This is a genomic window from Collinsella aerofaciens (assembly GCF_015670745.1).
Taxonomy (GTDB): Bacteria; Actinomycetota; Coriobacteriia; order Coriobacteriales; family Coriobacteriaceae; genus Collinsella; species Collinsella aerofaciens_T.
The window spans coordinates 1-54,574 of record NZ_JADPCH010000005.1 but is presented as its reverse complement, the minus strand read 5'-3'; the positions used below and the strand labels follow the sequence as shown (position 1 = coordinate 54,574).

Below are 54,574 nucleotides of genomic sequence, written 5' to 3'. Positions count from 1 at the left end.
CAAGCGGACATGGCTCAGTTGGTAGAGCACAACCTTGCCAAGGTTGGGGTCGCGGGTTCGAGCCCCGTTGTCCGCTCCATTGCATTTCCGGACCGTTTAGGCGGTCCTTTTTCGGCGAAGTGGCCAAGTGGTAAGGCAGAGGCCTGCAAAGCCTTTACCCCCGGTTCGAATCCGGGCTTCGCCTCCAGGCAACATCCGGGCGCTCCGGCGCCCGTTTTGTTTTACATATGCGGACATGGCTCAGTTGGTAGAGCACAACCTTGCCAAGGTTGGGGTCGCGGGTTCGAGCCCCGTTGTCCGCTCCAAACGCAACAGCCCGGCTACTACGGTAGCCGGGCTTTTTTGTATCCATTGCATGGGCTCGAACCCGAGAGGGAGCGAGCGTTTTGGGGCGTGGCTGTGGCGTTGTTTGCCGCGAATGTCCGCTTTGGGCGTATCATCGTGGGCATTTCGCATAACCTCGTTGCAAGGGAGATACGCCCCATGGCTACAGAAAAGTCTTCTTCGCGCTCATGGATGTCCGATGCCGCGATTTATCAGATCTACCCGCGCTCGTTTAAGGATTCGACTGGTTCGGGTCTGGGCGATATCGCGGGCATTACCCAGAAGATGGACTATCTTGAGCGGCTGGGTATCGAGGCCATCTGGCTGAGCCCGTTTTACCCATCGCCTCTTGTCGATGGTGGCTATGATGTGGCGGACTACTGCGATGTCGACCCACGTCTCGGCTCGCTTGACGACTTCGATGACATGATCGCTGCGGCTCACGCGCGCGGCATCAAGGTCATCGTCGACATCGTGCCCAACCATTCATCCAACCAGCACCCCTGGTTCAAAGCCGCTCTTGCCGCCGGCCCCGGATCGCCCGAGCGCGCCCGTTATATCTTCCGCGATGGTCGCGGCGAGCATGGTGAGCTGCCTCCCACCAATTGGAATGCCAACTTTGGCGGCCCCGCCTGGACGCGTGTTGCGGACGGTCAGTGGTATCTGCACATGTTTACGCCCGAGCAGCCGGACTTTGACTGGTCATGCCCCGAGGTTCACGCGTTCTTTTGCGACGTCCTGGCGTTTTGGAGCGATCGAGGCGTCGACGGCTTTCGCATTGATGTGGCGCAGGGTCTCGCCAAGGATCTCGACCGCGATGACCTCGACCGGTGGCATCTCGCCGAGGGCGATGACATGGTTGACGACGGTACCCATCCACTGTGGGACCGCAACGAGGTCCATGAGATCTATCGCGAGTGGCGTCGCGTGTTTGACCGCTATGATCCGCCGCGCAGCGCCGTTGCCGAGGCGTGGGTGCTGCCCGAGCGCCAGTATCTCTACGCGCGCCCCAGCGAGCTTGGCCAGACATTCAATTTTGAGTTTGCCAAGGCCACTTGGACCTATGATGACATGCACACTGCAATCGAGAAGGGCTTGAAGGCAGCCGTCGAATCCGATTCCGCCTCGACCTGGGTACTCTCCAACCACGACGTGCCGCGCGTGGCGACACGCTATGCCCTGCCGCAAATCAAGGCGACGCGCTACCACCAGATTGCGCTCGACTGGCTCTTACGCGACGGGTCGTCTTATGACGAGGACCGTGAACTCGGCGAGCGCCGCGCGCGGGCGGCCCTTTTGCTTGAGCTGGCGCTTCCGGGCTCGGCATACGTGTACCAGGGTGAGGAGCTCGGCCTTTTTGAGGTGGCTGACATCCCGTGGGCTGCACTCGAAGATCCTACTGCGACCAATACGCACGGACCGAAGCGCGAGAAGGGGCGCGACGGCTGTCGCGTGCCCCTGCCGTGGGTGGCGGCGGACGATCCCGCGCAAGGCGGATCGTTTGGGTTTTCACCGGCGGACGCCGATGCGGTGCCCCATCTGCCGCAGCCTGCATGGTTTTCCGATTACGCTGCCGATAGGGAAGAAGCGGATCCGACATCGATGCTTGCGCTCTATCGTGACGCCCTCTGGCTGCGGCGCAAGCTGCGCGGGTGCGCCAACGATCTTGCGTGGCTCGATCTTGACGGGCGCACCGGTCTTGCGGATGGTGCCGAGGGCGCTGAGGGCGGCGTCATCGCCTATCGCCGCGATAACGGCTGGGCGTGTGTGACGAACTTCGGTGCAGCACCTGTGGAGCTGCCGGCGGGCAGGGTCCTGCTCACCTCATCACCGCTTGCAGACGGCAGGCTCACGCAGGACAGCTCTGCCTGGATCATGCTCGGCGAGATGTAGTGGCCTCTTGCGGCGAGTTTGCGTTTGCCTGCGCCTTCCGTGGTGGCTGATGTCCTCGCGAGGTTCGCGAGGGCGTCGCAAAACTTTTTAAAAAAAGTTCTTGCATTTGGGTTGATCATCCCGTATATTAAATCCTCGCAGGCGGACATGGCTCAGTTGGTAGAGCACAACCTTGCCAAGGTTGGGGTCGCGGGTTCGAGCCCCGTTGTCCGCTCCATTTGGGCGTTTAGCTCAGGGGGAGAGCGCTTCCCTGACACGGAAGAGGTCAGAAGTTCAAATCTTCTAACGCCCACCAAATGTTCGCAGCTCAGAGGCTATGTCCTCTGGGCTGTTTTGTTTTATGCCGCCAAACATGCCGGCAAATAAGCTACTAAATATTGATCCAAGGTCTGTACGCGATGGTCTTCGCATCCCGTAGAGGTGCCGGCAGATTGCATACGTCCTGGCCGATCGTGACCGCAACATGTTGGTCAAGCATAATCTTTTGGATTCTTTTGGCGTGAGCGGCTTGGTTTTGGTAGGATTTGTCAGCGGCTTGACTAAGGGGGTTTTATAACTGCCATGCAGGTAGCCGTGTTGGTAACGTTTTACCGACTTGCCAAGAACCCCTCATAATTAATGCGTCTGGAAAATGACCAATTGCTTTGACCTGCTGAAACACTATATGTTGTGTTTGACCTAAAAAAAGAATACAGGATATAGATGTGTCTTTGTCGTATGATAGATGGCGGACAGAGAACGAAGACCTTAACTGCCTCTTTCGAACGTGTCCTTGAGCCGCTTGATTGGCTCTAGGGAATGTCCGCATGGAGGCTTATGGTTTATCGAGAACACAGATTGCGCGACGGCGCCGCAAGACAGGGGCAAGCCCTGCCGGGCATCGTTTGGCTCTGAAGCGCAATGAGGCTACGACGCGAAAGAGGCAAGAGGATGAAGATCATCAAGCGCAGCGGCACCGAGGTTGTCTTTGACATCGATAAGATCGTCAATGCCATCCGCGCCGCCAACTTGGAGGTCGAGGAGAGCTCTCGTCTAACCGACCGCCAGGTGGTTTATGCGGCGCAAAACGTCGCCGAGGCATGCGAGAACGCGGGCCACACCGTTTCGGTCGAGGAGATCCAGGATTTGGTCGAGGACGAGATCATGCGTCTCGACTGCTACGAGGTTGCCCGCCACTACATCATCTATCGCTATGTTCAGAGCCTGAAGCGCCAGAAGAACACGACCGATGACAAGATCCTGTCGTTGATTGAGTGCAATAACGAAGAGGTCAAGCAGGAGAACTCCAACAAGAACCCGACCGTCAACTCCGTTCAGCGCGACTATATGGCCGGCGAGATTTCCAAGGACCTGACCCAGCGCGTGCTGCTGCCTCAAGAGATCGTGGATGCCCATAATGAGGGCCTGATCCACTTCCATGATTCGGATTACTTTGCTCAGCACATGCACAACTGCGACCTGGTGAACCTGGAGGACATGCTCCAGAACGGCACCGTTATCTCGGGCACGCTGATCGAGAAGCCGCACAGCTTCTCGACCGCCTGCAACATCGCGACGCAGATTATCGCTCAGGTTGCTTCCTCCCAGTACGGCGGCCAGTCGATTTCGCTGACCCATCTTGCTCCGTTTGTTGAGGTGAGCCGTCAGAAGATTCGCGGCGAGGTCGCCCGCGAGCTCGAGGAGCTCGGCGTTTCCGCATCTCCCGAAAAGGTCCGCGAGGTTGTTGAGGATCGCCTGCGCGATGAGATTCGTCGCGGCGTCCAGACGATTCAGTATCAGGTCGTGACCCTTATGACCACCAATGGCCAGGCGCCGTTCGTGACGGTCTTTATGTATCTTAACGAGGCCCGTACGCCTCAGGAGAAGCACGATCTTGCCATGATCGTGGAGGAGACGCTTCGCCAGCGCTACGAGGGCGTTAAGAACGAGGCCGGCGTTTGGATTACCCCGGCATTCCCCAAGCTCATCTATGTACTCGAGGACGATAACGTTCACGAGGATTCCCCGTACTTCTACCTGACCCAGCTGGCTGCCAAGTGCACCGCCAAGCGCATGGTTCCCGACTACATCTCCGAGAAGAAGATGCGCGAGCTCAAGCTGTCGAAGGGCGAGACCGCCGGCAACGGCGACTGCTATACCTGCATGGGCTGCCGCAGCTTCTTGACGCCCGACCGCTCGGGCAACGGCTTTAACAACGTTGCCAATGCGCTGAACTACGACCCGAACAAGCCCAAGTACTATGGTCGCTTTAACCAGGGCGTCGTGACCATCAACCTGCCTGATGTCGCGCTGAGCTCGCATCAGGACATGGACAAGTTCTGGAAGATCTTCGACGAGCGCCTTGAGCTGTGCCACCGCGCCCTGCTGTGCCGTCATGAGCGTCTGATGGGTACGCTTTCTGACGCCGCACCGATTCTTTGGCAGTACGGTGCCCTCGCCCGCCTGAAGAAGGGCGAGACGATCGATAAGCTGCTCGTGGGCGGTTACTCCACCATTAGTCTGGGTTATGCCGGCTTGTATGAGTGCGTCAAGTACATGACGGGCCACAGCCACACCGAGAAGGAGGGCACGCCCTTTGCCATGGCCGTCATGCAGCGCATGAACGACAAGTGCGCCGAGTGGAAGGCCGAAAGCGATATTGACTTCTCGCTGTACGGTACCCCGCTTGAGTCGACGACCTACAAGTTCGCCAAGTGCCTGCAGCGTCGTTTTGGCATCATCCCGGGCGTGACGGACAAGGGCTACATCACCAACAGCTACCACGTCCACGTGTCCGAGGAGATCGACGCCTTCGATAAGCTTAAGTTTGAGGGCATGTTCCAGCAGCTTTCGCCGGGCGGTGCCATCTCCTACGTCGAGGTTCCCAACATGCAGGACAACCTCAAGGCTGTCATTCGCGTGATGCAGTACATCTACGACAACATCATGTACGCCGAGCTCAACACCAAGAGCGACTACTGCCAGGTGTGCGGCTACGACGGTGAGATCAAGATTGTCGAGGATGACGGCAAGCTGGTGTGGGAGTGCCCTAACTGCGGCAACCGCGATCAGGAGAAGATGAACGTCGCCCGTCGTACGTGCGGCTACATCGGTACCCAGTTCTGGAACCAGGGCCGAACCGAGGAGATCCGCGACCGCGTGCTGCATCTCTAATAACCATCCCAGGCCGCCCCGTAGCGAGGCCCCGGACCTTTACTCGCTATTTCGGACAGTCCTGGCTCACGACGGAGGCGCCACTGGCGCCTCCTGTTCGTGCGGAACTCATATCGAGCAAAGGTCCGGGGCCTCGCTACGGGGCGGCCAAGTTGACGTAGCTGAGATGCGGCATGCGGTCTGCTCACTCCTCGAAGTTCTTAGCGGAGATAATTCGAGCTGCAGCTGCGATTTACTTGCGATGGCGGTTGAGCCGCAACCCAGTTTTTATTAGATCTCGAACCCTATGCTCGATGTTCGCTTCGTTCATTGAGTTACCCTTTGCATGAGGCCGGGACATATCGTCCCGCCCGCAGTTTCGCAGGCCGAAGGCCGAGAATGTTTGAGGACGGGATGATATGCTCCAGACCCCCAGGAAGGTTACCTATGAACTACGCGAACATTAAGTATTTCGACATTGCTGATGGGGAAGGCGTTCGTACTTCTCTGTTTGTGAGCGGGTGCCGTCGTGGGTGCAAGAACTGCTTTAACTCTGTCGCGTGGGACTTTGCTGCGGGCGAGCCGTTCGATCGTGCCGTCGAGGACAAGATTATCGAGAGCCTCGACCATCCCTTTATCGATGGCCTGACGATTTTGGGCGGCGAACCTATGGAGCCTGAGAATCAGGCGGGACTCGTTGAGTTTGTCGAGCGTGTTCGCGCGGCCTATCCAGCGGGGTCGGGGAAGACCATTTGGTGCTTCACCGGTGATGTGCTCGAGGAGCTTATGCCGGGAGGTCGCCACCATACCGAGGTGACGGACCGTATCCTTGCCTGCCTCGACATGTTGGTGGACGGCCCGTTCGTTCAGGATCTGTACGATATCTCGTTGCGCTTTAGGGGCTCGAGCAATCAGCGCGTGATTGATATGAACGCCACGCGCGCCCGTGCTGTGCGCGAGGGCGTTGCGCTTTGCGACGCTGTGGAGCTTTGGCGGGACGATCCGGTCTATTCGACCCATACTATGTAGCTTGTGGCCGATGCCAAAGGGCGTGGTACCATAGCGCGAACGCAAAATCGGAAAAGTGAGGCCCAGATGGTCGATCAGGAAAAAGTCGAGACCGCCATTAAGCTGTTGCTTGAGGGCATAGGCGAGGACCCAACTCGTGAGGGCCTGCTGGAGACCCCGGCTCGCGTTGCCCGTATGTATGGTGAGATCGCCGGCGGTATGGACCAGAGTGCCGAGGAGCACCTGTCCAAAACCTTTGCCGTCGCTTCGAACGATTTGGTTATCGAGCGCGACATCACGTTCTACTCGCTGTGCGAGCACCATCTGCTGCCGTTTTATGGCAAGGCCGCCATTGGCTATATCCCTAACGGTCGGGTGGCTGGGCTTTCCAAACTCGCCCGCACGGTTGAGGTTTATGCCCGCCGTCTGCAGCTGCAGGAGCAGCTGTGTGCGCAGGTTGCCGACGCTCTCATGGATTATCTCGCTCCCCAGGGAGCGATTGTGCTCATGGAAGCCGAGCATATGTGCATGACGATGCGTGGCGTGCAAAAGCCTGGTGCCAAGACCGTAACGCTCGCTCGACGCGGCGTCTTTGAGACCGATCCCGCGCTCGAGGAGCGGTTCTTTAGGATGCTGGGCCGTTAGCATGAGGGTCGTCAACGACTTTACATCGAAGACCGACGAGGGGACGTCGCGTCGCGGCTTTATGGCTTCGGGCCTGGCCCCCTTTGGTGCCATGCCTCGTATTGATTACATTTGTGCCAACGGGCTGTTCCGGCGGCACCTGGGCAACATTGCACAGTTGGAATCGGGGCGCATCTTCTGCCGCCATGGTATTGACCATCTTCTCGATGTCGCTCGCATTATGTGGATCAAGAATCTCGAGGAGCAGCTCGAATTTGACCGCGAGGTCATCTACGCCACGGCACTTCTTCACGATATCGGCAAAGATGAACAGTATGAATCGGGTATATCTCATGATGTTGCAAGCGAACGCGTCGCTGATGCGATTCTCGGCGGCATGCCCGATGACGTGGCGTTTGAGCCGGCCGATGCCGCAGCCATTAAGACGGCCATTCTGGGCCATCGAAAGCTGCGCGTGAACAGCCAACCGCTTGAGCGCCTGCTCTATGCAGCCGACAAAGCGTCGCGCGCTTGCTTTGCATGCCTCGCGCGCAATGCTTGCAACTGGAGCGATGGTAAAAAGAACCTGTCGATTCGCGTGTAGTTAGTTTGCGCGGTCGGGGTCCTAAACGAAGGAGACGATCGCGATGAGCAATAAGAAACTGCCCGAGAATGCAACCAAGACTGAAGGCGCCGAGCTCGCCCGCCGTGGAAGGGGCGAAATATCCACCGCAACGGCGGTACCCCACGTGAGCTATGACGATCTGCGCCATGCCGACCGCATCACCGTTGAAGGTCTTGAGGTTTTTGCTAACCATGGCGTGTATCCCGAAGAGAACGTGCTGGGCCAGAAGTTCATCGTGTCCTTGGTGCTCTATGCCGACCTGCGTGCAGCGGGGGAGCACGATAGCCTGGACGCTTCGATTGACTACGGCTCGGTGTGCCACGATGTCGATGGCTATCTGCGCGAGCATACGTTTAAACTCATCGAGGCGGCAGCCGAGGGTGTGGCCCAGATGCTGCTGCGTCGTTACCCCTTGCTGCTTGGCGTGCGTGTTAAGCTCGATAAGCCTTGGGCTCCCGTCGGTCTTCCCCTGGCAAGCTGCGGCGTCGAGATCGAGCGCGTGCGCTAGTCGACGCTAGAGCTTGTTGAGGGGCGGCTGCTTGAGCCGCTGCGACAGAGCTCTATTGTTGGGACAGTACGTGTCGAGCAGGGCGTGAAACCGCTGATTGTGGCTTGGCTCGAGCAGGTGGACGAGCTCGTGGGCGACAACCATGTCGAGACACTCGATGGGATAGGCGGCAAGTTCGCGTGCGATGCGAATGGCGCCGGATTTGGGCGTGCACGAGCCCCAACGCGTTTTCATGCTGCGTACGGAAACGCGGGAAACGGAGACGCCCATTGCGATTTCGTACGCGTGCAAAATATCGCGCAGCGCCGATGTGACCTCGGACGTATAGAGCTGGTCGATGTGGGCTTGGAGCTCGTCGGACGTTAGACCGTCGAGGATTGCGAGCCGCTTGGCCTGTGGGCGTTCGTTCGACTTGTCGGCACCCATAAAACTTGCGAAGGTGGCCTGCTGGGGTCGCGGTGCGGGTGATACAAAGTTGTGATCGAGTGCGTCCTGTACCGTGATGGGCTTGCCCCAAAGCGCAATGATGGACGAGGGGCTGAGCGGCTCCTGTGCCGTCGTCTGACGTTGCTCGCGCTGGGCAAGTCGGCTGATAATCCAGGCGCTGTTGCGCTTCACAAACGCTTCGATACGCTCGCGGCTGGCGCCGAGCGGTGCGCTGGCGTGGACCTCACCGCTCGATGTGACGCGTAGGTTGAAGTTCTTGACGCGCTTTTTGGTAACGACGACGGGGATGGGCATCCCATCCGGTCGGGGTAGGAAAATCGTAAACTGCTGCGTCAAAAGCGGTCCTTCAGATTGGGGACGGGCCGGCATTTCGACCGTTCGGTATGCCGGCCCGCTCAAGGGATGTGAAATTAATAACGCTCGAAGAAGGCAAGGGCGTTATCGCTGCAGAGCTTCTGCATCACGGTCTTGCCAAAGTGCTTGGAGAGCATGTTCTGGAATTCGGGCATCTTGCTGGCATCGGAGAGGAAAGCGGGCACCTTGGCGCCGTCCCAGTCGCCGCCGAGTGCGATGACATCTTCGCCGCCCAGGTCGAGCCAGTGCTCGATATGTGCCGCTAGCTGGTCGAAGGTGACGTCTGCGGTGGTCTTGTCGGTCGCATCGTTGGATAGGAACTCGCTGCAGTAGTTGAGGCCGACGATGCCGCCCATGTCGCGAATGGTGCGGAACTGGTCGTCGGTGAGGTTGCGCTTGACGCCGCAAACCGCACGGGAGTTGGAGTGGCTGGCGACGAAGGGGCGCGTGGCGTGGGCGACAACCTCGTCAAAGCACTCATCGTTGAGGTGGGAGACGTCGAGTATCATGCCGGCGTGCTCCATCTGCGTAAGTGCCTCGATGCCGGCGGCGGTGAGGCCGGCGTGGGTGTCGTGGCCGCTCGCGAGCGGTCCCTGCGCGTTCCAGCTGAGTGACGACATAAGCACGCCCAAGCTCTTGAGCACTTCGATCAGCGCGGGGTCCTCGGCAAAGAACGTGGCGTTTTCGATGGTGTGGATGCAGGCGATCTTGCCGTCTTTGAGCGCGGGGCGAATGTCTGCGGCGCTACGCACGTTGACCATGCGGTCGTGATTGAGCATGGCCTTGCCACTCATATGCGCCATGATCTGCGCCTGGAAACGAGCTGCGTGGGCGGCGGGAATCTCATCGGGGACAAACGTGGCGAAACACTGTGCCCACGGCGTGTTGCCGATCTTTGCGAGCGAGATGGCGCAGGCGTTGCCCTCGATGAGGTCGAAATCTTGCGGATGCGTTTCGTCGCCGGGGAAATAGCCGTCGGTGCCCGCGGTAAAGCGCAGGTCGAGATCGAGCGTGGCCCAGCCGATGCGGTCGGCGGTGTCGCAGTGTAAGTCAAATACGGGATATGCCATGGTTCCTCCGGTTGCAGCGTTTCTTTGCAAACTGTCTTTGAATTGTATGACTAGGGTATAGTTAGCGCCATATGTTCATGGCGGCCCGCGTTGTGCGCCGCCCTTATCACGGAGGTTACCATGTCCAACCAGGGCAAGAAGGTCAAGACCCATTATCGCGGCACGCTCGACGACGGCACGCAGTTCGATAGCTCCTACGATCGCGGCGAGCCGCTGGAGTTCACCTGCGGCGCCGGCCAGATGATCAAGGGCTTCGACGCCGCTGTTGTCGACATGCAGGTGGGCGAGAAGAAGACCGTGCACATTCCTGCTGCCGATGCCTACGGCGAGCACAATCCCGAGATGGTTATTACCTTCCCGGCCGAGCAGGTTCCCAACATCGAGCAGATCGAGAAGGGCATGAAGCTCTTCCTGTCCACGCCCAGCGGCATGCCCGTCCCCGCCGTGGTCATCGACGTGACGTCCGAGGCCGTGACGCTCGATGCCAACCACGAGCTCGCCGGCAAGGACCTCAACTTTGATATCGAGCTCGTCGAGGTCGAGGGTTAGAGTATGCCCGAGCGCTTGGTTTCGACGACATGCTTGGGAAATCTCAACGATCCGTCCTATGAACTCCTGCTCCGCCGGAATTTGGGCGGCGTCTTTGAAGTTGACGAGCTACTGCTCGATTGGGACCAGGCTGATGCGCGCCTGTTTGTGGGCGTGACGGAGCTGGGGCGCACGGTGAATGCCCGGCTGGATGCCACTGATGGCGAGCGTCTTGCCGACGGTGACGTGCTTGCTATTGACCGCACGGGCGCGGTGCCCGTAGCGGTTGTCGTGCGCCTGCGCAGCGCCGAGGTCTATTTGGTCGAAGTCGACCGCATGGATCCGATTGTGCTCGCACATGCGTGCTGGGAGATCGGTAATATGCACGCGCCGCTTTTCCGAGGCGATTCGGACGAGCATACCGTGCGCATGTATACGCCGGTGCAACCGGTTTTGGGTCGCATGCTCCGGGGTATCGAGGGCGTTCGGCTTTCGGTGGTCACACGCGAGCTCGATGCCGGTCGACGCTTTGCATCGAGCGCGGCGGATGTCGTTGTGAGTATGGCTCCAGACTTTACGATCGTAAAGAAGGCACGCGGTTAACGTGCGTATAAGTAAGACGGACTTTGAGAGGCAACTATTCAAAGTCCGTCTTGCTGTTGATGAGATGCTGTGGGGGAAAGCATATGGGTCTTGAAGGAATCAGGCTGATTGCATGCGATTTGGACGGCACGTTGCTGCATCCGGGGGAGCGCGAGCCGCGTCCTGAGGCATTTGAGCTCATCGATGAGCTGCATCGTCGCGGTATCGTGTTTATGCCGGCGAGCGGCCGTCAATATGCGAGCTTGCGCTATCTGTTTGCCCCGGTGGCCGATGAGCTCGCCTATGTATGCGAAAACGGCGCCCTGGTCATGAGCGAGGGGCGTGCTGTCGTCAAGCGCTCTATGGGGCGTGACCTGGCGATGGATATCGCGAATGCCGTGGTCGCCTATCCCCATGCCGACGTGACACTTTCGTGCGAGGGGCACCTCTACACCATAAGCGGCAACGATGCGTTTGTTGACCACCTGCGCTATGAGGTCCACTGCGATGTGGCGGTGGTCGACCGTCCCGAGGACATTGACGAGGATGTCATTAAGATTGCGTTTCAAACGCCCGAGACAGAGCAGCCGGCGGCGCTGGAGTATTTCGAGCGCCTCTTTAGCGACCGTGTCGACGTGATGACGTCGGGAACCGAATGGACCGATTTTATCGGCTTTGATTCGGGCAAAGGGTCCGCGCTTGCCGATTATGGTTGCGCGCTGGGGATCTCACTTAACGAAATGATGGCGTTTGGCGATAACGAAAACGATCGCGACATGCTCAACGTGGTGGGCCATCCCTATCTGATGGAGAGCTGCAATCCCAGCATGCGCGGTGTCAATGACCGTGTCCGCTACGTGCGCACGGTCGAAGAAGAGCTGCGTCGTCTACTTGCTGAGTAGGCATGTCCCAAAATCTACCTACAGTTGGGGCAGAGGCCCTCGAAGATGGTGTAGTGCGAGGTGACGTTCCAGCCGATTTGCTCGGACGCCTTGGCGTCGAGTTGGGCATCGAAGGGGAGCGGTACGTCGATGACGCGGCTGCACGAGGTGCAGATGATATGCGCATGCGGCTCGATCGTGCGATCGAAGCGGCTGCCGCCCGGCGTCTTGATGGAGAGGATCTCGCCGGCGTCGGCTAAGAGATTGAGATTGCGGTAGACCGTACCGCGGCTGATTTTGTCATCCTGCGCGCGCACGGCGTTGTAGATCTCATCGGCGGTGGGGTGGTTATAGCTTTGGCGCACGGCGTCAAGAACCAGCTTCCGCTGCTTGGTGTTTCTTCTTTGCACCGCCATGCGCCTCGCCTCTTTTCTATTAACGGTCGTAGGTAAATGATACCTTATTTAGCACACAATACTAATAACGAGGACTGAAACCGTCTTCATTGGTAAGTGGGGCTCGGGCCTGGGCGTCTGTGAGGCGAAAACGCGTTCCCATGCGCTCGTAGGAGGCATGAAGCGCCTCGAGATGAGATAGGATGTTTGCCGGAGCCCCCTGTATCTCCATCTCGACGGAGCCGTCTTCCATGTTACGCACCCAGCCGGTGAGTGCGCGTGCCTGCGCGAGGTTGGTGTTGGTAAAGCGAAAACCAACGCCTTGGACTTGCCCCATCCAGTGCAGGAAGTAGCGCAGGGGAGTGTCTTGAGTGGCCTCGTCGCTTGCGAGCACAGTAAGCCTGCGGCGCAGCTCGAGCTCGATGTTTGATGGTTTTTGAGGCTCTCGACTGCTGCCGGTGACGCTGGAGAAGAACGTATCGAAGAGGCCCATCGCTAGGCCTGCTTGACTGAATCGGCGGGGAAGGTAATGCCGGCCTGCTGACGCACGGCATCCATGATGCGGAGCGAGACGAGCGTGACATCGCGGTAGTGGCCGAGCTCGTGGCGTCCCGCCGGGGTCTCCCAGATCTCTTCCTTAACGTTATCGATGTTACCGATGGCGGTGATAAAGTCTATGAGTTCGTATTCCATAGTGTTGCTCGATTTGGGCAGATCGAGCGCGCGGCCGTTGTCGTCCTGTTCGCGCGGTGCCTCGGTCGCCGAGCCGCGTACGACGTCGCCGCGATAGTCGATGCGGACGTTGCGGGGCGTGGACAGATGGTCGATCTGGATAGTGCCACGCTCGCCTTCGATCTGCGAGGGCAGCAGGTCATTCGTAATTTTGGAGTGCGCGAGCTCGACGGAGATACGGCCACCGCCATAGCTGGCGAGAATGGAACCGCAACCGTCGATGGGGCCATGGGTGAGCTCTTGCGTTGAGGGGTCGAGCAGCGTGGTCATGCTGGTGAGACCAGAGGGCATGCCGAAAATCTCGACCATGGGCTCGACGGCGTAGACGCCAATGTCCATGAGGGAACCCGATGCCATATTGCAGTCGAAGATATTGGTGGCGCGTCCAGCGAGGATTTCGTTGTAGCGTGAGGAATACTTGCCAAAGCGCAGTGAGGCGCGGCGAATGGGCGCAATTTCGCCCAGAGCGTCCTCAAAGGCGTGGAAGGCGGGGTCGTGAAGCGGACGCATGGCCTCGAGGGCCACGACGCCTGCTGCCTCGGCAGCGCGGAAGACTTCCAGTGCCTGCGCTTCGGTGGCGCAGAAGGGCTTCTCGACGATGACGTGCTTGCCACCGGCGATGCAGGCGAGCGCCTGCTCGTGATGGAGCGCGTTGGGGCTGCCGATGTAGACGGCGTCGACGTCGTCGGCGGACGCAAGCTCGTCAAGTGCGGTGAAGTTGCGTTCGCCGCTGTGTTCGGCGGTAAAGGCGGCGCCACGATCTGCGTCGCGCGAGAGCGTGCCTACGAATGTAGCCTGGTCGTTGGCGTTGACGACCTGGATAAAGTCGTCGGTGATCATGGATGTGCCGATGGTTGCGATGCGCAGCATGTGTCCCCCTTGCGTTGTTTGGCCTACAGGACGAGTGTAGCGCGGGAGGACATAAAAGCGTGCGAAAACGCCGTTACAGGTCGCTCTCGCTAAAGCCGGTGTCGATATCGAGGTTGGCTCCGTCGGCCGCGGTGGTGGCGAGCTCGTCGCAGCGCTCATTGAGCTCGTGGCCGGCATGCCCCTTAACCCAGATGAACTCCACCTTATGCTTGCTCTTTGCGGCAAGCAGACGCTCCCACAGGTCGCGGTTCTTGACGGGCTGCTTGTTGGCAGTTTTCCACCCGCGCTTTTTCCAGCCGTCGATCCAGTGCTTGTTGAAGGCGTTAACAACGTACTGCGAATCGGAATGGACTTCGACATCGCAGGGGCGGTTGAGCGCCTCGAGCGCCACGATGACGGCCATGAGTTCCATGCGGTTGTTGGTGGTCTTAGCGTAGCCGCGCGAAAGCTCGGAGGTGAAGGTCTTGCCGGCGGGGTTGGTGTATGTGAGCACGGCACCGTAGCCACCGCGTCCCGGATTTGATCGGGCCGAGCCGTCGGTATAGATGATGACCTTCACATGGTTCCTTTCGTTGGGTACGTTTCGTGTGAGTGACCATTGTAGCGCCATGCCCGCCGGGGGCTAGCAATCTACGATTTCTACCCCGTCTTCCGACAGTTAGTTGGCATGGATGATGCGGTTGAGCTCGTCGAGGTATTGCTGCAAGAGGGGAGAGGGCTTGCGCTCGTCGTGCATGATATAGCCTACGCGCATCGTTGGGGCGTCTGCTAACGGGATCGATGCCATACCCCATTGCATTTCATTGGAGAGGACGCCGGTCGACAGGGTGTAACCGTTCGACGTGATAAGTAAGTTAGTAAGTGTTCCGCGGTCCGAGATTCGTATGTTGCGGTCGCAAGGGATATAGCTAAAAGGTTCCTCGGCGTAATAGAAGGAGTTTGAGGTTCCCTGCTCAAAGCTGTAGCGCGTATAGGGCGTGAGGTCGGCAAGGGACAGCTGGGGGCGGCGTGCGAGCGGGTGGCGCTCGCTAACGAAGACGTGGACCGTCGCGTCGAAGAGGGGATGGAAGCTTGCACGGGCATCGGCGAAGGCCTTCTGCAGAACGCGGGCGTTAAAGTCATCCAGATACAGAATGCCGATATCGCTGCGAAACGCACGGACGTCATCGATGATCTGCGATGTGGTGGTCTCGCGCATGATGAACTCGAACTTGCTGTCGCGGCAGCGCTCGACCACGTTGACAAAGGCCTCGACCGAAAAGGCGTAGTGCTGGGCGGAAATGGCGAGGCGGGCTTGCGGGGTGCCGCCGTCCTCGTAGCGTGCCTCGAGCATGTCGGCCTGCTCTACGACCTGGCGCGCATAGCCCAAAAGCTCGGTGCCGTCGTTGGTGAGCGTGACGCCGCGGCTGGAGCGCGTAAAGATCTCCAGATGGAGCTCCTGTTCCAGGCTTTTGACGGCGTTTGAGATGTTGGACTGAGCGGTATAGAGGCGCTGGGCTGCGGCGTTGATTGAGCCGGACTCTGCCACGGCGATCAAAAAGCGAAGCTGTTGGAGGGTCATCGGCGCCCGTCCTTTCGATAGCTATCTAAAAAACAGATAACAGGTTAGCGCTTTTAAGTGATTGACCCGGGGAGACGATGCTCGTACTATTCAAAACACACAAAGGCGGTAGGTAATTAAGCCAACCACGGAACCGGGATGTGAAAGGAGGCCCGCATATGAATTGCTTACCAAGACGAATGCCGGGCTCCTGTTTGCGCCCGTTGGCGTAATCAGGAGATAGCGACTTACTTCTCTCACTCTTATTACTTTTGTTCGATCAAGGAGATCATCATGAGCCAGTTCATCAACAACCCCGAGCACACCTTTGGTTTCGATACCCTGCAGCTGCACGTTGGCCAGGAGAGCGCCGATCCTGCATCCGACTCCCGTGCCGTGCCTATCTACCAGACCACGAGCTATGTGTTCCGCAACTCCCAGCACGCCGCCGACCGCTTTGGTCTTGCCGACGCCGGTAACATCTACGGCCGTCTGACCAACTCCACCCAGGGCGTCTTCGAGGACCGTATCGCCGCCCTCGAGGGTGGCGTGGCAGGTCTTGCCGTCGCCTCTGGCGCCGCTGCCATCACCTATACCCTGCAGGCTCTTGCCCAGGCCGGTGACCACGTGGTGGCTCAGAAGACCATCTACGGTGGCTCCTACAACCTGCTGGAGCATACGCTCTCCCAGTTTGGCGTCGAGACCACGTTTGTCGATGCCCATAACCTGGAAGAGGTCGAGGGTGCCATCAGGGACAACACCACGGTCATCTATCTCGAGACGCTCGGCAACCCCAACTCCGACATCCCCAACATCGACGCCATCTCCGAGATCGCCAAGAAGCGCGGTCTGCCGGTTGTCGTCGATAACACCTTCGGCACCCCGTATCTGTTCCGTCCGCTGGAGCATGGTGCCAACATCGTCGTCCACTCCGCAACCAAGTTCATCGGCGGCCACGGCACCTCGCTGGGCGGTGTGATCGTCGACGGCGGTAACTTCGATTGGAAAGCGAGTAGCAAGTATGCCCAGATCGCTGAGCCCAACCCCTCCTACCACGGTGTCTCGTTTGCCGAGGCTGCCGGTCCCGCCGCCTTCGCAACCTATGTCCGCGCTATCCTGCTGCGTGACGAGGGCGCCTGCATCAGCCCGTTCAACGCCTGGGTCCTGCTCCAGGGCACCGAGACTCTGTCGCTGCGCGTTGACCGTCATGTCGAGAACACCAAGAAGGTCGTTGAGTTCCTGGCTGGTGACAGCCACGTCGCCAAGGTGAACCACCCGAGCCTGCCTGAACATCCCGATCACGAGCTCTATCAGAAGTACTTCCCCAACGGCGGTGCCTCGATCTTTACCTTTGAGATTAAGGGTGGCCAGGAGGCAGCTTGGAAGTTCATCGATCATCTGCAGGTGTTCTCGCTGCTCGCCAACGTGGCCGACGTCAAGTCGCTCGTCGTGCACCCGGCTACCACCACGCACTCCCAGCTCTCTGCCGAGGAGCTCGCCGAGCAGAACATCACGCCCTCCACGATCCGTCTTTCCATCGGTACCGAGAACGCCGAGGACATCATTTGGGACCTGAAGCAGGCCTTTGCCGCGCTGGACGAGTAAGACGACTTGTGCAAGGACCCCTTGCGACTCGATAGGTATAACTGCATAGAATGCCTGCTCAAGGCGTCTGCGCAAGCAATGGTTGCGCAGACGCTTTTTTGCATAGGAAGGGCGCTATTACAGGGTTTTTGACATGCTTTATGCAATCGAGATGTGGAAAACTCCTGTTGAGAGGATGTGAGTTTTACGCAAATGACGTGCACCTTTTGAGAAAAACCGCAGGTCGCGATTTGCTCGGGGTACTATGCAGCGCGATCGAATCACACGCAGCTCAAACGCAGCAAAAACGCACTACGGAGGTTTCCAGCTACATGAGGATTGATTCACGAAAACCGAAAGCCGCCGCCCTTTCCGCCGCTCTGACCGTGGCACTTTTGGCGGGCGCCGGCGCAACCGATGCCCACGCGGCAACACTGTCCGACACGGTCGGATCCACGCCGTCCGAGGCGACGCTGATGCAGCCCGTCGACTATCGCGGCGACGGTTATGGCTCTATGCAGGAGTGGAACGCCTCTATGGGGGCCAAGCGCGATTCCCTGGAGGTCCGCGCCCAGATCATCATGAACATGTACGGTGACTATGCCACCGATGACGAGCGCGCTGTGTTGCAGGGTTGCATCGACGACGCGGGTAGCCTGTTGACGATGGGGGAGGTCGACGCCAAGTCGACCGAGCTCGACGAGCTTCGCTCCACGCTCGAGGATGCCAAGCGCGAGGCGCTCGAGGCTGCCGCAGCCGAAGCCGAGGCCGCCGAGGCCGCCCAGGCTTCATATAGCAACGCAGGCTACGGGCCGTCCTATACGGCAGCTGCGTATTATGCGAATGGTTCGGGACTGACGCGTTCCGCCGGCGTCAATAACTATAACGGTCGTCGTGAGACCTATTACAGCAGCAACGTGCTCTACCATCACCGCACGGGCGAGTGGACTCAGGATTCCGAGGGCTTTTGGCGCGATTCTGATGGTTACTACGTCGTGGCCGCGGGCGATAAGGCTCAGGGCTCCACGTTTACCGGTTCCAAGGGTGAGTGCAAGGTCTATGACTCCGGCTGCGCAGCCGGAACCACCGACTACTATACCGGTTGGTAATCTGCCATAAGCCAATAGGACATGACGGGCGGGCGTCTTTACCGAGCCTTTGGGCAACGTAAGGGCGTCCGTCTTTTGTGCGTGCTTGAGTTAACAGAGCGCTTACCGTGGCAGTACACCGCGCATATGGGCGCGGGGCACACTAAGTTATGAGAAACAAAGTCTTTCTCGTGGAGGAAGTGGTCCCATGAACGCTCGAGATGTCGCTATTGCCGTCGTTGCCCTTTTAATCGGATGTCTTGGTCCGACGGCGGCGTTAGCCGTCGGCCTGCAGTCCGCTACGGGCGCCGCTCCTGTGGTTGTGGGCGCCTTGATTGCAGCGGCCCTGCTGGGAGGCGCCGGCGTGCTACTTTGCCGCGATGACGAGGAAGAGGTTCCAGAATCGCAACGATAACTGTTGTGAGATTGGCAGCCGGTCATAGACGAAGATGAAAGCCGCCGCGGGGGAACGGTTCCCTTGCGGCGGCTTTGCTGTTAAGGCTGTTGAATGCGGTGCGTTGGCGCTACCAGCTTTTCTCGATATCGCGGATGCGCCGATAGAGCCAATCGTTTTGCGGCACTTGGATATCGTGTTTGGCTGCGAGGCGGCAGATGGTGCCCGCGAACTCCTCGACTTCGGTTTTTCGTTGTGCGATGCGGTCCTGCGCCATCGAGGGCATACCGGCGGGGTCGATTCCCTCGATGAGGTGCACCATCTGCGTCAGGTCTGCTTCGGTCAGCTCAATGCCCTCGGCGTTAGCGACCGCAAGCGTTTCGCGCATGGCGGAAACAAAGCAGCGGCGCTGCTCGGAGTCCGGCTCCGTGGCGCTTCCGTAGGTCCCGCCGTAGGCCATGCAGGTCTGGTTGATGCCGTCGTTGAGCATGAGTTTGGCCCACATGCGGTGCGCAATGTCGCTCTCGACGGTATGGGCGATGCCGCAGCGCGTGTAGAGCTCGTCGATTGCGGTAATGGTTGCAGGATCCGTGCCGGCCGCCGCGCCAAAGCGGATTTCGCCCGCATTGGTAAAGGTGAGCGCGCCGTCGAGGAATACGGCGTCCATGCCCTGGCAGATACCCAGGACGGTGTGCTTCCAGCCAAAGCGCTCGGCAATCTTTTGCTCGCTCGTAATGCCGTTGCACAGCGAGGCGATGAGCGTGTTGGGTCCCACGATGTGTTCCATAGTCTTGAGCGCCTGGTCGAGTCCAGTCGTCTTGACCGTGAGAATGACCAGATTGGCGGGCGTTGCCTCGCTGGCGCGCACGGACTTGAGTGCGCAGGGCTCGCCGTTGACCGTAAGGGCGTCGCCTGCGTGACGCTCGAAACGGGCGTCGTCCATGACGTATTCGACGGCGTCATTGCCGAGGGCCGTGGCAATCATGCTGCCGTAGAGCAGGCCGACGCCGCCCTTGCCGATAAAGGCGACCTTGTTGATCTGCATGTGAATCATCTCCTCACTAAAAGGCGCCCGCATGAGGGGCGCCTGGTGGATTGTATGCCGCTGGAGCATGTGGCGTGCACCGGAGGCGGAATTTAGAAGAACAAACTCATGGGAACTTATGCCGCGGGACAGACCGCAAAAACGCGCGCAGGGTATCCGACGCCATCGCGCACCTTGGGGAAGGTGCAGAAGATGACGGTGCCTGTGGCGGGAAGCTCGTCCAGATGGTCCATGACCTCGATCTGGTAACGGTCGACCGAGAGAATGTATTGTTCGCCGGGGTAGGGGGCAGGCATCCTCTCGTGTGGTCACGCTCGTCTCCTTTCGTCGGGCTTTTTGCTGATGTTAAAGCGGTGCCGTGACGGCCTGATTTCTGCTGCGTTACGATACGTTCTCGATTGCGATTCCGATGTGCTTCGATGACGTGACAGGTTTGTTTCGCCTTATCAGGGCTTCGATGGGGGAGGAGGGGCCGTGCAATATCGCGTTGACCCCAAAAGCGGTAACCGTATCTCGGCGTTGGGGCTGGGCTGTATGAGGTTTCCCGGTGCGCCGGGACGCCTTGATGCGAAGACAGCCGACGCCATCATCTCCCGTGCGGTGGAGCAGGGGATTAACTACCTGGACACGGCCTATCTCTATCCCGGCAACGAGGCTTGCGTGGGCGCTTCGCTTGAGCGCCTAGGCCTACGCGACCAGGTTTTGCTCGCGACCAAGCTGCCGCATGCTTCGTGCAAATGCGCGGAGGATTTCGACCGGTTCTTCGACGAGCAACTGCGCCGCCTGCGGACCGACCATATCGACTATTACCTCATGCATAACATTACCTCGCCCGCCCAGTGGGAACGTGTGGTGGCGTTGGGCATCGAGGACTGGATCGCGCGTCAAAAGGCGGCGGGGCGCATTCGCCAGATTGGTTTTTCGTATCACGGCAGCGCGGCGGATTTCCTGACGGTGCTTGACGCATATGACTGGGATTTTTGCCAGATCCAGTACAACTATGCCGGCGAGCGTTACCAAGCGGGAACGGCAGGACTCATGGCGGCCGCGGAGCGCGGGCTCGCGGTGTTTGTGATGGAGCCGCTTTTGGGTGGACGCTTGGCGGGCAAGCTGCCTCCGCGGGCCCGCGCCGTGCTCGATGGCGTACGCGATCCGTACCTGAAGACGCCGGCTGCTTGGGGCCTTTCGTGGGTGTGGAACCATCCTCAGGTGACGATGCTGCTTTCGGGTATGACTGATACCGCGCAAGTGGATGAGAACGCGGCGTTGGCCGATCGGGCCCTGCCGGATTCGATGACGGCTGCTCAGCTCGATGCCATCGCGCGCGTGCTGAGGGAGTTTGAAAAATCGAATCGCGTGCCCTGCACGGGGTGCGGCTACTGCATGCCGTGCCCCAAGGGCATCAATATTCCCGGCTGCTTTGGTGCCTACAACGCGAGCTACGCGCATAGTTGGTTTACGGGGCTGTCTCAATACTTTACGGCGAGCGCGGTGCGCACAAGCGAGCCCAAGTTGGTGAGCAATTGCGTCAAATGCGGCAAATGCGCGCGGCACTGCCCGCAGCACATCGATATTCCCGAGCGTCTCGACGATGTGCGCCGACGTTTCCAGCCTGGTCCCGTGACGGCGGTGCTTAAGGCCTTCGGCAAAACGCGCTCCTCATGACCCTTTTATAACTTGCGGTGGAATAGTTCCTGCTTGCGTCAGAATAGAGACCAAGCAGGAACTATTCCACCGCAACTGAAGGGGGCTGTCGTGGGCCATCGGGATTCATGTGATGATTTGCGTGAGGTTCGTTGGGGCGTTTTGGGCGCTGGGCACATTTCGTATCGATTTGCATCGTCGCTCAAGGAGTTGGACGGGGCACGGCTTGTGGCTGCCGCCGGTCGCACTCCTTCGCATGTTGAGGAGTTTTGCAGGGCGTTTTCGATTGATGCCGCGCACAGTTATGCCACGGCTGACGATAGCGGCGATGCGGCTTATGACGCGCTGATTGCCGACCCCGATGTCGACGCAATCTACTTGGCTCTTCCGCATGGCATGCATGCGCATTGGGTCTGTCGGGCACTGCGCGCGGGAAAGGCCGTGCTGTGCGAAAAGCCGGCCGTTTTGAATGAAGAAGAGGCTCTCTCGATTGCCTCCACCTCTCGCGAGCACGGCGTGCTGTTTATGGAGGCGATGAAAAATCGGTTTTGTCCGATGCGTACTCGCGTGAAGGGCTTGCTTGCGTCGGGCGAGCTCGGCCGTATCGTCTCGATTGAAAGCGTGCAAAAACTCGATTATGGTGAGCCCCCTTCGAGTTATCTGCTCGACCCGTTGCAGGGTGGCTGTCTATATGACATGGGCTGCTATGCGGTCGGGTGGTTTGAGGATCTACTTGCGGGTGCGTGCGATGTTTCGTCTCGTGTAGTTCGCTGGCGTGACGTATCGGGCGGCCGCGTGGATTGGGCCGACGAGATCCGTATGAGCGTCGGCGGCATACCCATTCATATGGCGTGCGACGGCAAAGCAGCATATGAAAGCCGCTTAACGATTGCCTGTGAGCGGGGCTCGTTGGAAATCGAGCGCCTCCATCGCCCCGAGCTCGCCCATGTGAAGTACTCCGACGGACGAATGCTCGAAATAAATGCCCCGTTTGAGGTCGATGATTTCTACGGCGAAATCCAGCATGCGACCCAGCTCATCCGGGCAGGGAAACTCGAGAGCCCCGTCATGCCCCTCGCTGCCACACAGCGCTGCGCGCGCATTATCGATGCAATCCGTCTAGCCCCCTAGGACTTGGCGCTGACGCGTAGGGGATCATGACGCCGGCGCCCGTAGCCATAGTGCTTGGCGGCCCGCATCTCTGATGCCCCTTTTATAAGTTGCGGTGGAATAGTTCCTGTTTGCGGCAGAATAGGGGCGAAACAGGAACTATTCCACCGCAACTGATGAGGGGGAGCTGGAGATGCTGACGATTGGGTGTCATCTTTCGACGACGAAGGGCTATCGGGCAATGGGGGAGACGGCGCTATCCATTGGCGCCGATACCTTTGCATTCTTTACGCGCAACCCGCGCGGCGGCAAGGCGAAAGACCTTGACATGGATGATGTGGCGGCCCTGCGTGACCTTATGGCGCAAAATGATTTTGGCCCACTCGTGGCTCATGCCCCCTATACCTACAATCCCTGTTCTGCCAAAGAGCGGGCGCGCGAGTTTGCCCTGGAGGCAATGGCCGAGGACTTGCAGCGTCTGGAAGCACTGCCCGGCAACTATTACAACTTCCACCCCGGCGCGCATGTGGGGCAGGGGACTGATGCCGGCATTCAGATGATCGTCGACACCCTGTGCCAGGTGATGTTTGAGGGCCAGCAGACGACGGTGCTGCTCGAGACCATGGCGGGAAAGGGTACCGAGGTGGGCCGTAGCTTTGAAGAGCTGGCGCGCATTATCGAGGGTGTAGCTGCCAGACGTCCAGAGCTATCGGACAAGCTGGGCGTGTGTCTGGACACCTGCCATGTGAGCGATGCTGGCTACGACATCATCCATGATCTGGACGGCGTACTCGACGAGTTCGATGGTGTGGTGGGTATCGAGCGCTTGCGCGCCGTGCATATCAATGACTCCAAGAATCCCTGCGGCGCCCATAAGGATCGCCACGAGTGCATCGGCAAGGGCTACCTGGGTAGTGAAGAGTTTGGCGGCGGTATGCAGGTTATGCAGAATATTGTATCGAATGGTCGCTTGCGTTCGCTGCCGTTTATTTTGGAGACACCGAACGAACTTGCAGGTTATGCGGCTGAAATCAAACTGTTAAGGTCGTTGCAGCAGTAATGACTGTCATAAAGTGGAGTGCTCCATTCACGTTATGGGTTTGTTTCAATCAGTTTTCTAATTGCAGATTCTTCCAAGCGGGTGCATAATAACCCTCAGTTTTTGCAGACCTCTGAATCACGTGGGGTCATTGGAAGGAGACTGATTATGAAGCTGAAGAAACTTGGCGCATTTGCCGCCACGGGCGCTATGGCGCTCGCCCTCGCTCTGACGGGCTGCGGCTCGTCCAACGCCACCTCTGGTTCTGATGCCGGTTCCAGCAGCTCTGACGACGCCAAGGTCGAGAAGGTCGACGGCTCCAAGGAGTACGCGCTCGTCAAGGACGGTACGCTGACCGTCGGCACCTCTGCCGAGTACGCTCCGTTTGAGTACAAGGATGACAACGGCGATTATCAGGGCTTTGACCTTGAGCTCATCAAGGCTATCGGCGACAAGTTGGGCCTGGATGTCGAGTACGTCAATAACGACTTTGACACGCTGGTTCCGGGCGTCGCTTCGGGCGCCAAGTATGATGTCTCCATCGCGGCTATCACCGACACGCCCGAGCGTGAGAAGGAAGTCACTTTCTCCGATTCCTACTACATGGACGATCAGGCTATCGTGACCAAGGTCGATAACACCGACATCACGGCCGATAACTACAGCGAGAAGCTCAACAACGCCGACGCTACCATCATCGTCCAGTCTGGCTCGACCGCCGAGTCCTTTGCCCAGGAGAACTTCCCCAAGGCCAAGATTGTCCCCTACAAGGACGCCACCGAGTGCTTCAGCGCCCTGCAGTCCGATAAGGGCGACGCCGTAGTCACCAACCGCTCCGTTGCCAGCCAGCTGACCGCCGAGCAGTTCAACACCTGCCAGACCATTAAGCAGATCAGCACCGGCGAGGAGTACGCCATCGCCATCAACCAGGGCAACACCAAGCTCAAGGACGATATCAACCAGGCCATCAAGGACCTGACCGACGACGGTACCGTCGACGCCCTCATGGCTAAGTACAACATCAAGTAAAATAGCTACTTGATTGCGCGCGGGCCCTTTCCGTTTTGGCGGAGAGGGCCTTTGCGCTTCTCTTGACGGAGAGCATTTCCGTCTCGTTTTGCCGGCAACTTCTACGATAGGAGCCACCTTGTCTCGACTGAACAAAGGGGCCGCGGAGCAGCGTTTTCCACTGCCCGCCTTGCTCCAAAAGCTAGTCTGCGTCATGGCCGTGGCGCTCGCGCTGGTGTGCGCGGGGGCATATGCGCCCACGACCGCCCAGGCGCTTGAGACCGCAAAGATTACCGCCCGACCCAACACCGGTTCGGGCAGCGCTGTGGTTGGCGGTACCGAGACGCGCATTACCTGGGAGGTCCAGGCCGATGCCGATGAGGAGCTGAGCGGTCTTTCGCTGACGTTTGTCGACGGCACGACGTTTGGTACCGATGACACGCGATTGACGATGCTCTCGGGCGAGGACCTCATGGATCGTACGCCCATGAAGCCCACGTGCAAGGCTGACGGCCAGACGCTCAAGATTGACTTTGGCGAGACGGCGCCTGCCGGCGGCTTTTTCCGTGTCGAGGTTTACGGCGTGACCTTCCCCGTCGAGGGTGGCGATGAGGCCTTTAGCGGCACCTACACTTTGGCCGATGGCTCGACCAAGAAGATCTCCAAGATTCCGTCGGTGGAGATTAAGGGCGTGACGGCATTCGATAACTTCCTGGCCGATCTTAAAGAGCAGCCGTGGGTCGAGGCATGGAATTCCAACATGTTCCTTCGCCTGTTCCTGAACCCGGTCATTTTGGTCCAGAGCCTGCCGATCGTCTTCAAGGGCTTCCTTATGTCGCTCTCGATCGTGCTCGTGGCGTTTCCGCTGGCAATTCCCTTTGGCTTTGCGCTGTCGCTCATGCGCATCTCCAAGTCGCGCATCCTTCGTTGCCTTGCCGGCATCTATGTGAATATCATCCGTGGTACGCCGGCGTTCCTGCAGATCTACATCGCATTCTTTGGCCTGCCGCTGGCCGGCGTCAAGGTGGACGACTATGTACTGGGCGTTATCGTCATGGCCATGAACTCGTCTGCGTACCTGTGCGAGATTTTCCGTGCCGGTATTCAGTCGATCCCCAAGGGCCAGAACGAGGCCGCGCGCTCGCTGGGCATGAACGCGTTCCAAACGCTGCTTTACGTTATGATTCCGCAGACGTTCCGCAATGTCCTGCCCACGCTGACCAGCGAGTTCATCCTGCTCTACAAGGACACGTCGCTGCTTGCCGCCGTGGGCGTGGTCGAGATCGTCATGAACGCCCGTACCATCGTGGCCACGACGGGCTCCATCACGCCGTACGTGGTTGCCGCCCTGTTCTATCTGGTCATCACCCTGCCGCTCGCTCGCCTGGTGAGCGGTCTTGAGGCGAGGCTTTTGGGCACGGCCGAGACCAAGAAGAAGCGTCCCACTAAGAGCGCCGGACAGGTTGTCGCGACGCCCGCCGATCACATCGCCGGTCTGTAAGGAGGTCCTATCATGAGCGAAACCAATAACTCGAACGAGGTCGTCGTCAGCATCAAGAACCTCCAGAAGGCCTTTGGCGACAACGTAGTCCTGCGCGATATCGATCTGGATGTGCACAAGGGTGAGGTCGTTGTGGTCTTGGGCCCCTCAGGCTCGGGCAAGTCGACGATGCTTCGCTGCATCAATCGCCTGGAGCATCCCACGAGCGGCTCGATTGTCGTCGAGGGCGTGGATGTGTGTGCCAAGGGCGTCGACCTCAACAAAGTGCGCACGCACCTGGGCATGGTGTTTCAGCAGTTCAACCTGTTCCCGCACCTGTCGGTCAAAAAGAACGTCATGCTTGCGCAGCAAAAGGTGCTCAAGCGCAGCAAGGAAGAGGCCGAGAAGATCGCCGTCGAGGAGCTGACCAAGGTCGGCCTGGCCGAGCGCATCGACTTTATGCCGAGCCAGCTCTCGGGCGGCCAGCAGCAGCGCGTGGCCATCGCCCGCGCCCTGTCGATGAACCCGCACGTGATGCTCTTTGACGAGGCCACGTCGGCGCTCGACCCTGAGCTCGTGCGCGACGTTCTGGGCGTCATGCGCGACCTGGCGCACGACGGTATGACCATGATCGTCGTGACGCACGAGATGGGCTTTGCCCGCGATGTCGCCGACCGCGTCGTCTTTATGGACGGCGGCGTCATTGTGGAAGAGGGTACGCCGAGCGAGGTCTTCGACCACCCCAAGAGCGAGCGCACCAAGGCGTTCTTGGGCAATATCTCGTAGCCGCTTTATATGACTGACATAGCAGAAAACGGGAGCCGGATGTGATCCGGCTCCCGTTTTTGTTGGGACGCGAATGTGTTTTGTTGCAATGCGCGTTGCGGGCGGAGCTCATTGCCGCTAGGCGAGCTCGGCTCCAAGGGCGCGGCAGGCCGCTTCGCTCTCATCATCGGGGGCGTCGTAGCAGATGACGGAATCGACGACGTTGACGCCCTCCTCGTCGGCGTCCGCCTTCCAGTTGTCCATCCATTCGCCCTCGGCCCACGAATAAGAGCCAAAGAGGACGACCTTCTTGTCGCCGAGGGTCTCCTTGACCTCATCCCACATGGGCTGGAACTCATCATATTCAAGCTCCTCGGAACCCATGGCGGGGCAGCCGAAGGCGATAGCGTCATAGCCAGCGGCCTTGTCTGCGGAGAAGTCGGCGCAGGAGATGACCTCTGCCTCGGCGCCGGCATCGGTTGCACCTTCGGCAACGAGGTTTGCCATGGCCTCGGTGTTGCCCGTGCCGCTCCAGTAGACGACGGCGATCTTGCTCATGTTGAGTCCTTTCAGTTGTGCGGCAGGTTGCCACGGCTTCTATGTTCTATCGGGTTGCCTGGGCAAGTTGCGCCAAGCTGTAGCCCTGCTGATAGACAAAGGTGAAGTATTGGGTGCAGGCGCGGTAGGCATCAAACGTCGCAAGTGCCTGCTCGACCTTTGCGTAGACCTTCCAGGCCCCAAAGACCTTATAGTTCTCGCCGCGCTGGACGATAAACTCGTGCACGTCGTCGTAGGGATATCCTAGGAAGTAGCCTATTTCGTGCGGAAACTCGCAGGTGCAGTCGTTGCTGCAGCTAGCTTGCTGGGGTAGTGCGCATCGAGTCTGGCTACAGGCGCATTCCGCGACGTTATTACTCGCGAGCGTGATGCGTGATGCCAAATGCACAAGGCATGTCGAAAGGTCTCTCGTGTCGTAGCCTTCCGAGGCGAGCGCCGTTTTGGCGCGAGGGTCCGCGAAATAGGTGGTGAGGCTTTTGGCTCGGTACACGTACACGAGCGCTCCGCAGGGCCGCCAGACCAAAACACTCAGGTGGATGCCAAGCGGGTCAAGCTCGCGGTTGCACTGGGCGATAACGTTGAGCAGGCGTGCTCGGCGTTCTGCGATGGTTTCTGTTGCGGTCGAGCCGTCCCCGTGGGCGTAGGTGCCTGGATAGGTAAAGAGCGATGCCGGCTTGATGCCCGCGAGCGTGGGGGAGCAGTTGCGCACGACTGCTGCCTGAAACGTTGGGATGTCTATGGTTCGAGTCACGTCGCTCCTTACGGATCTAAACTGTTAGCCTAGGAAAACTTATACACGAAAGTAAGCCATGGTCAACAAAAAAGTTTGAAGAGGAAAACTAATTGACCGAACGGACATGATTTTGGGTTAAGATGGGGACACCCCATGGGGGTATCTAGATAGTGCTACTGAAAGGGGAACGCATGAGTGACTTGCTCAACCCTGCGAATCTCATCGTGCTGACCGTCATTGCCGTCGGCATGTTTTTTGGACTGCGTCGCATTGCCGCTTCGACACACGGGAAGAGTTGCTGCAGCGATGGTGCGAGCGGCAAGAAGGCCAAAAAGGTTGTGGTGGCAGACACCGACGAGTCCCATTACCCCTATCGTGAGGAACTCCTTATCGGCGGCATGAGTTGCGACGGCTGCGCCCGGAATGTGACGAATGCCCTCAATGCGCTTGATGGCGTGTGGGCTACGGTAACGTACGCGGACCACACGGCACGCGTGCGCTCGAAGCGCCCGGTTGATCGCGACACACTCGAGACGGCAGTGAGGGGTGCGGGCTATTACGTTATGAAAATGTAGGCGTTGCCCTCTCCGGTGGGTACCAGCCTCCTGCCCATTGTGACTATCGGCATCCAAAAATTTGCGCAAAAATAACCTTTAGATGCGGCAAAAGTGGAGTTTGGTGACGGTTTGCGCGGAATTCGCTACCAATCGAGCATCTATGAACCCGTCCAAAAAATTACAGGTGTATATTTATACACTGATTATTGCTGTGCTCAGATTGCAATTAACCGTGGACAGAAATGAAGAATGCTAAAACTGGGCTTTAGGACAGGGGAGGCTATAACCTTATGAGACGAGTGGGAACACTTGGCTTGGTGGCAGCGCTTGCCGCTATCTTGGTATCGCCGCTGCCGGCGCACGCCGAAGACGCATCGGGTGCCGTTACCTACAATGCGGGAAATGGGTATTCCTTTGAGAAGCTCTCGCATCCTACGGTAGGAACGTCGCAGCCGGATGGCATCGTCGACTACCAGGGTAACGGTGCCGTTGCCGTTCCGGGCGCCGATGGTAATACGGCCAACAACGAAGGCGATCGCGGCCAGAGCTACACTTGGGCGGCTGCGAGCTATGGTGACTGGCTTTATGTGGGCACCTGCTATGCGGCGATGGGCAACACGCTGACGCTCATGAACAGCACGCTGGGCGATTCCTTTGATGTCGAAACCATGCGCCTGACGCTGGAGGCCATGTTTAACGGTACCTTCTTCTATGGACAGCAGAAGGAGGACGGCACGGCCGACAAGGACAGCGGCGGCATCTTGGTCAAGATCAATACCAAGACCGGTGAGACCAAGCTGCTACTCTCTGAATCGCTCAACGGCGTCGCTCCTTTGTTCCGCAATGCCGTGAGCTATAAGGGTAAGCTCTATTTCTGCGGCAGCGTCAGGACCAATGACGGCAAAGGCGGCCTGCCTGCTGTATACGAGATCGATCCTAAGACGGATGAGTACAAAGTTGTCTATCAGGGCCTTTCGAGCATGCAGGATTACGGTGCTGCCTACAAGCAGGGCATTTCTACCGGTATCCGCGGCATGTGCGTCCATGATGGCCAGCTCGTCATCAGTAATGTGGGTAAAGACGCGAACGGTAATTTTGTGTCGACAATCCTGACGTCGTCTGACCCCTCGAAGGGCCAGGACAGCTTCACCGAGATTGCCAACTCGGAGACGCTGTTTGGCTATCCGGCGATTCGCTATCAGGACAGCATCTACGGCGGCGCCATTTGGGATATGGTCTCGTACAATGGCCATCTCTATGCGACCATCTGCACCGGTACGCCCGAGAACGCTCCCGATGATAATTCCATGCAGTCGTTTGCCATGGTCCGTGGCGACAAGAATGCCGACGGCAGCTATTCGTGGACTCCCATTGTCGGCGATCAGAAGACGGACGGTGCAAAGTACTGCTTTGGCATCGATCCTGCCCGTACCCGTTCTGGCGCTGCCAACCTCATCGTCTACAACGACTACCTCTATATCGGTGAATACAACGACGAGGAGATTGCCCTCGAGCGCATCCTGTTCAACAAATCCAACACCGAAGAGGGCGGCAAGAGCAGCATGGGTGGCGTTGACTGCTCGTTTGTGAATGCCAATCTTGAGCAGTCGGTTAACATCTATCGCATGGACAAGGACGAGAACATGGAGCTCGTCGTTGGCGATTGCACCGACATGTTCCCCGAGGGCGGTATTTCCGGCCTGACTTCGGGCTTTGGCCGAAACGAGAACCAGTACATTTGGCGCATGCAGAAGTTCGACGGCAAGCTGTATATCGGTACCTTTGATACCGCGAGCCTGCTTGAGCCGATCGGCCAGTTCTCCAATGGCGACATTATCGATATGACGCCCGAGGAGTGGGACTCTCAGGTTCAGCGCCTTAGGGACCTGCTCGATCACCTGCTCGACAAGAAATCGCCTGACGACCCCATCGTTCCCGTGAACACGCTTGCGGACGATGATTCAAACGAGGCCGTCGAGGTCGATGATTCGAACGAAGCTGCTGAGGTTGATGATTCAAACAAGGCCGTCGATGTCGATGACGAGAAGACCGAGGTTGCTAAGGGCTTTGGCGATCTGAGCGATGCGCTGGAGGATGCCGCGGGCGGTCTTTGCGATCAGGCCGCGACGATGTCCCAGGACTTTGAGGACGACGCCGCTTATGTCCAGAAGATCGATGGCGAGATCGCGTACTTCAAGTCCTTTGCCGACCAGTATCAGGACATGCTCGATAGCTATGAGAGCCTTAAGCAGCAGTACGAGGATGCCTATGGCACCGAGCTGCCGAGCGATATTCAGGATGCGCTCGATAAGCTGCTGAGCGAGGAGAACCTCAAGAAGTTGCAGAGTGTCCTTACGTGCATGTGTTACCTGCGCGATGCCGAGCGCGGCTTTGATATGTATGTGACCGAGGACGGCGTGAACTTTACGACGCTGACGACCAATGGCTTTAACGATCCGTATAACCATGGTCTGCGCACCTTTGCGGTGACCAACCAGGGTCTGTGCCTTGGTACCGCCAACCCGTTCTATGGTTGCCAGGTCTGGATCCAGCGCAAGGAGAATTCGGAGAATCCGGTTGATCCCGGTACTCCGGATCCGACGGAACCCACCGATCCTTCGCAGCCGGGTGGCGGCGATCAGCCTGGCGGCAGCCAGACGGGTGGCAACGACCAGTCGAGCAGCACCACGACCACCGTCACGACGACCGCTAAGAAGACTTCGAAGGACGGCTCGCTGCCTCGCGCTGGCGACTCGACCCTCACGCTGGTCTTGGGATTGCTGGTTGCAGCTGCCGCAGTGCTTGGCATTGCTCTCGTCTTGCGCAAGCGTTCTCGTCGCTAGGCTCGTCCGCGTAGCTCAATGTCCTGGATATCGTCGAAGTTGATGGCGATATCCCTGAGTTTGAGCAGCTTGAATGCGGGTAACGCTTCGTCGAGAATGCCCGTGCGGCTACGATAGCCGTACGTATCGTAATAGGTGACGCGCACCAAGTCGCCGCGTTTGAGGCCCTCGAGCTTTTGCGAAAGCTCGAGGGCTTTTTCTTCCGTGAGCTCACGTTTTTGCTCGACGGTGATTTCCTGCTTGCGCACGAGTTCGTAGTATCCCGTGAGGGCGGCAAAGGGCATAAACTGTGCGGCGCGGTTGGCGCGCACGGCACCGTTGGCAGTGAGGTTGGGGTCGGCTGCGCGGCGTCTGCCCTCGGGGTCCGCCAGGCGCTCGAAGGCGGTCGGCGGGCGCATGGGCTGTTGTTTGGGTTTAGGCACGGTGTCCTCCAACTTGATCGTTGCGCTCGCGCGCGGTGGCGCCGGCGGTAAAGCTTAATCCCTTGACGAGCGCGTTCTTGCCGTACTTGCCTTTCACGGCCAGGACGGCGCGCGCCAGGTCGCGCTCGCGCTCATCGGCCTCGATATCGCTGAACAGATCGATGGTGGCAAATTCCTCGGGCACAAGATTGCTAAAGCCCAGGTTGATGCGCTTGACCGGTCGTTTGGGATCGACAGTCTGCGCCCAGAGCTCATCGAAATAGCCCATGATCTTCTTAAACGAATTGGTACGCTCGGGCAGCTTGCGCGAGGCGTTGGAGTGCGCAAAGAGCGCGGCATAGCCACCACGCGGTTTGCCACCATGCTCTCCCACAAAGATGCCATCGATTGCCTGCGCTTCGCGCACCAGGCGGCGCCGTTCGTCATCGCGCTGGACGGGCTTGGGAGCACGGGGCGCGAGCTCGGGGCCGGCGGTTGCGGTGGGTTCGATGCTCGACGTACTCGAGCGCAGGTGTCCGCATCCGTCCACATATTGTGCAGTACCGCTGGCATCAAGCCTGCGTATGTCGGCGCGCTCGCTCGCGTAGCCCACAAAGAGCGAGATGCTGTCGCAGACCACGTGCTTATCGATCAAGTCCAACACGGCGTTGTCGACCATCTCGCGCAAGACGGTGTAGGCCTGCTCGTAGGCATAGCCCTTCGAGAGCACCTGTCCTGTGGTGGTCGAAGTTGCTTGCGGGCGATAGGCTTGGATATCGGCGATGGTTGTCGGCTCGCGTCCGAAGGCGTGGTCGATGAGATACTCGGCATTGACGCCGAGCTCGTCGTAAAGCAGGTTTTCGTCGAGCGCCGCGACGCCCATCAGATCGTAGACGCCGTATTTTTCGAGTCGTGCTGCCACGCCGGGGCCGATGCCCCAGATATCGGTGATGGGACGATGGGGCCAGATTTCCTTGCGAAAGGTCTCATCGTCGAGTATGCCGATGCGGCTGGGTACGTGCTTGGCGGTGATATCGAGTGCAACCTTGGCCTGGAATAGGTTGGGGCCGATGCCGACCGTCGCCGTGATGCCGGTGCGCGCCAGGACCTCGTCGCGCAACATGCAGGCGAAGCCTTCCGCATCGGTGTGATAGAGGTCCAGATAGGGTGTCACGTCGATAAAGCACTCGTCAATTGAGTAGACGTGCACGTCCTGGGGGCTGACGTATTCCAGATAGATGCCGTAGATTTGCGCCGACACCTCCATGTAGTGCTGCATGCGCGGTACGGCCTTGATGTAGTCGATGCCGTCGGGAATCTCGAACAGACGGCAGCGGTTGTGTATACCTAAGTCCTTCATGGCCTGCGTGATAGCGAGACAGATGGTCGTGCGTCCGCGCGATTCGTCGGCAACGACCAGGTTGGTAGTGAGCGGGTTGAGCCCGCGGTCGACGCACTCGACGCTGGCGTAGAACGTCTTAAGGTCGATGCAGACATAGGTGTGACGCTCGTGCCCCACGCGTCCTCCCATCAAACACATGTTCTTATCGAATACATGTTCGATAATACCCGCTTGCGCGGACATCGTCAAAACCTGTCCCTTTTTGGTCGGTTGCCGTTTGGGGGCCGATTGGCAACGCTCGCTGATTGTAGTCTTGACCTGCGCTAGAATAGTGGCATCTGAATGTCCGGGCGCATGGAGGCGTGCGCCCGTATGCTGAGGAGGACTCTATGGCAACTGTTGCCGCACCTATCGATGCTACGTCGACTGCCGCTTGGAAGGCGCTCGAGGCTCATCAGGAGAAGCTCGAGGCCGAAGGTATCGACCTCAAGGCCTGGTTCGCTGCTGACGCCGACCGCGTGAACAAGCTGAGCTTTGACGCCGGTGACCTGCACTTCGATCTGTCGAAGAACCTGGTGACCGATGAGACCGTCAAGCTACTGTGCGATCTTGCCCGCGAGGTGAAGCTCGAGGAGCGCCGCGACGCCATGTTCTCTGGCGAGCACATCAACACTACCGAGGACCGCGCTGTCCTGCACACCGCGCTGCGCCGCCCGGCAAGCGAGAAGGGCCAGCTCATCGTCGACGGCCAGGACGTCGTCGCCGACGTGCACGAGGTCCTCGACCGCATGTATGCCTTCGCCGAGCGCGTGCGCTCCGGTGAGTGGAAGGGCGTTACCGGCAAGAAGATCGAGCATCTGGTGTCCATCGGCATCGGCGGCTCCGACCTGGGCCCGGTCATGGCCTACGAGGCTCTGCGTCCCTATGCCGACGCCGGTATCGACTGCCGCTACATCTCCAACATCGACCCCAACGACCAGGCCGAGAAGCTCAAGGGCCTGGATCCCGAAACCACGCTCGTAATCATCGTCTCCAAGACCTTCACCACGCTCGAGACCCTCACCAACGCCCGCGAGGTCAAGACCTGGATGCTCGAGCAGCTCAAGGCTCAGGGCGCCATCGACGGCTCCGATGAGCAGAACGCCGAGGCCGTGGCAAAGCACTTCGTCGCAGTTTCCACCGCACTCGAGAAGGTCGAGGCCTTCGGTATCGACCCCGCCAACGCCTTCGGTTTCTGGAACTGGGTCGGTGGCCGCTATTCCGTTGACTCCGCCGTGGGCCTGTCGCTGATCGTCGTGCTCGGCCCCGAGCGCTTCCAGCAGTTCCTCGAGGGCTTCCACGCCATCGACGAGTACTTCTGCAACACCCCGCTCGAGAACAACGCCGTCGCGCTGATGGGCCTGCTCAATGTCTGGTACGTCAACTTCTTCGGTTCCAAGAGCCACGCCGTGCTGCCGTACTGCCAGTACCTGCACCGCTTCCCGGCCTACCTGCAGCAGCTCACCATGGAGTCCAACGGCAAGCATGTCCGCTGGGACGGCAGCGCCGTGACCTCCGACACCGGTGAGATCTTCTGGGGCGAGCCCGGCACCAACGGCCAGCATGCCTTCTATCAGCTGCTGCACCAGGGCACTGTGGTGGTTCCGGCCGACTTCATCGCCTTCGCCAATACCGCCAACCCTGCGACCGACGGCGGCCAGGATGTCCACGAGCTGTTCCTGGGCAACTTCCTGGCCCAGACCAAGGCGCTCGCCTTTGGTAAGACGGCCGATGAGGTTCGTGCCGAGGGCACGCCCGAGCAGATCGTCCCGGCCCGTTGCTTTGAGGGCAATCGCCCGACGACCTCGATCTTCGGCGACACGCTGACCCCGTTCGCACTCGGCGAGCTCATCGCCCTGTACGAGCACATCACGTTTGTCGAGGGCACGGTCTGGGGCATCGACTCCTACGACCAGTGGGGCGTCGAGCTGGGCAAGCAGCTTGCCAAGCAGATTACCCCGGCCTTCCACGATGACGCCGCCAAGGCCGAGCAGGACGCTTCGACCCAGGCGCTCATCGAGTTCTATCGCGCGCATCGCAAGTAGTCGCTGCTGTTAACGCATCGCGCCTTATAGTCAGGGGCCCGTATCCTATCGGATGCGGGCCCCTTTGCTTTGCCGTGGTCCCGGGGCGCACGGCCTTTGTGGAACATCGCCGGGGCGCCGCGCGCTGCGAGAACCCTGCGCCTAGATCTCGGCCTCCGCATGGCCTCGCTGCGCCTCGGGCAGCTCCCCGTAGAGCGGATGGTCTTCGAGCCTAAAGCGCTCGACCTGTTCGGGAGTGCGACCGCGTACAAAGAGCCACGAGCGATCAATCGGCGTCGCCATGAGCGTGCTGGGCAGCGCGTCAGCGCGGTCGGAAAACACCCGGGCACTCTCGGGATCCTGGAACGCCAGCACCAGATGCGTGTCGCAGTTGCCCATGATGGAGCGTGCGCGTGCCTCGCCATAGAGCGCATCGAGCTGGTTGGTCGACTGCAGCAGCAGCGTTGCCCAGATGTTGCGGCTTCGGATAATCGAGAGCACGTTGTCGATCTGGGGGATCTGCAGATTTGCGAAGTCATCGAGCATAAAGCGCACGGGCACGGGCAGGCTGCCGTCGGGCTGCCTATCGGCTTCGCGAATGAGGCCCATAAACGCCTGCGTAATAAAGAGGCCGGTCAGCGGATCGAGATTGCGGTCAATATCGCTCACGGTTACAAACAGGGCGCAGGGGGTGTGTCCCATGGAAGCGAAGTCCACCTGATGGCACTCACGATAGAGCTGTGCCACACCGTCGAATCCCAGACACATGACCTTTTCGGCAAGGATGCCGACGATGCTCGCGTGCATGCGCTCGGCATTTTGCGTAATGGCGTAGCGCCGCCATAGCGAGAGGGCATAGCTTTGGGGGTCGGTCGTGATCAGGTCGTCAAACAATCGACCCGTGGCACCGTCTTGCAGGTGCTCGATCAGCTTGATGACCGAGCTGATCGTCTGCTCGCCGGCGGGTAGCTGTTCGGTGACGTAGGCGATAAGACACGACAGCAGGTTTGCCGCGGCATGATCCCAAAAAGGCTGGTTGTTGTCCTCGATGGGGCAGATGGCCTTTGCCACCGAGAGGATGTCCTGCTGGTTGGGCCTGCCGTCCGCCTTGCGGCGAATGTGCCTCAGGGGGTTGTAGCCGCAGCGCTCGATGCCGGACGCAAGGGCCGGGACGGTGTTGAGGTCGGCGAAGTTGAGACATTGCACGCGGTAGCCGTGGGCTGCCAGCACGGGTCCCACTTCGTGACAGAGCGTGCCTTTGGTGTCGAGCACGATGTAGCTTGCGTTCATTTGCAGCAGGTTGGGCTTGAGGACGTTTCGGGTCTTGCCGGCTCCCGAGGGGCCGATCACAAGTGCGTTGTTGTTGAGTCCCGTTTGGCGGGTGTCGCAGGAGAGCGTTCGATCCTTGGCGAGGATGGTGGACGATGCGGACTTAGATGCGGCGAGGCGGCTGGCGAGGTTAGACATGGGCACCTCCTTGGTGGTCGAGAGAATTTCGTGGGCAAAGCCGAGCTCGACGGCGCGCTCGGCCGAAAGGTAGGTGTCTTTTGCAGTGAGGGACTGGATGCGCTTGGGCGTGAGGCCGCTGCGGTCCGAGAGGATTTGCGTGAGGATCTTGCGGGTCTGCATGAGACGCCGGCTGGTTTCCTGCAGCGCAAGTGCCGAGCCGCCTGCCCCCTGGGGGATCAGCGGGTCGTGAATCATGAGCTCTGCATGGGGCGCCATACGGCGATCGTCGCCGCCCATAAAGATCACGGCGCCCATGGACGCGGCGAATTCCAGGCAGACGGTGCGGATGGGGCACGATGCGAGGCGCATGGCGTCATAGATCGCAAGACCCGATCGCACGCTTCCGCCGGCGCTGGCGACAAATATGGTGATGGGGCGGCTGGGGTCGGTGGCATCGAGCAGGCGGATCTGCTGGCATAGGTCGTGGGCCATCGGGGTTTCGATGTTTCCCATGACGGAGAGCTCGCGACGGGCGAGCATCTCATCGTAAATGCTGGTGAGCGTGATACCTCGGGCGGATTCACGCATGGTGAGGGGGCTGATGATGGGGGAATGATTGGTGTCCATGAGGACTCCTTTCTGTTGGTTGTGTTGTGGAATAGGATTGTTGCCCGCGGAGGGGCTGGCGGGCTACAGGGTTCGTCCGAGCCTGAGATCGAGCTCGGTTGTGGGGCAGGCTGCCTGTTCGTGCGGCTCGCAAGCGCCAAGGGCTCCAAAGCGATGGAGCGTTGCGACGGGCGTGGTGTAGGCGAGCCGCAGCTGATGCTCGATAGGGGCACATCCGTCATTTTTGTAATGAGCCGCGTAGTACTGCGCGATGCTGGCGTTCATCTCGCTGCCATTGCGATGGCGCTCAAACTGGCGTCTGCAGGTCTCGATGATCTTTGCTACCGACTTGGGTGCCGTCGCGGGAACAAGGGCGAGATAGCCCTCAAATAGTTCGTTGATGCTCAGGAGGCACAGCAGGTCGATCAGCGTCCTTATGGCTGCTCCCTCGGCAGAAAAGTGCGCGGTCATGCGGTTATATCGGTTGCGGTCGACGATGGCCGCATGGGGTCTTGGAGTTTTCTGCCCCGTGGTCCCGGGCTTTTGCCGCGCCTGTGTATTGAGCTCGACGTTGCAGCGCTTGAGGCCGTCCAACGGAAGGAACAGTGCGGTGCGCAGGGTGTTCCGCTTACTTTCGAGTTCATGACGCTCGTCGGGTTCCCATTCGAGCTTGAGTTTCGTGTCGAGCGCCGTAAGCATATGGGCTAGGCAGCCTACGGTAAGAACGTACGAATCGTTGTCGCGTTTTGGGGCATAGGGGTCTGTCAGCTTGCGAATGTCGGGGTCGCCCATGATCTTTGTGCAGCGCTTCAGCAGTTGAGGGTGGTCGGCCAAGATCGTCGCGAGCGGTAGCGACGCGTAGTTCTTTATGGTCGCGGCGGCAAAGGCGGCGTCATATTCGTTTGCATATGCTCGCTCAATGCGGGCATCCAGAATGCTTTTCTTATCGCCGTCTTCAGCGTGGTGGTTTGTCATAGCTTCTCCAATCGGTTGATGTTCGTGCTGTTTGTTGATGTGTTGGTTGTCGTGAGTGATGTGCTTGCCGTGGGTGATGTGCTGACGTTGGGGTGCTATGCGGTTTTCAATGAGCCCGTGAGGCAGTTGCTGCAGGGGCGGGATGGAACGGCCCATGCAAGGCGGAAGGCATCGTGCTCAAAATCGAGACAGCAATGCCCTGGGTGCCTCACATGTGGCAGTTACCTCATTAAGTTGTCATTGCGTTTGGGGTTGTACTTTGCCGATCTTCCTTCTCTTACACGCTAAAACTCAAACTTCATATGCTCGATCTACTTAAAACCGCAACGGCGGTCTTTTATCAACTTATATGTCGGAACGCGTCTTTGCAAGTACTTTTTTGTCTTTGTTTCAAATGGGGTGGTTTTGCAACCGTCATACGCGCGCCGTGCGAACGTGCCCCGGCTCGGATAAGATAGTGCGCGATAAAAACGATGCAAGGAGGCACATATGGCAATTAAAGCCATCGCAATGGATATCGATGGTACGCTCACCAACGATCAGAAGGTGATCAGCCCGCGTACGCGCGAAAAGCTGCTCGCGGCGCAGGAGTCGGGCATTAAGCTCATCTTGGCTTCGGGTCGTCCCGCATGGGGGCTACATGCTCTGGCACAGGAGCTCGACCTCCAAAACCATGACGGTCTGCTAGTCGCTTTCAATGGCGCGCATGTTGTCGACGCTCAGACCGATGAGGTCCTTTTTGACCAGGCCATGCCAGCTGACGAACTGCACCGTCTGATTGATCACCTGCAAAACTATGATGTGATCCCCATGATCTCGCTCGGGCGCGACCTGCATGTAGAGGACTCGTATCGCTGCATGATTACACTGCCGGACGGCTCGCAGAAGAATATCGTCAAATACGAGCGCGATGCCTGCGACCTTAAGATCCGCGAGGTCGAGAGCTTGCATGAGGTCGTGGACACTTATCCCGTAGACAAGCTGCTGACGGCAGGCGATCCGGCCTACCTGCAGGCGCATTACGAGGAGATGTATGCGCCCTTTACCCAGACGCTTTCGGGCATGTTTACGGCCGACTGGTACTTTGAGTACACGGCGCCCGGTATCGACAAGGCCCGTGCGCTCGAGGGTGCCCTGCCCAAGCTCGGCATCGATGCCAGTGAGGTCGTATCGTTTGGCGACGGCCAGAACGACAAGTCCATGATTGAGTGGGCCGGCACCGGTGTTGCCATGGGCAACGCCGTCGATGAGGTTAAGGCTGTGGCCCAGATGGTGACCGCCAATAACAACGAAGATGGTATTGCAGTGGCGCTGGATAAGCTGCTGGGCTAGAATCGCCGATAATGCATGGTTCGGGCGCCTGCTTACAGGCGCCCTTTTGTTAGGGAGGGTACCATGTCCGCATTTCCGTTCGACGCCGTTATCTTTGACATGGACGGCGTCATTGTCGATACCGAGTATTACTACCTGGGCGAGACTGCCGCGTTTGCCAAGGAGCTTGGGCTTAATCTGACTCAAGAGGAGTTGAATGGGCAGGTCGGTACCTCGCATCAGTTCTTCCTGCATATGCTGGTCGATTGGTTTGAGCGCGCCGGTAAGGGACACTTCACTGGCGAGGAGGCGTTGGCCCGTTGGGACGAGTGGGCGCATAAGCGTCCGCGTGACTATCAGGCTTTGATTAACCCAGGCGCCGTGGATACGATTCGAGAGCTGCCGCGCCGTGGCGTTCGCGTGGCGCTTGCCAGCTCGTCTCCCATGGTTAGCATCGAGGAAGTGCTCAACGCATGCGGGCTGTCTGATGCCTTTGAGTATGTGGTGAGCGGCGAGCAGTTTAAGGAGAGCAAACCCGAGCCCGACATCTACCTGCATGCGCTGGACCTGCTGGGGCTGCCCGCGAATCGTTGCTGCTGCGTTGAGGATTCCGTTCCGGGCATTACCGCGGGTAAGCGAGCCGGCCTGACGGTCATTGCCAAGCGCGAGGAACGCTTTGGCTTTAGCCAGGATGCCGCGGACAAGATTATCGACCAGCTGCCGGAGCTGCTGGAACTCGCGTAGATTCTGGGCGGTACTGCTGTCACAACAGTGGTTCCGTTGGCATAAGAGAGAGGGGCGGCGTCATGGCATTTAACGTGAGCGCACTGGGGTTTGGCGACAACGTCGTCGACTGCTACGAGCATATCCACACAATGTATCCGGGTGGCAATGCGGTGAACTTTGCCGTGTATGCCAAGAAGTGCGGCGCCGCGCGCTCCGCGTATATGGGCATCTTTGGTAATGACGCTGCTGCTGAGCATGTGATTGCGAGTCTTGAGGATGAGGACGTTGAGCTTGCCAAGTGCAAGCAGCTCATCGGCGAGAACGGTGCGGCACGCGTGACCGTCGTTAACGGCGACCGTGTTTTCCTTGGCTCCAATGAGGGCGGCATCCGTGGTGATGCGCGCTATGTGCTCGATCGCTTTGACCTTGCGTACGTGAAGCAGTTCGACGTAGTCCACTCGGGCAACTATTGCTTTACCGAGCGTGAACTTCCCAAGTTGAAGGCCGCGGGCATCACGGTTTCGTTTGACTTCTCGGACGATTCGACCGACGAGTACTACGAGCAGATTGCTCCCTACGTTGACTTCGCGTTCTTTAGCGCGGCAGACGCCGCGAATGAGGATGAGATTCGCGAGCGTCTGGCATGGGTGAGGAGCCTAGGTCCGCGTTTCGTATCGGCAACGGCTGGCGCTGAGGGCTGCATTGCCTATGATGGCGATCGTTATTACCGCCAACTGGCTAAGCCGGTAACGGATATGAAGGACACCATGGGTGCGGGCGACTCATTCCTGACTTCGTTCCTGATGTGTTATCTCGATTCCGTCAAGCGTGGCGAGGATGGTGCCGAGGCCATCGAGCGTGCACTCGACTTTGCGGCGGGGTTTGCTTCGACCGTATGCGGCATGGAAGGCTCCTGGGGCCATGGAGTGCCGATTTCCGAATAGGTGAGCAGTCCCGGGGAGTCGAATTGTCGCCCCCCGGGACTCCATGGACAAAAAATGCTAAATATGAGTACTGTCACTAATTTAGTAACAGCGAAATTAAGCTATTGAGGGCCTAGTTGGGTGTCTGCGAGTGATTAAAACCTGCTAAAAATGACTTTAACCACCTTAAAGTGCCTTGATAATGGATAGCTGTACATTATCAAGGCACTATTTTGCCGTAAAATAATGTGACTGGATTTGCAACAGTACTCATATTTGGCATTTTTTGCCCACCGGGGCTAGCGAAGGTCAAAAACAGAGTGCGCATTTGCTAAAACTGCCGACTCGATGCACTCTGCGTCGCGGTTTTTGAGTGAGGTGATGCGTTCTGAGGTCCATGTGAGCGATCTGATAAGCGACTGTGCGCTTGTTTCGGTGTTTGCCTCCGCCGGCGCATCGGTCTCGAGCAGTAAACGATCGAGTGGGATCTGTCGGGCGTATTCGCGACCGCGCTTGGTGGCGAGCATCCGCTTGTTCACGGAAAAATAACAGCCCGCATTACGCGCGCGGACGAGTTCGTCCGAAGTACCGCTAAACCAGTGGAAGATGATAGCGGGGGAGTCGGAGTTTGGGATGAGTAGTCCATGCGATTCGAGGACGTCCAGTACGGCTCCTGCCGAACGAACGGCGTGAATTGATATCACACGCCCGACAAGAGGATGCTGCACGAGTGCATCGCAGAGCCGGTCAAGCGCCTGTATTTGTAGCGGCTCGCTTCCTGCAAAGCGTGCGGAAAAGTCGAGTCCCACCTCGCCGATGTAGCGCTCTTGGGCAGCAACTTCGCAAAGCAGATCGACTTCGGCAGGACCGCAGCGGCCGTCGGCGAGCCACCAGGGGTGGAGCCCAACGCCAGCGATGATGCCTGGTAGGCGACGGGCGCGCTCGTTTGCGGCCGAAAAGTCGCGCGGATTGACGCCGCAGTCAAATAGACCCAAGCCCAGCGCCGTCGCCTCATCGGCAACGGCGTCCGGGTGAGCCATTAAATCAAGATGGCAGTGTGCATCAAATAACCGGGGCTCCATCTCGGTGCGCTCCGCTAGTCCAGACGTTGGCCATCGGAGCGTACGCGCTCAGTGCCGCGGCCGCTGATCTGGCGGATAACCTCGCCGGCAATCATCTGGCCCATGATAGGGGGCATAAAGCTGGCTGTTCCGAGCTCGGTGCGCTCGTGGATGTTGGAAGGGTCGCGGGGCTGGGTCTTAACCGACTCCTCGCAGCTAAACAGCACGTGCAGGCTCTTGATGCCGCGCTTCTTACACTCTTTGCGCATGATGCGGCTCATGGGGTCGCGTACCGTATCGAAAATGTCGGCAAAGCGGAGGCACTCGGGATGGAGCTTGTTGGCCCCGCCCATGGAGCTAACCAAACGAATGTCGTGGCCCTGAGCATATTTGGCAATGGTGAGCTTGGCCGAGATGGTGTCGATGGCGTCGACGACGTAGTCGATCTTGCCTTCCGTCTGCTCCAAAACGCTCGCGAAGAAATCATCGATGTTGTCGCTCAGCAGGTATTCGGTGCGTTTGATGACGGTAGCGGTAGGGTTGATGTCGTGAATCATAGCCTCCATGACGTCAACCTTGCGCTTGCCGACGGTGCTGTGAAAGGCGATGGCCTGACGGTTGATATTGCTGGGCGCGACGACGTCCTTATCCAGAATGACGAAATGTCCGATGCCGCCGCGGGCGAGTGCCTCGCAGCAGTTGGAGCCCACACCTCCGCAGCCGAGCATCAGCACCGTGGCGTTGGCGAGCTTATCGAGTGCCTCACGGCCCATGATGATCTCGAGCTTGGTGTCGCGTGTCTCGTTGGGAGTTGCGGCTGCGGTTTCGGTCATAGATATCCTCCGATGGGGAGTCGGTCGTGTTTTAGCTATCGCCATTATAGGTAATCGCCCATAGGTTGCGATGGCGTTTGCTTTGATGTGGTTTGAAGCATTGCGATTAGATAGTTAGACAAACATCTAAATATTGAGTATAGTGTGCACGTCATGAGAGATGATGAGAGGAGGTCTTATGCCGGGAGAGGGTTTTAAGGCGCTTGCCGATCCAACGCGACGGCGCATTTTGGAGTTGCTGCGCGAGGGCAATTGCACGGCGGGGGAGCTTGCCGAGCATTTCGATATCAGTAAGCCGTCGCTGAGCCATCACTTGGCGACGCTCAAAAACGCCGGGTTGGTGACCGACGAACGTCATGGCCAAAACATCGTTTACAGCTTAAACACCACCGTCATGCAGGACTTGATCGGTTGGTTTATGGGCTTTACAAACACGGAAGGTGATAAGGATGAATAACGAAAACAAGGGCATTCACGCCACGGGGGTATCGTCGCGCGTGTGGGCCATGCTTGTTGTGGTCTGCGCTATTAATGTTGTAGCGCACCTCATGGTGATGCCGAGCCTGCCTGCACAGATTCCCACGCACTGGGGCGCGAACGGCGCCGTCGACGGTTGGGGTCCTAGTTGGATGGCCTCCGCGCTCGGCGTGCTTCCTCTGGCGCTTCTCGCAATGTTCTGCATGGTGCCGCGCATCGACCCCAAAGGTGAGGCATATCGAACCTCGGGCAAGTTCTACCAGGGCTTCGTAATCGCCTTCACCTTGTTCATGTGCGCCATAAGCTGGCTGGGAGAGCTTACGGTCTGGGGCGTAGTGCCGGCGGTCGGTTCGGTTAACGTGCTGATTTCCGGTGTTGTCGGTTTGCTGTTCATCGGCGTAGGCAACTACTTGCCGCGTGTGAAGCAGAACTATACGCTCGGTATCAAGACACCCTGGGCGCTTGCCGATCCCGAGAACTGGCGCCGTACGCAGCGTTTTGGCGGCGCCTGCTTTATGGTGCTGGGTATTGGCCTGATTGTGATGGGCGTGGCAGGCAGCGTGCTTTCGAGTGAAGTCGTCGCCGCGGTGATTGCGGCTCTGGCGTTTGGTTCGGTTGGAGCCGTTTACGTCTACTCGTATCTGTTGTGGCGCAAATCGCAGCGAGCCGCTCGTTAAGGTTGCGGAAAACTAGCGTACGCAGTTCATAGTATGTTCCGGGGGACTTTTCCCAGGTAGTATTAGGGGGTGTGGGCAACCATGCCCCTTTTTCGTTACGTTTCAGAGCTGGTTTTTTATTTCGTTTCCACTAAAGCGAAACAAGAATAGGGAAACAGCAGGTAGAAAGGATAAAACAGGCAAATGGCGGAGTTTATCTACCAGATGTATCAGGCTCGCAAGGCCCATGGCGACAAGGTAATCCTTGACGACGTGACCCTGAGCTTCTACCCCGGTGCCAAGATCGGCGTCGTGGGCCCCAACGGTATGGGCAAGTCGACCCTACTCAAGATTATGGCCGGCATCGAGGAGGTCTCCAACGGCGATGCCAGGCTCACCCCCGGCTACACCGTGGGCATCCTGCAGCAGGAGCCGCCGCTCGATGACGATAAGACCGTCATCGAGAACGTGCGCATGGCATTTGGCGACATGATCGCCAAGGTCGATCGCTTCAACAAGATCGGCGAGGAGATGTGCGACCCGGATTGCGACATGGACGCACTCATGGCCGAGATGGGCAAGCTCCAGGACGAGATCGATGCCGCCGACGGCTGGGATATCGATTCCAAGCTCGGTCAGGCCATGGACGCCCTGCAGCTGCCCGATTCTGACATGCCGGTCAACGTGCTTTCCGGCGGCGAGCGCCGCCGCGTGGCCCTGTGCAAGCTGCTGCTCGAGGCTCCCGACCTGCTGCTGCTCGACGAGCCCACGAACCACCTGGACGCCGAGTCGATCCTGTGGCTCGAGCATTTCCTGCACAACTATCAAGGCGCGGTGCTTGCCGTTACGCATGATCGCTACTTCCTGGATAACGTTGCCGAGTGGATCTGCGAGGTCGACCGCGGTCACCTTTATCCCTACAAGGGCAACTACTCTACGTATCTGGAGACCAAGGCCGCACGTATCGAGGCTCAGGGTAACCGCGATGCCAAACTCGCCAAGCGCATGGAGGCCGAGCTCGAGTGGGTGCGCAGCTCGCCCAAGGCCCGCCAGGCCAAGAACAAGGCCCGTCTGGCTCGCTACGAGGAGATGGAGGCCGAGGCCCGCGCAAGCCAGAAGCTCGACTGGACCGACATCCGCATCCCTGTGGGCCCGCGTCTGGGCAACAAGGTACTTGAGGCTCATCATCTGCACAAGGAATTCGATGGCCGTGTGCTCATCGACGACCTTTCGTTCACCCTGCCGCGCAACGGCATCGTGGGCGTCATCGGCCCCAACGGTGTCGGTAAGACCACGCTGTTCAAGACGATTGTGGGTCTGGAGCCGCTGACTTCGGGCGAGCTCGAGGTGGGCGAGACCGTCAAGATTTCTTACGTCGACCAGAACCGTTCCGGCATCGACCCCGATAAGAACCTATGGGAGGTCGTCTCGGACGGTCTGGACCACATGATGGTCGGCGAGACCGAGGTTCCGAGCCGCGCTTATGTGGCGAGCTTTGGCTTTAAGGGCCAGGACCAGCAGAAGCGCGCCGGCGTACTCTCCGGTGGCGAGCGCAACCGTCTGAACCTGGCGCTTACGCTCAAGCAGGGCGGCAACCTGCTGCTCCTCGACGAGCCTACGAACGACCTCGACGTCGAGACGCTGTCCTCACTCGAAGCGGCGCTGCTCGAGTTCCCGGGCTGCTCGGTGGTCATTAGCCACGACCGTATGTTCCTGGACCGCGTCGCCACGCACATTCTGGCGTGGGAGGGCACCGACGAGAATCCGGGCAACTGGTATTGGTTCGAGGGCAACTTCGAGGCCTATCAGGCCAACCGCATCGAGCGCCTGGGCGAGGACGCAGCCCAGCCGCATCGTATTCACCGTAAGCTGACGCGCGACTAGATCGTTACGCGGTTTTCCAAACCGCGTAACTGCTCGACGCTGCGCGGGTCGCAAGCAGCCCATCTTGCCGTTCAAGCCGTCGCTCGCGTACCGAAGTACGCGTCGCTCCTCTTTCACGGCAACCTGGGGCACTTGCGGCCCGCTCGCTGTTGGTTACGCAACATCAACAAATAAAAACGGCTCAAATCCTGATTTGGATTTGAGCCGTTTGTCGTTACTGCTCGGGTTCTTCGACTTTATCGATGGCCCAGGTGGATCCGAGGCCACCGGTGGTATTGCGGCGGATGCGCACGGCAACCTCGCGGCGCTCGCCGGCCTGCGTGTAGCGCAGGGGGAAGCTTGCGCGGTTTCGCGCGGCCTCGATGGTACCGCGCTCGCGGGCGATCCAGTAGTACTCGCCGACAATGCCGAGGGTATCGGCGCCGTAGGGGAGATAGGTCGACAGCTGGTGCAGAAGCGGGCCGGGGCAGAAGACCTCGGTTGCGAAATCGACGGGGAAGTCCTCGGGGATGGCGGGCGCTACGGGTGCGGGGGTTGGGGCCTCTGCGAGTACCGAAGCCGGTGCCGGTGCGGGAATTTGGTCGCAAGCAGAGGCGGGCACGGATTCGATGACGGGTGCGAACTCCAGCGTCGTCTTCGGCTTGATTGTGGAATCTGCGGGCTTCACGGTGACGGGCGCGTTTGCAGCTTCAGTTTCAACCTCAACCTGCGTCGCGCTCTCATTCTCGACGCTCGACTTTGCCTCGATGGGCGTGGATGCCATGGTGGTGATGCCGGCATTGGCATTCTCGGGGTCATAGACGACCGTGAGCGAGATGGCGGGCTGCGGCGTCTCGGGTTCCGGCGCCGACTCGGTAGCGTCCTGTTCTGTGGGCTCTTCGGGCTGATCGTCCTCAGCCTCGTCGCCAAAGACATCGCTGTTTTGGAACGCAGGCGTTTCGGATAGGTTAGCGGCTTCTTCGGCTGTCGACTTGGGAGCCTCGTTGAGCTCAGCAGTGGCTTCCTGCTCGGATATGACTACGGGCTCGGTCGTGGCAGCGATTTCGGTTTCGGCTTCTGCCGTTACCTCAATAGCGACTTCGATCTCTGTCTCGGGCTCGGGTTCCGGCACGACTTCAACCATGGCTTCGGGCTCGGGACGCTTAACGTGCTTGGGGCGCACGGCCTTGAGGTCCTTCTCGCCGCGCTTTTTCTTTTTGTAGGACTGCTTGGCGCCCTTGGCAGCTTTGGGCTTGTCCTCGCCTTTGGCAAGGGCGGCATCCCAAGCCTCGTTGGCGATGACGGTGGCATACAGGCGACCGCCCTTAAAGACAGTCAGCTTAATGCAGTCGTCGAGCTCCTCGAGCAGCTCGTGCGTGGACTCAAAGCCCAGGTCATATGCGACCATGTCACCAGCGGCGAGTGCCTCCTCGACCTGCGTCATAAACGTTTGCTTGCCGCACCCAATCGCGTCGCGCAGCAGGCGATACAGATAGATGTGGTTGCCCAGCGATAGCGTGGGCTTAACTATTGTCTTGCTCATGGCAAATCTCCTCTTTACACACCAAAGCATCTTACCATCGCGCGGGGCTTGCCATCTCGTCGCCCAAGGCAAACGGGCGCGACCGTTGCCGGTTCGCGCCCGTTATGCAGGTCGGTTATCTATGAGGGGCAAACGTGCTTAGTTGCCCGATGCCGTGTCTTGGCTCGAGCTGTCTGATGCCGTGCCGGAAGCGGTTCCGCTCGAGCTGTTGGTGTTGCTATTGTCGGTAGATCCCGTGCCCGATGCATTGCCGCTCGTCTGGTCGCCTGTGCTCGGTTGAGAGCCGTCAGTCGTTTGGCTTGAGTCGGTCGTGCTGGATTGCGTGCCGCCGCTGTTCGCAGAGGAATCAGCGCTCTGCGACTGATCGGGGGTGTTCGAGGACGAGTCGGTGGATGCGGAGGCGCCCTGCGAGTCGTCCTGCTGGCTTTGCGATTGACCGGTGTTATCCGCGTCGTGCTCGGTCGTGCGCGACGACAGGATTGGCTCGGGACGCTCGCCCAGACCCTCACCGGCAGTGGTGATAAGGATGGCGCCGGCGCAGGCGATGACCGCGACGATGGCGATGGCGATCGAGAAGACGATGACCTTCTTTTGTGTCTGGCTGCGCTCTGCCGCCGCCTTGGCGCGCAGGCTGTTGGGGGCGACGCGCGCCGTGGTCGCGCGTCCCGCAACCTGGCGCATCTCCTGCGTGGTCGCGGCGCCACCTAGGTGCTCCTCGACATCGGGCTCAACGGGCTCGTAGGCGCCGGCAGGGTAGTCGACAGCGGCATGCGTGCCCTTGATTGCTTCGGCGCTGGCGGAGATAAAGTGGCGATAGACCTGCGAGGACACAACAGTGATGACTGAGCTCACAGCGGCACCAATCACCGAGCCGGCAATGCCGATCTTTGAAGCAAGCGCCACGCTCGTGGCGGCAGCTGCGGCGCCGGCGATGATCTGGGGAATGGAAATGTCGTCGAACAGGCCCTTTTTGGGCGCGATGGCCATGGTCTGTCCAATGGAATGGTTCTCGTGTACGCCGTTGTTGAGCAATGCCGGCGTCATGACGCGCGTGCGCGGCGCGTCGGTGTACTTGGTTGTCATACGGGGTCCTCCCGGTGTAAATCTGCTTCGTTTCGTGTAGCCATCAGGGTACCCACCAGATGTGAATCGTACGTGACATTTAACAGATACCATCAACTCATCAATTGCTCACCAAGTTGGTGGGATGCGGTTCCACCCGGCGGTTGAACTACAATAGGGCTTGCTAATTGTGTTGAATAGCGTTTACGCACGGGAGCATTCTTATGAATCTTCACCTTTCTCAGTCTGATGGCTTTTTGCGTGTGGCGGCGGCCTCGCCGCGGATTCGCGTGGCCGATGTCGAGGGTAATGCCGAGGTTGCGCTGGCGGCTGTTCGCGATGCTGCCGGGCGTGGCGTTCGCGCGCTGGTACTGCCCGAGCTTAACCTGACCGGCTATACCGCGGCCGATCTGTTCCATAACCGCACGCTGCTGCATGCCTGCGAAGCAGCGCTGGTGCACATCCTCGATGAAACCCGTGAGCTGCCGATCGTCTTTACCGTTGGCTTGCCCGTTGCGGTGGCTGAAAACATCTACAACTGCGCCGCCGTGTGCTGTGCGGGTGAGCTTTTGGGTCTTACGGCTAAGAAGTATCTGCCCAACTATGGCGAGTTCTATGAGCGTCGCTGGTTTGCTCCGTCGCCTGCGGATCCCGTGTGGGTTGAATTTGCCGGTCAGGGTCCGGTTCCGCTGGGTTCGGGGCTTGTCTACCGCTGCTGTGATGAGGGTGCCGAGGATATGGTGCTGGGCGTTGAAGTCTGCGAGGACCTGTGGGTGCCGGCGCCCCCTTCGACCGAGATGGCGCTTGCCGGTGCGACGGTGATCCTCAATCCGTCGGCTTCGGACGAGATTATCGGTAAGGCGGATTACCGCCGCAGCCTCATCTCTAACCAGAGCGCACGCCTGTACTGCGCCTATGCCTACGCGGACGCGAGCGAGGGCGAGTCCACGACCGACATGGTCTTTGCGGGCGAGAACCTTATCTACGAAAATGGCTCCAAGCTCGCCGCCACCAAACTGCTTACCTGCGATATGGCCATCGCCGACGTTGACCTTGACCGCCCGGTTGCCGAGCGCCGTCGCTCGACGACGTGGGCGCGCACCGACGATGCGCCGGAGGCCACGACCGTTGAGTTTTCGTTTGAGGGCGTGCTGGCCGAAGAACCTGTCCTGCGCGATGCCTGCGATATCGACCGCGTTTTCCCGCGCGCGCCCTTTGTGCCGGCCGACCACGGCGACTTGGCCGAGCGCTGCGAGACGATCCTCGATCTGCAGACTGCGGGCCTCAAGACCCGCCTTGCCCACACGGGTACCAAGGCTGCGGTTATCGGCCTTTCGGGCGGCTTGGACTCCACGCTAGCGCTGCTTGTGACCGTGCGTGCCTTCGATGCACTGGGGCTGCCGCGCACTGGTATCACAGCCGTGTCCATGCCCGGCTTCGGCACGACGCATCGCACCAAGTCGAATGCCGAGTCGCTCGCTCGCGACCTGGGTGTGAGCTTCCGCGAGGTTTCGATCCACGCGGCTGTGGAGCAGCACTTCAAGGACATTGAGCATGATCCAGCTGTGCAGGACGTGACCTACGAGAACAGCCAGGCGCGCGAGCGTACGCAGATTCTGATGGATCTGGCCAACCAGGCTGGCGGTTTTGTCATTGGCACGGGCGACCTGTCGGAGCTGGCGCTCGGCTGGGCTACCTATAACGGCGACCACATGAGCATGTACGCCGTCAACGCGAGCGTGCCCAAGACGCTTGTGCGCCATCTGGTACGCTATGCCGCCGATGTCTTTGGCGGGCGCATTGCCGAGGTCTTGCTCGATATCCTCGATACGCCGGTGTCCCCCGAGCTTCTGCCGCCCACGGGCGACGGCGAGATTGCGCAGAAGACCGAGGATTTGGTGGGCCCGTACGAGTTGCACGACTACTTCCTCTACTACCTGCTGCGTTTTGGCTTTGAGCCGGGCAAGATCTACCGCATGGCGCTCAAGAGCTTCGAGGGCGTCTACGACGCCAAGACCGTCCACACGTGGCTACGTACGTTCTACCGTCGCTTCTTTGCCCAGCAGTTTAAGCGCAGCTGCCTGCCCGATGGTCCCAAGGTGGGCTCGGTGACGCTCAGCCCGCGCGGCGATTGGCGTATGCCGAGTGACGCTAGCTCGCGTCTGTGGCTTGCGCAGATCGACGCGCTCAATCCAGTTGACTAAGGTTGGCTAAATTGAACCAATACGGGGGTTGCAAGCGTTACACTTTTGCAATCTGATGGCCCGTATCGCGCGGCGCTCTTGTCGGAGCGCCGCGTTTTTCATATCGAAAGGTGGCACCATGCAGGCATCGCAGCGTCTCGACCGCTTTGGCGCGGAGGTCTTCGCCTCGCTCAACAACAAGCTTCTCGCGCTGAAGGCTCAGGGCAAGACCATTTACAACATGAGCGTGGGCACGCCCGACTTTAAGCCGTACGACCACGTGGTCGAGGCGCTCACGCAGGCAGCCCAAGATCCCGAGATGTGGAAGTATGCCCTGCGCGACCTGCCCGAACTCAAGCAAGCCGTGTGCGATTACTATGAGCGTCGCTTTGGCGTTTCGGGCATTACGCCGTCTATGGTGCAGTCGTGCAACGGCACGCAGGAGGGCGTGGGCCATTTGGGCCTGGCCCTGCTCGATCCGGGTGACACCATTCTGGTTCCCGATCCGTGCTACCCGGTCTTTGAGGCGGGTGCCAAGATCGCCGATGCCAAGCTCGAATACTATCCGCTGGTTGCCGAGCATAATTACCTGCCCTATGTGGCGGGTATCGATCCCGAGGTGGCCGATCGTGCCAAGTATATGATCGTGTCGCTGCCCGCGAACCCGGTCGGCTCGGTGGGCACGCCCGAGATCTACGAGGAGATCATCACTTTCGCCCGCGAGCACGACCTGCTCATCGTTCACGACAACGCATACTCCGACATCGTGTTCGACGGCGAGCCGGGCGGCAGCTTCTTGCAGTATCCCGGCGCGCTCGAGGTGGGCGTTGAGTTCTTCTCGCTCTCCAAGTCGTTTAACGTCACCGGTGCGCGTATCGGCTTTTTGGTCGGTCGCGAGGATGTGGTCTCGGCCTTCGCCAAGCTGCGCAGCCAGATTGACTTTGGCATGTTCTTCCCGATCCAGAAGGCCGCCATCGCGTGCCTTAATGGCCCGCGCGATGAGGTCGAGGCGCAGCGTCTGAAGTACCAGGAGCGCCGCGATGCCCTGTGCGATGGTCTTGAGGGTCTGGGCTGGGAGCGTCCCAACGCGCATGGCTCTATGTTTGTGTGGGCCAAGCTTCCCGGTGGTCGCACCGATTCCATGGCGTTTTGCGAGGAGCTCATGGAGAAGGCCGGCGTTGTGGTGACGCCGGGCGCGAGTTTTGGTCCTTCGGGCGAGGGACACGTGCGCATGGCGCTGGTCCTACCGCCCGATCAGATCGCTTTGGCTGTCGAGGCCATTCGCGAGGCGGGCCTGTATTAGAAACCTATTTCGACTCGTCAATAGCTCGAAACCGATTTCGCGCAGTTATTTTACGAATACTGCAAACAATTTCGGTAAACGGTCGATTTTTGGCTGCGAATAGGGGCATAATCAAAGTCCCGATTGGATGTATTGGGATTACGACAAGCCGCTCGGGTCGTTCCCGGGCGGCTTGTTTGTGGAGAGAGATGGGAGTTTCTAATGGTTAACGAGAAGAAGGTCGCTATTGTCGGCTGCGGTTTCGTCGGTTCGTCTTCGGCGTTCGCACTGATGCAGAGTGGTCTGTTCTCCGAGATGGTCCTCATCGACGTGGACAAGAACCGTGCCGAGGGTGAGGCCCTGGATATCGCGCACGGCATGACGTTTGCCGAGCCGATGAAGATCTACGCCGGCGATTATTCCGATGTCGCCGACGCCGCCATGATCGTCGTCACTGCTGGCGCTGCCCAGAAGCCCGGTGAGACCCGCCTGGACCTGGTCAACAAGAACGTCAGCATCTTCAAGTCCATTATTCCCGAGATTAAGAAGTCCGGCTTCGACGGCATTCTGCTAATCGTCTCCAACCCGGTTGATGTTCTGACCTATGCTGCCATCAAGATGTCTGGCCTGCCCGAGGGCCATGTCATCGGCTCCGGCACCGTGCTCGACACTGGCCGTCTGCAGCAGATGCTTGGTGCCCACGTCGAGGTTGACCCGCGCGATGTCCAGGCCTATGTCATGGGCGAGCACGGCGACTCCGAGTTTGTCGCTTGGTCCAGCGCTCAGGTTGCTGGCGTTCCGCTGAACACCTTCTGCGAGCTTCACGGTCATCTGGAGCACGAGGCTGCCGAGAAGCGTATCGCCGAGGACGTTAAGAACTCCGCCTACACCATCATCGAGAAGAAGCACGCCACCTACTACGGCGTCGCCATGGCCGTCAAGCGCATCTGCACCGCTGTTATGCGTGATGAGCAGACCGTTCTGCCCGTTTCCTCGCTCATGGTGGGCGAGTATGGCCTGTCCGATCTGGCCATCTCCATGCCGACGGTCGTTGGCCGCGACGGCGTCGTCTGCCGCGTCCCCGTGCCGCTGAACGATGACGAGCAGCATGAGCTCACCGCCTCCGCCAAGGCCCTCAAGGACATCATCGACAGCGTCGACTTCTCCTGCTAAATTCGGCTCGTTTGGGCAACAGGCTACAATGAAAGGCGTCCGGGCCACACGGTCCGGGCGCCTTTTTAGTGCGAGGGGGGGTCAGGTTACTTTGCACCACCCCAATGCACCATAGTTGATGGGAGGGCCATGTCGGATTCGCCTAATTTTTTGACCTATGCCCAGACGGCGTTTGATCCGTTTGAGGAACGGCCGTTCTGCGCGGTGGATAGCCTGGTCTTTGCGTGGTTGTCCTATTTGCGTTTGCCGGGTGATATGGCGGAGCTGACGAACTGGCAGGGCCTAGACGTACGCGAGCTGCTGCGCGCCGAGTGCTACCAAGACATGATTGGCGACCTGTGGGATCCGGAGGGGAGTCGTGCCCTGTTGGAGGCTGTGGCAGCAAGCCCTCGCTACCGTGGCGTTCGTGTTTGCGGCTATCGTAGCGTGAGTGATGCCGAGACAACGGAGCAGTTTGCGGCCATGACGTTCCGATTTCCGGCGGGGTTTAGCTATCTTGCCTTCCGGGGGACCGACAGCACGATTGTGGGCTGGAAAGAGGACTTTAACATGGCGTTCCGGTGTCCTGTGCCGGCCCAGGAATCCGCGGCGCGTTATGTAGACGAGGCGGCGGATGCGATTGACGGGCCGCTTTTGTGCGGAGGTCATTCCAAGGGTGGAAACCTTGCGGTGTACGGTGCGGCGATGTGCCCCGATGTCGCCCGTGAGCGAATCGAAAGGGCGTATTCCCATGATGGCCCGGGCTTCGTCGAGGAGTTTCTGAGCGGCAACGCCTTCGCCGATCTATCCGGTCGAATCGACAAGACGCTACCTCGGTCGTCGATCTTTGGCATGATGTTCGAGACACAGGAGGACTATGCCATCGTTGAGAGCACCGAGTTCAGCCTGCTTCAGCATAATCCCTTTAGCTGAGTGGTTGATGGTCGCGACTTCGTGTACTGTGAGCGCCTGTCCGCCGGTGCTCGATACGTTGATGGCTCCATTCGCGAGATGCTGCTTGCGGTGTCGCCTAACGAGCGCGAGCGTTTTGTAGATGCGTTGTTCTCCGTGCTTGAGGCTACGGGTGCTGAGCGGTTTGCGGATATCGCTGGGAATCTACGCGAGAGCCTGCCCGTGATGCTCCAGGCTGCGCAAGGCTTTGACAAGGATACGCGACGCTTTGTCTCGCAGACTATCGTTGCGATTCTTAAGTGTGCGCTTCTGCCCAAACGTCCATTACAGTCGAAATTGTCAGCCTGGGACCATCTCGGGCTACGATTGAGGCGCGCCCAGAACGGGCCGCCG

General features: G+C 59.3%; 50 protein-coding genes, 5 tRNA genes and 2 pseudogenes. 37 read left to right on the top strand and 20 right to left on the bottom strand.

Annotated features, from left to right (window positions below):
- Positions 1–3: 3 nt before the first annotated feature.
- From I4W07_RS03065 to folB, 11 genes are all read left to right on the top strand, one after another.
- Positions 4–79 (top strand) — tRNA-Gly (locus tag I4W07_RS03065).
- 34 nt (positions 80–113) lie between these two features.
- A tRNA-Cys gene (locus tag I4W07_RS03060) sits at positions 114–187 on the top strand.
- A 42-nt stretch (positions 188–229) separates the two neighbouring features.
- Positions 230–305: transfer RNA gene (locus tag I4W07_RS03055), tRNA-Gly, on the top strand.
- A gap of 178 nt (positions 306–483) precedes the next feature.
- Positions 484–2,217, top strand: a complete 1,734-nt coding sequence (locus tag I4W07_RS03050; RefSeq protein ID WP_196025581.1) for a glycoside hydrolase family 13 protein — start codon at positions 484–486, stop codon at positions 2,215–2,217.
- A 141-nt stretch (positions 2,218–2,358) separates the two neighbouring features.
- Positions 2,359–2,434: transfer RNA gene (locus tag I4W07_RS03045), tRNA-Gly, on the top strand.
- Between the two features lie 3 nt (positions 2,435–2,437).
- A tRNA-Val gene (locus I4W07_RS03040) sits at positions 2,438–2,512 on the top strand.
- A gap of 635 nt (positions 2,513–3,147) precedes the next feature.
- Positions 3,148–5,370 carry an anaerobic ribonucleoside-triphosphate reductase gene (nrdD, locus tag I4W07_RS03035; RefSeq protein ID WP_055309732.1) on the top strand — a complete coding sequence of 741 codons (2,223 nt, stop codon included), beginning with the start codon at positions 3,148–3,150 and terminating at the stop codon, positions 5,368–5,370.
- A 426-nt stretch (positions 5,371–5,796) separates the two neighbouring features.
- Positions 5,797–6,378 (top strand): anaerobic ribonucleoside-triphosphate reductase activating protein, encoded by a 582-nt coding sequence (gene nrdG, locus I4W07_RS03030; protein ID WP_196025580.1) that lies wholly within the window; start codon positions 5,797–5,799, stop codon positions 6,376–6,378.
- Positions 6,379–6,444: 66 nt separating this feature from the next.
- Positions 6,445–7,002: a GTP cyclohydrolase I FolE gene (gene folE, locus I4W07_RS03025; protein WP_196025579.1), complete on the top strand. Its 558-nt coding sequence runs from the start codon at positions 6,445–6,447 to the stop codon at positions 7,000–7,002.
- Position 7,003: 1 nt separating this feature from the next.
- Entirely contained in the window at positions 7,004–7,585 is a 582-nt protein-coding gene (locus I4W07_RS03020) for an HD domain-containing protein (protein WP_196025578.1), read from the top strand.
- 43 nt (positions 7,586–7,628) lie between these two features.
- A complete protein-coding gene (gene folB / locus I4W07_RS03015; RefSeq protein WP_196025577.1) occupies positions 7,629–8,114 on the top strand; it encodes a dihydroneopterin aldolase in 486 nt (161 codons plus the stop codon).
- Between the two features lie 6 nt (positions 8,115–8,120).
- Here the strand turns inward: folB and I4W07_RS03010 are convergent, their stop codons facing one another.
- The gene (locus I4W07_RS03010) at positions 8,121–8,897 is read right to left on the bottom strand and encodes a M48 family metallopeptidase (RefSeq protein WP_196025576.1); all 777 of its coding nucleotides are present in this window, start codon (positions 8,895–8,897) and stop codon (positions 8,121–8,123) included.
- Between the two features lie 74 nt (positions 8,898–8,971).
- The gene (locus I4W07_RS03005) at positions 8,972–9,985 is read right to left on the bottom strand and encodes a dipeptidase (RefSeq protein WP_196025575.1); all 1,014 of its coding nucleotides are present in this window, start codon (positions 9,983–9,985) and stop codon (positions 8,972–8,974) included.
- Between the two features lie 120 nt (positions 9,986–10,105).
- Between I4W07_RS03005 and I4W07_RS03000 the strand changes: the two genes are divergently transcribed.
- The 3 genes from I4W07_RS03000 to I4W07_RS02990 all read left to right on the top strand — a co-directional run bounded on the left by I4W07_RS03000 (position 10,106) and on the right by I4W07_RS02990 (position 11,997).
- A complete protein-coding gene (locus I4W07_RS03000) occupies positions 10,106–10,534 on the top strand; it encodes an FKBP-type peptidyl-prolyl cis-trans isomerase (RefSeq protein WP_117766192.1) in 429 nt (142 codons plus the stop codon).
- Between the two features lie 3 nt (positions 10,535–10,537).
- Complete coding sequence (locus I4W07_RS02995) at positions 10,538–11,116, top strand: urease accessory protein UreE (protein WP_196025574.1); 579 nt, start codon at positions 10,538–10,540, stop codon at positions 11,114–11,116.
- Between the two features lie 83 nt (positions 11,117–11,199).
- Complete coding sequence (locus tag I4W07_RS02990) at positions 11,200–11,997, top strand: HAD-IIB family hydrolase (protein ID WP_196025573.1); 798 nt, start codon at positions 11,200–11,202, stop codon at positions 11,995–11,997.
- Between the two features lie 14 nt (positions 11,998–12,011).
- Here the strand turns inward: I4W07_RS02990 and I4W07_RS02985 are convergent, their stop codons facing one another.
- The 5 genes from I4W07_RS02985 to I4W07_RS02965 form a co-directional block, all read right to left on the bottom strand.
- Entirely contained in the window at positions 12,012–12,392 is a 381-nt protein-coding gene (locus I4W07_RS02985) for a Fur family transcriptional regulator (protein WP_006234400.1), read from the bottom strand.
- A gap of 61 nt (positions 12,393–12,453) precedes the next feature.
- On the bottom strand, positions 12,454–12,864 hold the full coding sequence (locus tag I4W07_RS02980) for an acylphosphatase (protein WP_196025572.1): 411 nt from the start codon (positions 12,862–12,864) through the stop codon (positions 12,454–12,456).
- A 2-nt stretch (positions 12,865–12,866) separates the two neighbouring features.
- Positions 12,867–13,973, bottom strand: coding sequence for a Gfo/Idh/MocA family protein (locus I4W07_RS02975; RefSeq protein WP_196025571.1), 1,107 nt, complete (start codon positions 13,971–13,973; stop codon positions 12,867–12,869).
- Positions 13,974–14,046: 73 nt separating this feature from the next.
- Complete coding sequence (gene rnhA / locus I4W07_RS02970) at positions 14,047–14,583, bottom strand: ribonuclease HI (protein WP_196025570.1); 537 nt, start codon at positions 14,581–14,583, stop codon at positions 14,047–14,049.
- A gap of 48 nt (positions 14,584–14,631) precedes the next feature.
- On the bottom strand, positions 14,632–15,534 hold the full coding sequence (locus I4W07_RS02965; protein ID WP_117757381.1) for a LysR family transcriptional regulator: 903 nt from the start codon (positions 15,532–15,534) through the stop codon (positions 14,632–14,634).
- 273 nt (positions 15,535–15,807) lie between these two features.
- Here I4W07_RS02965 and I4W07_RS02960 point away from each other — a divergent pair, with 273 nt between their 5' ends.
- The 3 genes from I4W07_RS02960 (at position 15,808) to I4W07_RS02950 (ending at position 18,600) form a co-directional block, all read left to right on the top strand.
- Positions 15,808–17,118, top strand: a complete 1,311-nt coding sequence (locus I4W07_RS02960; protein ID WP_196025569.1) for an O-acetylhomoserine aminocarboxypropyltransferase/cysteine synthase family protein — start codon at positions 15,808–15,810, stop codon at positions 17,116–17,118.
- A gap of 311 nt (positions 17,119–17,429) precedes the next feature.
- On the top strand, positions 17,430–18,206 hold the full coding sequence (locus I4W07_RS02955; protein WP_196025568.1) for a hypothetical protein: 777 nt from the start codon (positions 17,430–17,432) through the stop codon (positions 18,204–18,206).
- A gap of 187 nt (positions 18,207–18,393) precedes the next feature.
- Complete coding sequence (locus tag I4W07_RS02950; protein WP_196025567.1) at positions 18,394–18,600, top strand: hypothetical protein; 207 nt, start codon at positions 18,394–18,396, stop codon at positions 18,598–18,600.
- A gap of 109 nt (positions 18,601–18,709) precedes the next feature.
- On the opposite strand, the gene I4W07_RS02945 is transcribed toward I4W07_RS02950, so the two are convergent.
- On the bottom strand, positions 18,710–19,624 hold the full coding sequence (locus I4W07_RS02945) for a ketopantoate reductase family protein (protein WP_230317447.1): 915 nt from the start codon (positions 19,622–19,624) through the stop codon (positions 18,710–18,712).
- A gap of 116 nt (positions 19,625–19,740) precedes the next feature.
- Positions 19,741–19,920 carry a cyclase family protein gene (locus tag I4W07_RS02940; RefSeq protein ID WP_196025565.1) on the bottom strand — a complete coding sequence of 60 codons (180 nt, stop codon included), beginning with the start codon at positions 19,918–19,920 and terminating at the stop codon, positions 19,741–19,743.
- A 178-nt stretch (positions 19,921–20,098) separates the two neighbouring features.
- Here I4W07_RS02940 and I4W07_RS02935 point away from each other — a divergent pair, with 178 nt between their 5' ends.
- The 6 genes from I4W07_RS02935 to I4W07_RS02910 all read left to right on the top strand — a co-directional run bounded on the left by I4W07_RS02935 (position 20,099) and on the right by I4W07_RS02910 (position 26,691).
- On the top strand, positions 20,099–21,289 hold the full coding sequence (locus tag I4W07_RS02935) for an aldo/keto reductase (protein WP_196025564.1): 1,191 nt from the start codon (positions 20,099–20,101) through the stop codon (positions 21,287–21,289).
- Positions 21,290–21,379: 90 nt separating this feature from the next.
- The gene (locus tag I4W07_RS02930; protein ID WP_271739746.1) at positions 21,380–22,399 is read left to right on the top strand and encodes a Gfo/Idh/MocA family protein; all 1,020 of its coding nucleotides are present in this window, start codon (positions 21,380–21,382) and stop codon (positions 22,397–22,399) included.
- Between the two features lie 172 nt (positions 22,400–22,571).
- Positions 22,572–23,438: a deoxyribonuclease IV gene (locus tag I4W07_RS02925; RefSeq protein ID WP_196025563.1), complete on the top strand. Its 867-nt coding sequence runs from the start codon at positions 22,572–22,574 to the stop codon at positions 23,436–23,438.
- A gap of 147 nt (positions 23,439–23,585) precedes the next feature.
- Positions 23,586–24,446, top strand: coding sequence for an ABC transporter substrate-binding protein (locus I4W07_RS02920; RefSeq protein ID WP_035138867.1), 861 nt, complete (start codon positions 23,586–23,588; stop codon positions 24,444–24,446).
- Between the two features lie 118 nt (positions 24,447–24,564).
- Positions 24,565–25,926, top strand: a complete 1,362-nt coding sequence (locus I4W07_RS02915; RefSeq protein ID WP_230317446.1) for an ABC transporter permease subunit — start codon at positions 24,565–24,567, stop codon at positions 25,924–25,926.
- Positions 25,927–25,938: 12 nt separating this feature from the next.
- Positions 25,939–26,691 carry an amino acid ABC transporter ATP-binding protein gene (locus tag I4W07_RS02910; protein WP_006234381.1) on the top strand — a complete coding sequence of 251 codons (753 nt, stop codon included), beginning with the start codon at positions 25,939–25,941 and terminating at the stop codon, positions 26,689–26,691.
- 117 nt (positions 26,692–26,808) lie between these two features.
- On the opposite strand, the gene I4W07_RS02905 is transcribed toward I4W07_RS02910, so the two are convergent.
- Both I4W07_RS02905 and I4W07_RS02900 read right to left on the bottom strand, forming a co-directional pair.
- Entirely contained in the window at positions 26,809–27,228 is a 420-nt protein-coding gene (locus I4W07_RS02905; protein ID WP_006234379.1) for a flavodoxin, read from the bottom strand.
- A gap of 46 nt (positions 27,229–27,274) precedes the next feature.
- On the bottom strand, positions 27,275–27,979 hold the full coding sequence (locus I4W07_RS02900; RefSeq protein ID WP_196025562.1) for a DUF3793 family protein: 705 nt from the start codon (positions 27,977–27,979) through the stop codon (positions 27,275–27,277).
- A 173-nt stretch (positions 27,980–28,152) separates the two neighbouring features.
- Here I4W07_RS02900 and I4W07_RS02895 point away from each other — a divergent pair, with 173 nt between their 5' ends.
- Both I4W07_RS02895 and I4W07_RS02890 read left to right on the top strand, forming a co-directional pair.
- A complete protein-coding gene (locus I4W07_RS02895) occupies positions 28,153–28,536 on the top strand; it encodes a heavy-metal-associated domain-containing protein (RefSeq protein WP_006234377.1) in 384 nt (127 codons plus the stop codon).
- Between the two features lie 272 nt (positions 28,537–28,808).
- Positions 28,809–31,361: a hypothetical protein gene (locus I4W07_RS02890; RefSeq protein WP_196025561.1), complete on the top strand. Its 2,553-nt coding sequence runs from the start codon at positions 28,809–28,811 to the stop codon at positions 31,359–31,361.
- Here I4W07_RS02890 and I4W07_RS02885 read toward each other — a convergent pair.
- On the bottom strand, positions 31,358–31,783 hold the full coding sequence (locus tag I4W07_RS02885; protein WP_227790077.1) for a hypothetical protein: 426 nt from the start codon (positions 31,781–31,783) through the stop codon (positions 31,358–31,360). The two genes, I4W07_RS02890 and I4W07_RS02885, sit on opposite strands and share 4 nt — an antisense overlap.
- Positions 31,776–33,347 (bottom strand): Y-family DNA polymerase, encoded by a 1,572-nt coding sequence (locus I4W07_RS02880; RefSeq protein WP_196025560.1) that lies wholly within the window; start codon positions 33,345–33,347, stop codon positions 31,776–31,778. Before I4W07_RS02880 ends, I4W07_RS02885 begins: the two co-directional genes overlap by 8 nt.
- A 146-nt stretch (positions 33,348–33,493) precedes the next feature.
- On the opposite strand from I4W07_RS02880, the gene pgi reads away from it, so the two are divergent.
- Entirely contained in the window at positions 33,494–35,188 is a 1,695-nt protein-coding gene (gene pgi, locus I4W07_RS02875; protein WP_035138859.1) for a glucose-6-phosphate isomerase, read from the top strand.
- Between the two features lie 141 nt (positions 35,189–35,329).
- Here pgi and I4W07_RS02870 read toward each other — a convergent pair whose 3' ends face one another.
- The 3 genes and pseudogenes from I4W07_RS02870 to I4W07_RS02860 form a co-directional block, all read right to left on the bottom strand.
- On the bottom strand, positions 35,330–36,634 hold the full coding sequence (locus I4W07_RS02870) for a VirD4-like conjugal transfer protein, CD1115 family (protein WP_196025597.1): 1,305 nt from the start codon (positions 36,632–36,634) through the stop codon (positions 35,330–35,332).
- 30 nt (positions 36,635–36,664) lie between these two features.
- Positions 36,665–37,204, bottom strand: a pseudogene (locus I4W07_RS09350) (ATP-dependent Clp protease proteolytic subunit); the annotation flags it as partial.
- Between the two features lie 102 nt (positions 37,205–37,306).
- Complete coding sequence (locus tag I4W07_RS02860; RefSeq protein ID WP_196025559.1) at positions 37,307–38,353, bottom strand: hypothetical protein; 1,047 nt, start codon at positions 38,351–38,353, stop codon at positions 37,307–37,309.
- A 333-nt stretch (positions 38,354–38,686) separates the two neighbouring features.
- On the opposite strand from I4W07_RS02860, the gene I4W07_RS02855 reads away from it, so the two are divergent.
- The 3 genes from I4W07_RS02855 to I4W07_RS02845 all read left to right on the top strand — a co-directional run bounded on the left by I4W07_RS02855 (position 38,687) and on the right by I4W07_RS02845 (position 41,178).
- A complete protein-coding gene (locus tag I4W07_RS02855; RefSeq protein ID WP_195544145.1) occupies positions 38,687–39,529 on the top strand; it encodes a Cof-type HAD-IIB family hydrolase in 843 nt (280 codons plus the stop codon).
- Between the two features lie 63 nt (positions 39,530–39,592).
- Positions 39,593–40,252 carry an HAD family hydrolase gene (locus I4W07_RS02850; protein WP_230317444.1) on the top strand — a complete coding sequence of 220 codons (660 nt, stop codon included), beginning with the start codon at positions 39,593–39,595 and terminating at the stop codon, positions 40,250–40,252.
- A 62-nt stretch (positions 40,253–40,314) separates the two neighbouring features.
- Positions 40,315–41,178, top strand: a complete 864-nt coding sequence (locus I4W07_RS02845; RefSeq protein ID WP_196025557.1) for a PfkB family carbohydrate kinase — start codon at positions 40,315–40,317, stop codon at positions 41,176–41,178.
- A 278-nt stretch (positions 41,179–41,456) separates the two neighbouring features.
- Here I4W07_RS02845 and I4W07_RS02840 read toward each other — a convergent pair whose 3' ends face one another.
- Positions 41,457–42,239 carry a TatD family hydrolase gene (locus I4W07_RS02840; RefSeq protein ID WP_196025556.1) on the bottom strand — a complete coding sequence of 261 codons (783 nt, stop codon included), beginning with the start codon at positions 42,237–42,239 and terminating at the stop codon, positions 41,457–41,459.
- A gap of 14 nt (positions 42,240–42,253) precedes the next feature.
- Positions 42,254–43,051 (bottom strand): tRNA threonylcarbamoyladenosine dehydratase, encoded by a 798-nt coding sequence (locus I4W07_RS02835; protein WP_196025555.1) that lies wholly within the window; start codon positions 43,049–43,051, stop codon positions 42,254–42,256.
- Positions 43,052–43,229: 178 nt separating this feature from the next.
- Between I4W07_RS02835 and I4W07_RS02830 the strand changes: the two genes are divergently transcribed.
- The 3 genes from I4W07_RS02830 to ettA all read left to right on the top strand — a co-directional run bounded on the left by I4W07_RS02830 (position 43,230) and on the right by ettA (position 46,068).
- Positions 43,230–43,508, top strand: a complete 279-nt coding sequence (locus I4W07_RS02830) for an autorepressor SdpR family transcription factor (protein WP_022094448.1) — start codon at positions 43,230–43,232, stop codon at positions 43,506–43,508.
- Complete coding sequence (locus tag I4W07_RS02825) at positions 43,501–44,205, top strand: SdpI family protein (protein WP_196025554.1); 705 nt, start codon at positions 43,501–43,503, stop codon at positions 44,203–44,205. Before I4W07_RS02830 ends, I4W07_RS02825 begins: the two co-directional genes overlap by 8 nt.
- Positions 44,206–44,388: 183 nt before the next feature.
- Positions 44,389–46,068, top strand: coding sequence for an energy-dependent translational throttle protein EttA (gene ettA, locus I4W07_RS02820; RefSeq protein ID WP_055251458.1), 1,680 nt, complete (start codon positions 44,389–44,391; stop codon positions 46,066–46,068).
- 214 nt (positions 46,069–46,282) lie between these two features.
- Here the strand turns inward: ettA and I4W07_RS02815 are convergent, their stop codons facing one another.
- Positions 46,283–47,590: a hypothetical protein gene (locus I4W07_RS02815; RefSeq protein WP_196025553.1), complete on the bottom strand. Its 1,308-nt coding sequence runs from the start codon at positions 47,588–47,590 to the stop codon at positions 46,283–46,285.
- A 138-nt stretch (positions 47,591–47,728) separates the two neighbouring features.
- Positions 47,729–48,673, bottom strand: a complete 945-nt coding sequence (locus I4W07_RS02810; protein WP_196025552.1) for a hypothetical protein — start codon at positions 48,671–48,673, stop codon at positions 47,729–47,731.
- A gap of 203 nt (positions 48,674–48,876) precedes the next feature.
- Here I4W07_RS02810 and I4W07_RS02805 point away from each other — a divergent pair, with 203 nt between their 5' ends.
- From I4W07_RS02805 to I4W07_RS02785, 5 genes and pseudogenes are all read left to right on the top strand, one after another.
- Positions 48,877–50,856, top strand: coding sequence for an NAD(+) synthase (locus I4W07_RS02805; protein WP_196025551.1), 1,980 nt, complete (start codon positions 48,877–48,879; stop codon positions 50,854–50,856).
- A gap of 118 nt (positions 50,857–50,974) precedes the next feature.
- The gene (locus I4W07_RS02800) at positions 50,975–52,138 is read left to right on the top strand and encodes a pyridoxal phosphate-dependent aminotransferase (RefSeq protein WP_195503306.1); all 1,164 of its coding nucleotides are present in this window, start codon (positions 50,975–50,977) and stop codon (positions 52,136–52,138) included.
- A 201-nt stretch (positions 52,139–52,339) separates the two neighbouring features.
- Positions 52,340–53,290 (top strand): L-lactate dehydrogenase, encoded by a 951-nt coding sequence (locus I4W07_RS02795; protein WP_089573042.1) that lies wholly within the window; start codon positions 52,340–52,342, stop codon positions 53,288–53,290.
- Between the two features lie 129 nt (positions 53,291–53,419).
- Positions 53,420–54,202: an Mbeg1-like protein gene (locus tag I4W07_RS02790; RefSeq protein ID WP_196025550.1), complete on the top strand. Its 783-nt coding sequence runs from the start codon at positions 53,420–53,422 to the stop codon at positions 54,200–54,202.
- Between the two features lie 21 nt (positions 54,203–54,223).
- A pseudogene (locus I4W07_RS02785) lies at positions 54,224–54,574 on the top strand (DUF2974 domain-containing protein); the annotation flags it as partial.

Bases quoted from the DNA above. Each gene is read 5' to 3' on its own strand.
- I4W07_RS03050 (WP_196025581.1), top strand. From the start codon at position 484: ATGGCTACAGAAAAGTCTTCTTCGCGCTCATGGATGTCCGATGCCGCG.
- nrdD (WP_055309732.1), top strand. From the start codon at position 3,148: ATGAAGATCATCAAGCGCAGCGGCACCGAGGTTGTCTTTGACATCGAT.
- nrdG (WP_196025580.1), top strand. From the start codon at position 5,797: ATGAACTACGCGAACATTAAGTATTTCGACATTGCTGATGGGGAAGGC.
- folE (WP_196025579.1), top strand. From the start codon at position 6,445: ATGGTCGATCAGGAAAAAGTCGAGACCGCCATTAAGCTGTTGCTTGAG.
- I4W07_RS03020 (WP_196025578.1), top strand. From the start codon at position 7,004: ATGAGGGTCGTCAACGACTTTACATCGAAGACCGACGAGGGGACGTCG.
- folB (WP_196025577.1), top strand. From the start codon at position 7,629: ATGAGCAATAAGAAACTGCCCGAGAATGCAACCAAGACTGAAGGCGCC.
- I4W07_RS03005 (WP_196025575.1), bottom strand. From the start codon at position 9,985: ATGGCATATCCCGTATTTGACTTACACTGCGACACCGCCGACCGCATC.
- I4W07_RS03000 (WP_117766192.1), top strand. From the start codon at position 10,106: ATGTCCAACCAGGGCAAGAAGGTCAAGACCCATTATCGCGGCACGCTC.
- I4W07_RS02995 (WP_196025574.1), top strand. From the start codon at position 10,538: ATGCCCGAGCGCTTGGTTTCGACGACATGCTTGGGAAATCTCAACGAT.
- I4W07_RS02990 (WP_196025573.1), top strand. From the start codon at position 11,200: ATGGGTCTTGAAGGAATCAGGCTGATTGCATGCGATTTGGACGGCACG.
- I4W07_RS02985 (WP_006234400.1), bottom strand. From the start codon at position 12,392: ATGGCGGTGCAAAGAAGAAACACCAAGCAGCGGAAGCTGGTTCTTGAC.
- I4W07_RS02980 (WP_196025572.1), bottom strand. From the start codon at position 12,864: ATGGGCCTCTTCGATACGTTCTTCTCCAGCGTCACCGGCAGCAGTCGA.
- I4W07_RS02975 (WP_196025571.1), bottom strand. From the start codon at position 13,973: ATGCTGCGCATCGCAACCATCGGCACATCCATGATCACCGACGACTTT.
- rnhA (WP_196025570.1), bottom strand. From the start codon at position 14,583: ATGGCGCTACAATGGTCACTCACACGAAACGTACCCAACGAAAGGAAC.
- I4W07_RS02965 (WP_117757381.1), bottom strand. From the start codon at position 15,534: ATGACCCTCCAACAGCTTCGCTTTTTGATCGCCGTGGCAGAGTCCGGC.
- I4W07_RS02960 (WP_196025569.1), top strand. From the start codon at position 15,808: ATGAGCCAGTTCATCAACAACCCCGAGCACACCTTTGGTTTCGATACC.
- I4W07_RS02955 (WP_196025568.1), top strand. From the start codon at position 17,430: ATGAGGATTGATTCACGAAAACCGAAAGCCGCCGCCCTTTCCGCCGCT.
- I4W07_RS02950 (WP_196025567.1), top strand. From the start codon at position 18,394: ATGAACGCTCGAGATGTCGCTATTGCCGTCGTTGCCCTTTTAATCGGA.
- I4W07_RS02945 (WP_230317447.1), bottom strand. From the start codon at position 19,624: ATGCAGATCAACAAGGTCGCCTTTATCGGCAAGGGCGGCGTCGGCCTG.
- I4W07_RS02940 (WP_196025565.1), bottom strand. From the start codon at position 19,920: ATGCCTGCCCCCTACCCCGGCGAACAATACATTCTCTCGGTCGACCGT.
- I4W07_RS02925 (WP_196025563.1), top strand. From the start codon at position 22,572: ATGCTGACGATTGGGTGTCATCTTTCGACGACGAAGGGCTATCGGGCA.
- I4W07_RS02920 (WP_035138867.1), top strand. From the start codon at position 23,586: ATGAAGCTGAAGAAACTTGGCGCATTTGCCGCCACGGGCGCTATGGCG.
- I4W07_RS02910 (WP_006234381.1), top strand. From the start codon at position 25,939: ATGAGCGAAACCAATAACTCGAACGAGGTCGTCGTCAGCATCAAGAAC.
- I4W07_RS02905 (WP_006234379.1), bottom strand. From the start codon at position 27,228: ATGAGCAAGATCGCCGTCGTCTACTGGAGCGGCACGGGCAACACCGAG.
- I4W07_RS02895 (WP_006234377.1), top strand. From the start codon at position 28,153: ATGAGTGACTTGCTCAACCCTGCGAATCTCATCGTGCTGACCGTCATT.
- I4W07_RS02890 (WP_196025561.1), top strand. From the start codon at position 28,809: ATGAGACGAGTGGGAACACTTGGCTTGGTGGCAGCGCTTGCCGCTATC.
- I4W07_RS02880 (WP_196025560.1), bottom strand. From the start codon at position 33,347: ATGTCCGCGCAAGCGGGTATTATCGAACATGTATTCGATAAGAACATG.
- pgi (WP_035138859.1), top strand. From the start codon at position 33,494: ATGGCAACTGTTGCCGCACCTATCGATGCTACGTCGACTGCCGCTTGG.
- I4W07_RS02870 (WP_196025597.1), bottom strand. From the start codon at position 36,634: ATGTCTAACCTCGCCAGCCGCCTCGCCGCATCTAAGTCCGCATCGTCC.
- I4W07_RS02860 (WP_196025559.1), bottom strand. From the start codon at position 38,353: ATGGGCCGTTCCATCCCGCCCCTGCAGCAACTGCCTCACGGGCTCATT.
- I4W07_RS02855 (WP_195544145.1), top strand. From the start codon at position 38,687: ATGGCAATTAAAGCCATCGCAATGGATATCGATGGTACGCTCACCAAC.
- I4W07_RS02850 (WP_230317444.1), top strand. From the start codon at position 39,593: ATGTCCGCATTTCCGTTCGACGCCGTTATCTTTGACATGGACGGCGTC.
- I4W07_RS02845 (WP_196025557.1), top strand. From the start codon at position 40,315: ATGGCATTTAACGTGAGCGCACTGGGGTTTGGCGACAACGTCGTCGAC.
- I4W07_RS02840 (WP_196025556.1), bottom strand. From the start codon at position 42,239: ATGGAGCCCCGGTTATTTGATGCACACTGCCATCTTGATTTAATGGCT.
- I4W07_RS02835 (WP_196025555.1), bottom strand. From the start codon at position 43,051: ATGACCGAAACCGCAGCCGCAACTCCCAACGAGACACGCGACACCAAG.
- I4W07_RS02830 (WP_022094448.1), top strand. From the start codon at position 43,230: ATGCCGGGAGAGGGTTTTAAGGCGCTTGCCGATCCAACGCGACGGCGC.
- I4W07_RS02825 (WP_196025554.1), top strand. From the start codon at position 43,501: ATGAATAACGAAAACAAGGGCATTCACGCCACGGGGGTATCGTCGCGC.
- ettA (WP_055251458.1), top strand. From the start codon at position 44,389: ATGGCGGAGTTTATCTACCAGATGTATCAGGCTCGCAAGGCCCATGGC.
- I4W07_RS02815 (WP_196025553.1), bottom strand. From the start codon at position 47,590: ATGAGCAAGACAATAGTTAAGCCCACGCTATCGCTGGGCAACCACATC.
- I4W07_RS02810 (WP_196025552.1), bottom strand. From the start codon at position 48,673: ATGACAACCAAGTACACCGACGCGCCGCGCACGCGCGTCATGACGCCG.
- I4W07_RS02805 (WP_196025551.1), top strand. From the start codon at position 48,877: ATGAATCTTCACCTTTCTCAGTCTGATGGCTTTTTGCGTGTGGCGGCG.
- I4W07_RS02800 (WP_195503306.1), top strand. From the start codon at position 50,975: ATGCAGGCATCGCAGCGTCTCGACCGCTTTGGCGCGGAGGTCTTCGCC.
- I4W07_RS02795 (WP_089573042.1), top strand. From the start codon at position 52,340: ATGGTTAACGAGAAGAAGGTCGCTATTGTCGGCTGCGGTTTCGTCGGT.
- I4W07_RS02790 (WP_196025550.1), top strand. From the start codon at position 53,420: ATGTCGGATTCGCCTAATTTTTTGACCTATGCCCAGACGGCGTTTGAT.